This is a genomic window from Paenibacillus sp. 2TAB23, from assembly GCF_052115165.1.
Taxonomy (GTDB): domain Bacteria; phylum Bacillota; class Bacilli; order Paenibacillales; family Paenibacillaceae; genus Pristimantibacillus.
This window is the reverse complement of sequence record NZ_JBFRGD010000004.1, coordinates 403,551-461,221: the sequence shown is the minus strand read 5'-3', so window position 1 is coordinate 461,221 and position 57,671 is coordinate 403,551. Positions and strand designations below refer to the sequence as shown.

Below are 57,671 nucleotides of genomic sequence, written 5' to 3'. Positions count from 1 at the left end.
CATTATTTGCAAAGCAAGGCGTCAAGAGCGTCCTGGATGAAAAAAGAGGTTTGGATCACGGCGCTTGGGCCGTACTTAAGCTGCTTTATCCGGATGCAGATATTCCGGTCATTGCACTATCAGTAAATCGTAATCTGCCTAATGAGGAGCAGTACCGGATCGGAAAAGCATTGGCTGAACTCCGCGAGCAGGATATACTTATCATTGGAAGCGGAGGTACCGTCCATAATTTAAGGAAATTGAACTGGCAATCTGAAGCTAATGAGGATTGGGCAGAGCAGTTCGACAAGTGGCTGCAAAGCAAGCTTGAATCATGGGATACACAAGCATTATTCCAATATCGTGAACGTGCACCATTTGCCCAAGAGGCCGTACCAACGAATGAACATTTTATTCCACTGCTGCTTGCTATGGGGACGGGGGATACCAATCGTAAAGCGACGCTCCTTCACCGCAGCTATCAATACGGCAACCTGAGCTTAAGCTGCTGGCAATTTAATTAAGATGGGAAAAGAGGATGGATCAGATGGCACCCGCAGTTAAAACGGCAATGGAGAGAACGCTTATATTCTCTATTGCTGCGGTATATATTGCTCTGCAATTGACTCAATTCGAGCTGCTGATCTATCTTCTGGGAGGCTTAGTGTTTGTTGCAATCGTTTTGCTGCTGCCGAAGCTTAAGGGAATGACGTTATGGCTAACGCTTTCCTTCATGGTTACTGGAGCCGTGCTTTTATGGCTTCAGAAAGCAGATGCTAGAATATGGTTTGAATCGGCTGGAATAAACGTGACTATCGTTACATTGTTCCTTTTCGCGCCATTATTCGGGATTCCGGTCCGCCTTCCAGCATACGTTGAAGCCTTGAAGAAGTTTTATGAAGTTAACCTGCGAAGCAAGTCCGCTTTATTTCTAGGAACACAGGTTCTTACCCAACTCATGGGTGTGTTTATCAACGTCGGATCGATTCCAGTTGTTTATCAAATGGTCTATGTAAAGCCACAGCCGGGCATGAATCTGCTGCTTGCAAATGCGCTAAACCGCGGTTTTGCTGGAGCGATACTATGGTCCCCGTATTTTGCTGCGATGACTCTTGTGACCTCAGCGCTAGGACTTCCATGGTCATCCGTACTGCCTTATATGCTTGGGTTGGCGATCCTAAGCCTTGTTGTAAGCTGGTTGGTTGATTATCGGGAATTGCTTCATGGTGATCTAGAGGAATCTAGTCAGGATGTGGGAAACAAGGAGAGAGCGGTTTTTCCGTTCGGACTCGGCATTTATTTGATAGCGGCTATTATTGTCATCTTAGCTATGGAGCGTATGATTGATCTGCCAATGGTCTTATTAATCTGTTTGGCCGCACTATCTTATCCGCTGTTGTGGTGCTTTGTTCAGGGTGAAATGACCGTATACAAAGAAGGATTTAAAAATCATGTGACGGTCACTTTACCTGCTTTGCGGAAAGAAATCACGCTGTTTCTAGCCGCTGGCTTCTTCAGCGGGTCAATCGGCGTAACGAGGTTTGGAGAGGTTATTCCGAGCTTGCTGGAGCACATTCCGCTGCTAGTATCGTTCACATTCTCGATTTTTACAGTGGCATTAATTGCGGGTACCTCTTTCATAGGCCTTCATCCAATCGTGCCTGTGACCATACTTGCCGGAAGCATTGATCCTTTGGATGTTCAGATTAGCCCCATCTATTTCGCGGTGCTGCTGCTTGGAAGCTGGGCATTGTCTAATCCTGTATCGCCGGCATCAGCCGTAAACAATTTGCTGGCTGGATTGCTCAAGAAGTCGGTATTCGAGGTGGCAAAGCCGAATTATAAATTTGCGGCCTGTATGGCATTGGGATTATTAGTTTATTTACTGGTTTTGGTGAGGTTTTAGATGGTTATCCTATTTGGACTGCTTGATCAATGAACATGATTGACCGTAACCCAATCGTACTCGACATAAGTTTAGACCACCTTTATAGGTGGTTTTTTTGTATTCGATCCTATTTTAATTTCGGGATGCGCGAACAATAGCTATGACGTATTCCGCAAGCTATCCGGTCACTTGGAAAGCAGTCTATAACACAGGTTAATTCATGCAACAATGTCTCTGTCTTCGTCGTCTAAGTAGAAAACGTTGCTGCGAGGGGAACTTTATAATGAATGCAAAGCATATGATTTTTATTAAATGTTTGTTTGTTATGCTCATGTGTTTGTCCGGATGCGGTTCGAATCCAAAATCAGCTCCTGTCGATTCTGAATCGAGCGTTAGTCCGAAGCCGACACTTGATGCTGTGTCAATGCCTTCTGGCATTGACGAATCGAAGCTGTCAAACGAGGATGCAATTGAAGGATATATCGTAAAAAAAGAGAACAGTAGGATTCTCGTCGTCGGGCGTCACAGCACAGATGATAGTGTAAATGGCGGAATGAATGACTCCTATTCAGCGATATGGTTTTCTGATGTGACTGCTAATGTGGAGATCGGTCAGCAAGTGAAAATATGGATCAAGTATGGCGAATTAATGGATTCTTATCCTCAACAGGGAGAAGCAGAGCACCTAGTCGTCAAGTCTGGTCTGAAGCCTGAAGGAGCAAGGATGAGCGAAGCAGAGGCTATCCTCCAAGCGCTAACTTCTCTAACCGATGGGAGCTGGGAAATCCCGATTATTAAGGACGTCCATTATGATGCTGCTGATTCCATATGGAAAATTTTTATCGGCCAGAACGGCGATAATAGAGGTAGCGAAATTCAGGTGAGCGATGAGAAGGACAGCAAGGAGATTCCTGCGATTAGAAATTGCCCGGACGCCATTATTGATTGGGCAGATGTATTGCAATGGGGTGGCGTCCAATATTCCCGGAATGATGACGCGGATCTTTCAAAGCTTAAGCATGGAAACAAATTAGGCAGCACTGTATATATGATGTCTGACCACGCTTGCTCTGATTATAAGACAAAAGATGGGGATGCGACTTTATTGCCAACAGGTACGGAATTATATGAGGTCGAAGGCTATGATCCCACCTATCGCCTTATTGCTGCAGGTAAGCTTTACGAAGTAAGTGAAAACCCGAAAGCAAAGTTTATTTCCGATTTATATGATATAGAAGGCAGACTGGAAAAAGTGAGCTTTGAAAGCACACAAGATGGATCCTTGTTACATGACTTTTCAGATGTGGCAGCGCAGAGCTTTATCAAGCAATTTCTCGCTTTAGAATATGTTGGTTTCGAAAAAGTGTACAGCAGTGGGGACCAGCTATCGGACAAAAATAAAGTATTCATAAGAATAACACTTAAGGACGGCACACATTTTCGTATCAGCTATTGGCTCGATCAGAATGCTCTCACCCCAGGAGCATTCGGCACGAAGGAATTGCACTCCATTGTCACAGGCCAATTATAAAGCACGCGCCAAAGACGCAGAAGCCATTATTACTGCCAGCGCACTAGTATTAGATTACTAGTAATACCGTTGCGTAAAGTTAATTTAATTCTAGTCCAATTCACGTGAGTACAATAAAGATGCCCGCTGACCGGATGGTTAGCGGGCACTTTAAGTTGTTTATTGGTAACTCTCAGCAGTACGAATCATGTATCCACGTTCTTTTATTTTTGTATAGCAGTAACTTCCATAGAGGTGTTAACATCAAATAGACCTAATTGTTGTTGAATTGGATATGGCTGCGGAATGGGATTGCAGTTAGAGCAAGTAATTTTCCAAAGGACGGTGTTTTTATGGTGACTCATATTCAGCATTCCATACAGAACTATTTGGATCGCATCGGTTTTAAAGGAGCGCTGGATGGCAGCGCAAAGACGCTGGCAGACTTGCAAGAACGACATTTGTACACGGTTCCCTATGAGAATTTGGATATTCTGGCACGCAAGCCTTTATCACTTGATCCACAGGATCTGTACCAGAAAATTGTAGTGAGTCGGCGCGGGGGATACTGTTTCGAGTTAAATGCATTATTCGGATGGCTGCTGCGTGAGCTAGGTTATAAAGTAACGGATTTAGTTTCTAGGTTCTGGCGAGACGAGCAGCAGCTCCCGCCTAAAAGGCGACATCATGTCCTCATCGTAGAAGCTGAAGGCAACGACTACCTGTGCGATGTTGGTGTAGGTGGGATCGTACCGTGCAGACCTCTATCATTAAATGAAGGGGTAGTACAGCAGCAAGGCAAAGACTACTTCCGGCTCGAAAAGGATGACCATTTTGGCTGGGTGCTTTGTGAGCAGAAAAAAAATGGATGGAATCGCATTTACTCCTTCACAGAGGAGCCGCAGCTGCCGAAAGACTATTTATTTGCGAGTTTTTGGTGTGAAAATGCCGCTGATTCTATTTTTAACAAATACCCGATCGTTGCAATGCGTACGCCTGATGGACGACGTACGGTTTCCGACCGTGAGTTCCGCATGTTTACCTCTGCCGGTGTAAGTACTTTCACGCCGAAGACAGACGATGAATTTAAATCAGCTTTGTCCACATATTTTGGAATTGAGCATTGAATGCTTGTTGAATTGAAAATTCCGCTACAACGGTTGGATGTAGAATGGGATAGGAGTGCTAGTCCAAAATCTATAGTTTTTCTGTGTTTAACTATGGAATGATGGGTTGTCTTCGGCTTTGACAAGCACTACACTTTATTTATTCGTTAACTTCTATCGAAAAAGGAGATTTCAAATGAATAATAAACCATCACCTAACAAGTCGCTTGTCACTAATATTTATACGGCGGATCCCTCCGCGCATGTATTCGAGGGTAAAATTTATATTTACCCATCACATGATCTCGACCACGATGGTCCTAACAATGACAATGGTGATCAATATGCGATGGAGGACTATCATGTATTATCCATCGATAATTTCGATTCTCCGGTCGTTGATCATGGTGTAGTCATGCATTTGAAGGATATTCCTTGGGCTTCCAAGCAGCTATGGGCACCAGATGCTGCCTATAAAAACGAAACATACTTCTTATATTACCCTGCCCGCGATCATGACGGTATATTCAGAATTGGCGTAGCGACAAGCGCTTCTCCAGCTGGACCGTTTACTCCGGAGCCTACTTACATGGAGGGCAGCTTCAGCATCGATCCTGCTGTGTTCATGGATGATGACAATCAGGCATTCATATATTTCGGAGGCCTATGGGGAGGTCAGTTGGAAAAGTGGCAGACAGGCATCTTCAAACCAGATGAAACAGGACCAGAGTCGGAAACGCCAGCGCTTGGACCTCGGGTTGCGTTGCTGAGTGACGATATGCTGTCCATCGAGGGCGCTCCTCAGGAAATTTCGATTATCGATGAGAACGGCCATCCGATTACAGCTGGCGACGAGGATCGCCGATACTTTGAAGGACCATGGGTACACAAGCATAACGGCTGGTATTATTTGTCTTATTCAACGGGCACGACGCATAAGCTAGTTTATGCAGTCAGCCAGAATCCACTTGGCCCTTTTACATTTAAAGGAACGATTCTAACTCCGGTTATCGGGTGGACAACCCATCATTCGATTTTGGAATTCGAAGATAAATGGTATCTGTTCTACCACGACAGCTCATTGTCCGAAGGCGTGAATCATAAACGATGTGTGAAATATACGGAGCTGCATTATAACGAGGATGGAACGATAAAGACCATTGACTATAACGACCTATAATTAAACAGGTGGAATGCCAATGTTTCCAATTTCCAATCTGAATTTTAAACGGTTCCTCTGAGCCAAGACCACCCGAATGGGTGGTTTTTTAGTTTCTGATAAAAGAACGGAATGGAGAAGATAACAGGAAACGAATAGTATCATAATATGAAAGCGCAGAATGTGGAGTTAATGATTCTGGTTGCTGTTTGCGAAGAATTCACGGGTTTCTTTGCGTGATTGCGGAGTTAATACGCGATCAAGCTCTTCATTTAACCAAGTAAGTGTTTTGTTACGCAGAAGATTGCGCATGCTAGCCTCTGCATCCAGCATAACTATGTTAATCACACAGGAAGAAGCCTGCGTGCAAGCTGCATATTCTTCATCGCGACAAAGGTAGCTGTTATTTTTAATATTTTTGCATTGAAAAATGGGGGAAGCACCTTCAACAGCTTCAACTACATCCCAAAACGTAATGTCCTCAGGAGGCTTTGCTAATTTATATCCGCCTTTTACACCAGGAATGGAGCTTACGATACCGGCTTTAGATAATTTCCCGAAAATTTTCGAAAGATAGGTTTCCGAAACACCTTGAAAAGCGGAGAGCTCTTTAATCCCAATTGTCGAATCTTTCGGAATATCAATTAAATATACTAAGCAATGCAGGCCATATTCAACGCCAATACTATACTGCATGCACACACCTGCTTTCCGGATAAAAAGATTGCTATTAATCATCTTAGGTGGATTTAAAACCCTTGTCAAATGTGGGTGTTGAGGTATTCAAGCCGAAATGATCCATAATCGGAGTTGACAGACCTACCTTTAAGGTCTATATTGGGGATAACATTAATCGGCGATAAATATTGTCGACGATTATGGTAAAAGTAAAAATAAAGCGATAATGGAGGAAATTACGATGAAATTTCGATTAAACCATACAAGTGCTAACCCAGGTGCTTTGCAAGTGATGATGAAGCTGGAAGGGTTTATTAAGACAAGCGGATTGAATGCAAATCTATATGAACTCATCAAGATTAGAGCTTCCCAAATAAACGGCTGTGCTTACTGTATGGATATGCATACACGGGATTCGCGGAATATGGGCGAGACGGAGCAGCGGATTTATTTGCTTAGCGCATGGCGCGAAGCCCCTATTTACACCGACAAAGAAAGAGCAGTGCTTGAGCTTACGGAAGCTGTAACCCGTATTTCAGAGCAAGGCGTGCCGCAGGAATTGTATGAAAGAGTTCGGGCACATGTAGATGAGGAAGAATTTGTGACAATCATAATGGCAATCAATACCATCAATGCATGGAATCGAATTGCGATCTCGACAGGTATGTTCCCAGAAAAGGAATAAAGCTGCTTTTTTCAATGTCATATGACGTAAATAATCCCCGTGCATCCACGATGCTCGGGGATTGACGTAGTTTATAGCGTTATATTAACGTTAGTATGATGATACGGATGAAAGACGATGAAAACGTTAGGAGAGTTAAGATGAGCTATAACATACTGCTATTCGATTTAGATGATACGTTGTTGGATTTTGGCGCAAATGAAACGGATTCGTTAAACAAACTGTTTCAGCAACAAGGCTATCTGTTATCAGATGAAATATTTCAAGTATATCGTTCCGTCAACAAACAATTATGGGCTGAATATGAAAATGGAAATATCATTTTGAGTGATGTGCTAAACAAAAGATTTTCTGAAACGATGCAAAAGCTTGGAAAAGTCGTAGACGGCATGGAATGGGAAAATGTGTACAGGGAGCTATTGGGCAGTGGAAGCCAGCTTATGATTGAAGGAGCTTTGGAAGTTTGTCAAAGGTTATCGGCATCACACAGGTTATTTGTTGTCACCAATGGCATCACTCGAACGCAGATCAGTCGATTGAAGTCATCAGGCTTGTATAATTTTTTTGAGCAAATTTTCGATTCGCAAAGCATCGGATTCCAAAAGCCATCTCCAAAGTTTTTCGAATATGTTATGAATCATATTAAAGATTTTAACAAACAGGAAGCACTCATTATAGGAGATTCTTTAAATACGGATATCAAAGGCGGCATTCTATCAGGGATTGATACATGTTGGATTAACAGGCATGCACAAGAAAACGCTTCTGAAATTCAAAGTACTTATACGATCACTAACTTGATGGAAATAATGGACATTTGTGTCCCAGGCAATAAAAGGAAATGTGATCCGCTTTCTTGACGTAACGACATTTGATTTTCTCACCCTCCATGCATGTATGAACAATAGCTAGTATGTATGAATGGAATTGAATTGTACTCATGCCCTGCACCTCTGGAAATGTATAGATTTGGGGATCACCGAACATAATGGTGTTAACTCATACTACAGGTGCAGGCAAGGAGTAGACGATGCAGCGGAAAAATGAACCTGCGAAGTATTCAACTAATCAAATGAAAGATGCTCGTAAAACAATAGCCGAGGTTTTTCAATTGGCAAGCAAGTCTAGTGATTTTCATCAATTTTCCCCGGTTGAAGGCGACTTTCCTGTTCGAATTCAAATCAGTTATTTTCAAACGCTAGTGGACAATTTGAAAATAAACCGTTACCTCGTTTTGGAAATCCAAAAAAATATCGAACAAATAATTGGCATTGAGGATATTAAAAATATAATCCCCTTTGAAGAAATAAAAGTGACCCATGATGCAGCAGAAGTGGAGAAAAAACTAATAAAAGGTTATGTGCTCATTCAGCTAAACGAAACGGATGATGCATTCATTCTAGTAAACGTAAATATATCGGAACGTGGCCATCGCCTGAGCAATGATACCGAAAATGAATTTAGCGTCGTCGGACCAAAAGTCGGCTTTGTGGAAAATATTGACCTCAACATTCACCTTCTTAGACAGCAGATGGCGGTGCCTGAGTTAGTATTTGAGGAAGTAACAGTCGGGTCTATGTCCAACACTAAGGTGATGATCGTATATTTGGATGGCATCACGAACGATCAGCATGTACAGACTGCACGGCAGCGACTTCAGGCGATTGACATTGATATTATATATGACAGTTCGTTTCTTGATCAAATCATTTCAGACAACACCAATACGCCATTTCCGTTGTTTCTATCCACTGAGAGAGTGGATCGCGTAATTTATGCAATCTCGTCCGGCCAAGTCGCCGTTTTCTCGGACGGCTCTCCTTATGTCATTACCGGACCGTCCACTTTTTTGGACTTTTTTATATCACCCGAGGATTATTATGTTCCTTGGATCATAGGTTCCTTCTTTCGTATCATTCGGATAATGAGTGTTTTTTTCTCAGTATTCGCTACTCCTCTATATGTTGCCATTTTAACCTATCATTTCGCAGTATTGCCTGAAGCCTTACTTGAACCGTTGATCATGTCTAGGAGCCATGTACCATTCCCTCCAGTAATAGAAGCCATCTTTCTGGAAATCACAATTGAGCTGCTGCGGGAGGCCGGTGCGAGGCTTCCTACGAAAATCGGACAAACTTTGGGCATCGTAGGTGGTATCGTAATCGGACAGGCAACGGTTCACGCAGCGCTGACCAGCAATATTTTGTTAATTATTGTTGCATTAACGGCGTTAGCCTCATTTACAACACCTATCTTCAAAATGGCGAATACGATCAGGCTTTTACGGTTTCCTTTTATCTTGCTGGCTGCTTTGTGGGGAGGACTCGGCATTACCGCTGGGTTTCTTTTGTTAACTGGACATTTATTGCGGCTGAAATCATTAGGGACGCCTTATTTGGTGCCGATATTCCCGTTCCGAGCGGGTAACTTCTCAGACAGTATCATACGCGCATCGTATGCCTATATGACAAGCAGAAGCAAATATTTAAAGCCTAAAGTGCTTACAAGGTATCATACAAAGGAAGACAAGGAGGATATTAACGATGAGTAGCGTTAAGAATCTGATGATTCCTTTTATTGGACTGTGTTTTCTTACGGGATGCGGCAGTGATGGCGTTGTCGACCATATACGCAGCGTAACCGTGCTTGGGATCGACAAGAATGATTCCGGATTTACAGGATCGGCTCTATATTCAGATTATGAGGATAAAGGGAAAATAAAGGTGCTCAACGGTAAAGGGAAGCAAGCAAGGGAAATCTTCAACGAGATGGCCTTCGAATCCGCACAGCCGGTCCGGATGGAGAAGCTGAAAATGCTAGCTTTCAGCAGGGAGGTTGCCGAAGGAGGAATTACTAATTTCCTTAAAACGATCTGTCGGGACCCTGTCATCAGCAACTATGTGATCCTGGCTGTTTTTGACAAACCATTTGCCACTGTATCGGAAAGCCTAGCGGGGAAAGGGAGTCAAAATTATCCTTATCAGTTAATCGAACAAAATATGAAGGAAAAAATGATTCCATATTCAAATCTGTCAACTGTACTGTTTGATTTTTATGGAACGGGACGAGATTTTTCCGTACCCTATCTCAAACTAAACCCCAAAAAGCAGATTGAAATTTCCGGTTACGGGATTTTCAAGGGTGATCGATTAAAGCTTGTCTTGAATCCGAAAGAAATGGTTTATTATAAAATCCTCCAAGGCAAAGCTTTGCGCGGGGATATTCCGTTTGTCATCAAAAAGGGCTCAAACCAGTCACCAGCTATATTCACAATCAATTCCGGCAAGCTGAATAGGAAGGTCATCCAAAATCAAGAAGGAACAACATTGACTTATTCGTTTGTATTGAGCGGAATGGTAAATGAATATCCTGATTGGTTTTCATTAGATGTAGAGGAAAACACGCATTCATTAGTGCAGCAGCTGGAGGCGCAGCTTCAAAGCCATCTCCTTGCCTTGCTGCACAAATTCGTGAAAGAGGAAGTTGATCCGCTCGGAATCGGCGATTTGATGAGGACTCGCCATCGTAGCTGGTCGGAGGACAAGTTCTATGCAAATGAATACAAAAATATCAAATTCGATGTTCATTTCCGTACGAGCCTAAGCAAATCCGGAATCGGGGAGTAATTTCGTCAGGGGGATATCCGGTGGGAAAACAAGTGAAGGAAAGCTTAACTGTATCGCCATATCTGCTATGGACCCTCATACACGGCACACAAATGGGAAGCACCTTGTTGATTTTCCAAAGCCGTATTATAGATGGAGCCGAGATGGACTCCTTATTTTCTTTTGCGGCAGTGGGAATAAGCTTGCATTTGATTATTGCGATGATGTTTTATTTGCTATCCCATTCAACGGAAGGCGATATCATCTCTATACATAACCAGTTATTCGGCAAATGGATGGGTATCCCTATGACATTTGTGTTCTATGGGTATATCCTTTTATTTATCGTAAATGAATTAAGGCCATACATAGAAGTCATACATGTATGGGTGTTTCCATATACTCCGCTGTGGAGCTTATCTGTCATGTTTCTGCTGGTTGCCGCTTACATCGTTTCCGGAGGCTTGAGAGTCATTACGGGTATTTGTTTCATCTGTGTCATCATTCCTAGCCTGTTGATCCCATCGCTGTATTTCCCCCTAAAGCAAGCGCATTGGACGAACTTTCTCCCTCTGTTTAATCACAATGCCTATCAGTTCGCAGAGTCTGCCTATCATTCTTTATCCACGATGTTAGGTGTTGAGTTTTTGCTTTTGTTGTATCCTTTTATTAAAAACCAGGAAAAGTCCAAGAAATGGGCTCATATAGCGCTTGCCCATTCCACTCTTATTCCATTGATTATTGCGTTTGTTAGCTTTGCCTATTTTAATATTCAAGAACTGCAGCATACGATTTGGCCAACGCTTATCCTGTCCAAAATTATTCGTTTCCCTTTCATTGAACGATTTGATTATATTTATATTTTTATTTGGTTTTTTGTAATGATTTCCGCATGCTGTGTCGCCTTATGGGGTGCAATCCGAATTCTAAAAAAAACGATCGGTATAAAATCGAGGTCATCATTATGGATAACCGGGGGTCTTGTATTTATCATAATGCTTCCCATGAAAAATCCGATGATGATAGAAAAGTTGGATTCCGCATTGACCTTGTCCGGTTGGATCCTATTGTATGGATATATTCCGCTGCTATGTGCATGGATGAGCCTAAGGAGATGGTTTGCAAATAAAAAGAGCATGCACAATGAGAATGAAGAGCCCGAGACTTGAATAGCTATCCCAGACTGCTAAACTTAAAACATAGCCTTGAATATATGAAGATGCAAGTATCCAGATCAACAGGAGGTTCTAAGAAGATGGAAACCGAATTAACACGGTTACTAAACATTAAATACCCGATATTCCAAGCTCCCATGGCAGGTGGGTCGACAACGCCGGACCTAGTTGCTTCCGTTTCGAATGCCGGGGGACTCGGGAACCTAGGCGCCGGTTATTTAACGGCTGAACAAATCCGACTTGCGATCAAGGAAATAAAACTGAGAACAGATCGACCCTTCGGCATTAATTTGTTCGTACCCGAGCAATCGAATTCATCGGAAGAATCGATCGCCAGAATGAACGATTATCTTAATAAGTTTCGTGCTGAGATTGGCATCGCTCCGAACCCTATCATCCCGAAGTTTGCAGAGTCTTTCGACGAGCAGGTACAAGCTATTTTGGAAGAAAACGTCAAGCTATTTAGTTTTACTTTTGGCATACCTTCACTAGACGTGATTGAAGCGATGAAACAGAGCGGGACTATCGTCGTCGGTACGGCAACGACGGTTGAGGAAGGAAAGCTTTTGCAAGCTGCGGGGGTAGACGCAATCGTGGCTCAGGGAAGCGAAGCAGGAGGACATCGCGGGAATTTCTTGAAGAGCACCGACGAATCCATGATCGGTACGATGGCGCTCGTTCCTCAAATGCTGGATCATGTTTCGATTCCAGTTATCGCTTCAGGCGGCATTATGGACGGACGCGGGTTAGTTGCTAGCCTTGCATTGGGGGCTTCTGCCGTGCAAATGGGCACCGCTTTTTTGGCGAGTTTTGAGAGCGGTGCGCATGCCGAGTATAAACGGAAGGTTAGGTTGTCAAACGAAGACTCCACTGAAATCACGAATATATATTCAGGTAAAGCCGCAAGGGGCATTCTCACAAATCTTATGAATGACTTTCGTGAATACTCAGGCCAAATTCCTGCCTATCCGATTCAGAACGCATTGACTAGGGATATACGACAGGCTGCGGCTCAAATGAATAATCCGGAATATATGTCACTATGGGCAGGACAAGGTCTTCGGCTAGCTAAAGAGCGATCTGCTGCTGCAATCATAAAGGAGACGATAGATCAGGCATCGGAAATAATCCGAAGCTTTAATCGATTTGGATAAATAAACCTTTTCAAGACAGGACATCGACCAACAAAAATCAAAAGAGCAGTGTACTTGAACGATAACCATCATAAAGGACATGGATTCAAAGATGTCTTTCAATGGGGTTACTGTTCAGGGCATTGTTCTTTTTTGTTACAAGAAGCCATATTTCTAGATTGAAAATAAGAAACAAAAGCAATAAAAAATTCTATTTTTAATATTCAATTGAACCGATATGATTGTTTTGAAGTTAGGATACAAGGGGGAGCAGAAGCGTATGTTGTTAGAATAGCTTATACAATCGACTTAGAAGGTTGAGAAGTCTAAAGCTGCACAGCGAGGAGATAACAGCAATGAAACCAATCATACAACTGCTTCATTTTGGCTATCATCAAGCGATGAGCTGCATATTTCCAGTTGCGATATTTGGAACATTAGCTCTTTCAAGCGCAATAGAGATTCCATTCGTTTACCGTTATGACGCCATACTTTTAATACTGCTTGCCGTGCAGTATCTCATGTACAGAAGCGGATTAGAAACACGAGATGAAATTAAAGTAATCTGTGTTTTTCATCTTATAGGATTGTTGCTGGAAATATATAAGGTGAAAATGGGATCTTGGTCGTATCCCGAGCCCGGCTTCACGAAATTGTTTGGCGTACCGCTGTACAGCGGATTCATGTATGCAAGTGTTGCAAGCTTCATGTGCCAGATATGGCGAAGACTGAAGATGGACATAACAGGCTGGCCGGGGCTTTTTTCAGCGGGGGTGCTGGGCGGAGCCATTTATCTGAACTTTTTCACTCACCATTTCATTCCTGATTTTCGTTGGTGGCTGACAGTTCTGGTGCTCATTGTTTTTTGGAAAACCTGGATCATCTATCGGGTCAGGACCATTACTTATCGTATGCCTTTGACGCTTGCTTTTGTAATAGTAGGTTTTTTCATCTGGTTAGCCGAAAATATTGCTACATTCTTTAATGCGTGGAAATATCCTGATCAGTACCATTCCTGGCAGCTGGTAAGTTTCAGCAAGATAAGCTCATGGTTCCTTCTGGTTATTATTAGCGTCATCATTGTTGCCCAGCTTAAGCATGTCAAAGCAAGCCGGAAAACGAATGTTTCATAACCTTATATCCGATCCCATATCAAACACAAGCTCAACATTTGATTGTCTGACTGCCTGAAGAAGGCAGTCTTTTTAATGAGCTGCGTCAATTAAAGTCAAAAAGATAATCGAGGTATTACTTGATTCATCTCAAGGAGCACCCATAAATGTATAAAGTGGGTAGATGGATTCATTAGCGAAATAGCTGCCTGCCACCCCCTGAAATCGACATTATTCGACGAAACTTTATAAGAACAATACATAAGGAGTGAATCCCGAAGGTGAATAATTATAAACGCTTCATTCAGAATCAATTTGAAAAAGCGAAATCTACCGCGACAGAATTCATCTCTTCAAGAAGTGAAGAACAAGAAAAAAACATGATAGAACTCCAATCGCAACATTATGCTGAGCTGAAATCACTCGCTGATATGCAGCAAACGACAGTGCAAGCGATCGTTAACGGAATTGTTATTCAATATTTGGCAAGCACCCCTAGCGAGTCAGCGCMTATTTCAGTGGATCAAAAAGAAGATAACCCGCTTCTTTATTTGGATGCCATTTGCAAACTAGTGGATTAAGGAGCGTAAACACATGGATAACAATCTGAACATACAGGATACCATTTTTCTGGATAGTACAGCTTTAGCTGCTTTAATGAACCCTGAAGACCCACGCTATGTGAAAGCCCGTTCGCTATTTCTGGATTTGCACGATCTGGAACGGAATTACATAACAACTAACTCCATTATATTTGAGCTTCACGAGTGGCTTCGCAATGACTACAGCTATCAGCAGGCGGAATACTTTCTGAAAGCAATTGATAAAGCGGTGAGTAAAGGCAAGCTGGCGGTCATCTCCAGCAGCCACGAATTTGATGGGGAATCACGCAGATTGCTAATAGACAGGCCAGAGCTCCATTTCTCGCTCAGTGAAGCATTCACTGCTGTGACCATGTCTTATTTCCAGATAAAACGCATCTTTACCTTCAATCGCAATTACATGATGTTAGCCAATTTGGATAAGGATATTCGTATTATCCCCACGAATTGAAAACCTTTAAACAAAAAATGCCAACCCATTAGCGAAGTGCAGCCTGTAATGTAGGAGTGGCATAAGTAAAAACGCCAGTTATTTGGGTCAACCATTCATTTCGTATACATTGAAACATGCCAATTGCCATAAGCTGACGCCGATATGATATCGGCGTCAGCTTATTTTTGATGCGTTTTTCATTATAGAAAAATCAGATGAGTATCATACTATGATCTTTATGATGGATGGATATATATCTATTAATAGCCGTAATGAGCAGAGAAAATGGAAGTATGGTTTTGCAGGAATAAATGAAAAAAATGTCGAACTACTTTTTAGGCTGACGCTTGTTTCCGCTCAGGACGGCTATGGGGAATCATATTCATCAATATATTGCAAGCCGAGCCGAAATCTCGATTCCGACTGCAAGGCTAAACAAGTACAGATCCTGTCGTGATGAGAAACGTTTGCAGAATGGGGTGAAATCAGCATGAAGATCATTGTCATAGGAGCGGGAATTGCAGGAGCGTCAACTGCATACCAATTGGCTAAGCAGGGAGCAGAGGTCCTCATTATTGATCGGAAAGATGAAGGACAGGCAACGGACGCAGCTGCTGGAATTATTTGTCCATGGCTGTCGCAGCGTCGCAATAAGGCTTGGTATCGGCTTGCGAAAGCTGGAGCGCGCCACTACCCAGTACTCATTAAAGAGCTTGAAAACGAAGGGGAAACGGATACCGGTTATGCAAAGGTTGGGGCACTCAGCATACATACGGATTCGGATAAGCTGGACAAAATGGAAGAGCGGGCTAACGGGCGAATAGAAGACGCGCCAGAAATCGGTAAGATAACTCGGCTTGATGAACATAGTACCCATGAGCGCTTCCCGTTACTCGCAGAGGGTTATTCCTCCATATATATTAGCGGGGCTGCCCGCGTTGATGGCCGGGCACTGCGTGATGCATTGCTCCGATCTGCACAAAGGAACGGAGCTAAGCTTCTACATGGAGACGCTAAGCTTGAGTATCAGTCCAATCGTATAACTGGCGTTACGGTAGGTGGAGAGAGCTACGAGGCTGGTATCGTAATCGTTTGTGCAGGAGCTTGGGCAAGAACGTTGCTGCAGCCTTTGGGCATTGAGTTCAATGTAAGCTATCAAAAAGCACAAATTATGCACGTGCAAATGACAGATGCTAATCAAACGACAGGTAATTGGCCAGTAATAATGCCTCCATCCGATCAGTATTTGCTCGCCTTTGAGCAGCGGAAAATGGTACTTGGGGCGACTCATGAAAATAATATTGAAGGCTATGATACGAGAGTTACACCAGGAGGCATGCACGAAATTTTGAGCAAAAGCCTTGCATGTGCACCCGGTCTGGCGGATAGTACTTTCCAGGAAGTTAGGGTAGGCTTTCGTCCTTTCACAGCGGATTTCCTTCCAGTCATAGGCGCCATTCCCGATTGGGAAGGGTTGCTGGCTGTAAACGGTCTTGGTGCCTCTGGTTTAACGATGGGCCCGTATATCGGTGTCCAGCTGGCCAAATTAGCGATGGGCATGGCGTTAGATATTGATTTAACTGATTATGACATAAGTAAAGCCATCAGCTAATCGGTTTGTTTCATAGCAACTAATCTGCTTGAAAACGAAACATACTTCATAAAGAAATCCGCTTAAGAAAGCGGATTTCTTTATGAAAATATGTAGGAAGTGACTTGTTGAATTACTTGTTGAATTACTTGTTGGATTACTTATTAAATTGCTTACCAAATGGATCAATCAAGGCAACAGGTACTTGAAAAGCTTCCTCAAAGACAGCTGCAGGAACGAGGAGATTGCCATGATCTCCGAGGAATGAGGGTAAAGAATTGGTCTGTGCCTTTCCGTTAATTAATACTTCTTCTCCCCATTGATTGATTTGCAGCACGTTAACTCCCTTGGTAATCGTTACACTTGAGGTAGATTCATCCCATGAAACGTCAGCGTCAATCATTTCAGCAAGTGCCCTTGCAGGAAAACGGCTTTCGTTATAAGAATGAAGGGAAGCTGCCGTTTTAATGCTTTTTAAATTCGCACCAGGTATTCGAAATTCAATACGATAAGATTCATTTTCGGGCTGCAAGAGGAATAATACCGTTCCAAATTGTGGCTGCTGCATTTGGTTCAATGCCTTGATAATCTGATACATTTGCTCAAGATCATGGGGCTCCATACCTCTCTGATGCTGAAAGGTAACATCGAAGGTTAAGGCTTCCAACTTGTAATATGGGACTGAACCGCCGTTTTTTCTGGCATCGTAGCTGGCTGTATTGCAACATGTGAAGTCCATATATAGCGGGCTCTTAAACTCCTGTTTAATATGTACTAAATGCTGGAGCATATCTTCTTTTGCCTGATGCAGCCATAATGTGTGTACGTAGTCGTCCCTAAAGCCGCTGGAGCTTTCGTTGCTCGGATAAACGCTAAATTCAAGGTTTTTTTCGTTTTTTGGGTGAACACGTGCTTGGATGGGTTCGATATTGTCCCACAAATAGGTAACGCCTTTAATCGACATAGGTTCGTTATAGGTTTGCTTTAAATAGTTTTTCACGTTATAGGCATAAACGTTTTTTTTAATCATTCCATAACGCAACTCCAATACGCATGTAGCAAGCAGCAGCAGAAACATTACGATCGATACGACTACTATTTTTCCTTTACCATTTTTCATGCTCGACTAGCAGCCCCCTTCTTTTCATTAGACGAGGTGTACATCAGATTTGTTTCCAATTACAGGATTCTCACTTGTGAAACCTATTAAGTAGTCCGCATATAATGAAGGCAGCTGGTTAAAAGTCTATTAGCATTTGAAGATGCTGCTCCTCGAATCCTGTATCCTCCTCAAAAACGACACCCTGCACCGATAGCCGGTACAGGGTGTCGTATTTTTCATTCTCACTTTGCCTAGTTTCAAGAAAACATGTGTTTTTCAATCGTCATCATATATTTCGTGGAGCCTTATCGTAGCAGCTTCCTTTATTTATTGCCCTTTTCCAAGTCTTGCGATAATGCAGTAATTTCCTCCTTGTACAGCTCAAGCTGCTTCGCAAGTGCCCCTCTAATGGAGTTTTCATCTTTGGATTCCACGGCCTTCCCCAGCGCCATCATGCCTTCAAAAAATGGTGAGACTTTGATCGCTATTGCTGAATCAGTCGATGTAATCCCGGCAACGGAAACCGTACTGCCTGCTTGCAGAGGAATGCTTGTTAATGGAGCAGGGATAGCCTCTACGGAATTAGCCTTTACAGATGCAAGATCTTTTGTACTTACCGTTATCGATTGAAGCATCGGCTGCGCCACAGCAGTTAAACTCATTTTCTCCGAAGACAAGCTAGGTAATGCCACCCCCGCTTCAGTAAATTCCCCTATGCTGATCGTTTCGAAGCGCTTGGAAATAAGGCTATCGTATTGAGCGATAACAGCCTGCCATTCTTTCACCGTATCTTTCGCATAGGCTTCTGCCAACTTAATTGGATCCAGGATTTGAAACGCGGCAGTTGCGTTGATCGTCTCAAGCTTGACTGGTTCGATCAAGTTAGCGGAGGAGAGGGGAGCGGCATGTTCAAGCTTTGTACTCGGATGGGACGAGTCTGCAAAAACAGTAGGGCCAGCTACAGCTGACAGCAGCAAAGTGGATAGAGCAACATTTTTGAAAATCATTTTGTAGTTCATGGTTAACACTCCTTCAAGGTTTGGGTTTGTCTTACAGAACCTAGTGTACCGTTCAAATATGGCAGCCCATATGAATAAATGTGGAAAAACAATGGCACAGCCCCTATCGGTTCCATAGCTTGCTATAATAATAGAGATTCAAAATAGGAGGTTGTTCCATGAACCATTATTTAATCGCGATCATCGATGATGATCAACATATACGTGAGCTAATTGAGGCTTATTTAAAGAAAGAGCAATTCCGTACGGTAGCACTAGCAAGTGCAGAGGAAGGACTTGTGCAGCTGGGCACAGAACCGCCTGACATGTGGATTCTGGATATTATGCTTCCCGGCATGGACGGCTATGAATTTTGCAGACGCATCCGCCTTGACGCGGAGGTTCCCATTATGATGATCTCCGCCCGTGATAACGAGGTAGACAAAATATTAGGGCTGGAGCTTGGCGGCGATGATTATATGGTTAAGCCGTTCAGTCCAAGAGAAATGGTGGCTCGGGTCAAAAGGCAGCTTCAGCGGTGGTATAAGCTAAAGACAAAGAAGGACGAGAAACAGTCTTCCTCCGTACTCCAGCTTGGAGCCGGTCAGCTGCAGCTTGCCGTGGACGAAAGACGTGTATTCTGGTGCGGGGAAGAAGTGGATGTGACATCGAAGGAGTTCGCGCTGCTGCTGACACTTGCCGAGCGACCTAACCGAGCCTTTGCCAGAGATGAGCTGCTGACCAGCATTTGGGGAGATGATTATTTTGGAAGCGATCGGGCAGTTGATCATTTGGTGAAGCGGCTTCGCAAGAAAATCGAGGAGCTTCCTGTGGAAGCGGTATGGGGACATGGATATAGGCTGCGGATGAATGGAGGGGAGTTGAGTCATGAAGCTTCTTTATCAAATTAATTTGGCATTTGCATTTCTTCTCGTTCTGGTATTGTCGATAACAACCGTTGTTTTTCATTATGTGCTGCTTGATCACTTTATTGAGGCTCAGAAAAAAGACATGATTCAAATGAGTAATTCCATCTCATTAAATCTGAAGGAGGTGGGTGAAATAAAAGCAATGCCTTCCAGCAGCTTGGTGGGGGTTGCCATGGCATCGGTTACGAAGCAATCGCTCATCCATGTCGATGCGATACTAACCGATGCCAGCCAGAACATATTATATAGCACGCTTGAGCCTGTCCAGGTGGAGATGCAAGCCATACCTACTCTGCAGCCCGGCCTTCAGGCTACTTCCATCAGTTCGACGGGAACGCAGTTTATTACGGCAGCAAGCACGATCCCGCAAGGAGGTACCTTGACCCTGTTGACACCCATTAGCAAAATAAAGCTCATCGAGCAATCGTTGCTCGGAAGGCTGCTTGTTGTGCTTTGCGGCGGCGGTATACTCGCTTTTCTGCTAAGTCTAATGATAACCAGAAAACTAATCAAACCTCTGATGAAGCTTCAAATTGAGCTGAAAAAGGTCAAAGGACGCCGTTTCTCGGAAGTTAAGCTCATTAAGGCCGATGGGGAAATCGGTGATGTAGCAAAGTCAGTGTATGAGCTTGCTGGCGAGTTGAACAAATATAATGTAATACAACGGCAGTTTATCCAAAATGCTTCGCATGAATTGAAAACGCCTTTGATGTCGATATCTGGCTATGCAGAAGGAATACGTGACGGTATTTTTGAAGGGGAACAAGTTAGCAAAGGACTGGACATCATTATGAGCGAGAGCAGCCGGTTGAAAAATATCGTTACGGAGATGACCCTTCTCGCTAAGCTGGATGGAGAGGAAGAGCATTTCACGCCAGCTTATGTCACCTTGTCTGATTGGATAGAAGAGACGATAGAGCGCATCAATCCCGTTCTGGTGAAAAATGCTGTGACGATTGCGACCTCCTTAATTCCCGAGGAACGAGGAAAGCTGGCGATCTATGGCGATCCGGACAAGCTGCTGCAGGCACTGCTGAATGTAGTGTCCAATGCAGCTAGGCATGCCCGCAGCACCATTCACATTCAAGCTGGAATGGGTATCCATGGCATTGAACTATCCATCAAAGATGACGGTGCGGGTATACCGGAAGAGTTGCTGCCACATCTGTTTCATCGGTTTGTGAAGGGCAAGGATGGAGAAACGGGGCTTGGTCTTGCCATATCGCGTGCGATTGTAGAGCGATGCGGAGGTATGATTTCAGCTCAAAACCATCCCGATGGCGGTGCTCAAATTCGGCTGCTATTTCCGGTAAACATACAGGCAGCAGCTTAGATGTCATGAGCAGTATGCAGTATATAGTTTATAGTATTATAATTATGGGGAACGGGAGCCGTTATTAACGATAATCTTAGGTATACCGTTTATTAATAGAAAAGATTCAAAAAAAGCTGCCGATCCTAGATCGGCAGCTTTTCTCTATATCATCCAATAACAGATTGCAATTATTTGTGTGTTAAATTGATGTGGTCCAGTTCTGTGGTGCTGTTAAAGATAAAGGAAAGCTGGTAGTCGCCGCGATTATATACGATCTTCTTCTGCGTCAGCTTACCGTTGTGGATCGTTTTTGCCGAATTTGGCATTCCCCATGCTTTGTAAAGCATGTTTTGCGTAATACCGCCAATATTGTTTTGTCGCTCGATATTGGTGCCGAAGTAGCGCATCTCGCGAATTTTGTTCAATTTATAGGATATGGCATAACCAGGATGACCCATTTCAGCATGATACACGTCAAATGCATCAGCATCCTTGCCAGGTGCTTCCGCTTTTCCGATTTGGTCCTGTACGTCTTGGCGTGTGCTTGTACCGAGTGTCAATCCTTTCATACCACCGGGGAACTGTCCTTTTAGTGCCAACTTGTAAAAGCTGTTTAAAGTAGTAAGCGCTTGATTGTCCTTATCTTTGGTTACGGCAGCAGCGGCTGCCTTGTCCGTAATTAGAACACCTGTAAAGCTTGCGACGGAAAGAGCGGAAACGCCTGCGATCATAGCGGCAATGGTTATTTTTTTGATGCGTTGTGTTGTAATCATGATGAATTTCGAGTCTCCTTTATGAGCAGAATATGAATAAGTTGCTTATTCAAACATACAAACGCATGCACGATTGAATATGTTGCAGCCTTTTTTTTACTGCTGAAATGAGCAGCTGAATACAAAAGAACCTTCAATACCACTTTAAAGTGGTGCTGAAGGTTCTAATTGTATGTGTATATTTCTATTTCTCATATGGCCAAAACTAAAAACTACACATTTATATTTGTGAAAGGCCCTATTATTTTAGAGGCTTTCAAGTATAGGTGAAATGAAATCAGCGAGCTTTACGCAAATGAGTCTTGGCGTTACCTGCACGTTCTTGTTCCTTCAGCTGCGCAAGCAGCTTATCTCCTTCGACGTCTAGGTTCGGCAGAAGGCGGTCTAACCATTTCGGCAGCCACCATGCTTTATCTCCGAATACGGCCATGACTGCCGGCACTAGCGCCATACGGACGAAGAAGGCGTCAATTAAGATGCCGATCGCAAGTGCGAAGCCAATCTGCTTGATCATAATATCATGGGCAAAGATAAATCCGGCGAACACGGAAACCATGATGATCGCAGCCGCTACGACAACTCGGCTTGCTTGATCGTAGCCGTGAATGACGCTCTCTTTGCCATGATGTCCATGAACGTAAGACTCTCGCATGGAGCTGACAAGAAACACCTGATAATCCATCGCTAACCCGTATAGAATACCCGTAACCATAATCGGCATGAAGCTGAGCAGCGGGCCGCCCGTGTCGAAGCCGAATAGGTCATGTACCCAGCCCCATTGGAACACGGCTGTCGTCATCCCGAAGGTAGCGAGTATGCTGAGCAGGAAACCAACAGTGGCTTTAATGGGTACAATGATTGAACGGAATACAAGCAGCAATATAATGATCGAAAGAATGACGATAATAATGACATAGATCGGGAACACCTCAGCCAGCTTCGACGACATATCGATGTTGATGGCTGTAAATCCAGTAACGCCAATCTTAACGCCATGAGACGTCGACATGCTGGAGTCATTGGAACGAAGCTCCTGTACCAAATCCTTCGTCTCTTTGTCTGTTGGTCCTGTTTTCGGAATAAGGCTAATAATGGCCATATCACCGGTTTCGTTAACGCCCATTGGCGTAACGACAGAAACGTTGTCATGCTGCTGCAGCTCTTGAACCAGAGCGCCCAGCGTTTCCATCGTAATAGCTTCCGAAGAACCTTGCGGCTCGGCAACCAGGAGCAGCGGGCCGTTGAAGCCCTCGCCGAAACCATCTGAAATCGCATCGTAGCTCTGTCTTGCTGTTGTATCAAAGTTAGCAGTCGCACCTGATGGGATGCCCATTTCCATTTTCGCAGCAGGGATCGCGGCCGCACCTAGGATAACGATGACGGCAACGATAATAGCCCAGCGGCCTTTTACGACTCCAGATACCCAGCGGTGCGCGAACCCATTCGGATTTTTGCCGCTTGGGGTGCTGTTCTTCGTGCGAGCCTTGGCCGAGCAGATGCGTTCACCAACGAGACCGAGTAAAGCCGGCAGCAAGGTCAATGCGACCAGAACATTGGCAAGAACGGCTACAGCCGCAACTAGAGCCATTGCAGACAAGAAGCCAATCCCGATAACAACCATTCCGCACAATGCAATAATAACGGTTAAGCCTGCAAAGAATACTGCACTGCCTGCGGTGCCGACTGCTCTGCTCGCCGCTTCCTGTGCGCTTATTCCCTGCTCTAGAATCATACGGCGCTGACGGTTGACGATAAACAGCGAATAGTCAATACCGACAGCAAGCCCGACCATAAGTGCCAGCACAGGCGTGAGATCGGTCATATGGAATATATTCGAGAAAGCAAAAGCGCCTCCTACACTTATTCCAACTCCAATGAGAGCAGTCAGAAGAGGCAAGCCCGCAGCAACTACTGAACCGAGAGTCATGAACAGTACAACGGCAGCGACGGCGATGCCGATGGCTTCCGTCGAGCCGATTGCAGGCTTAGTGGATAGCGAGTCACTCGGTAATGCAGTAATTCCAGTCTTCTCGACCGTCATGACTGCATCAATTACCGAATCAGGGACCCATTCCGGCAGCGACATTTGCTGAACCGTGAATTGGAATTGGAACAGGGCAACGCTGCTGTCCGAGGCGATCATGACGCCCGGTACCGGTACGCCATCTATCATCAGCGGGCCATAAGGCGGCAATTCGCCTGCAGCTCCTTGCGTTGACCCGGCAGCTGCTTCGCCTTGCGCTGTTTGGCTTCCTTGCGCAGCTGCGTCAGTCATTGATGCGCCAGCTTGTGCAGCCAATTCGATCGGGTTAATCACATACTCCAGCTTGTATACCTCATTAACAGCTTCGTTAATAGCGTTCAAACGTTCCGGCGTATTCAGACTCTCGCCCTCTAGTGCCGTAAATACAATGCTTGCCTGTCCGCCTGATGCTTCCGGCAGCTCCGCTGTTAACTGGTCCAGCACTTTCTGTGATTCCGTGCCCTCGATTTTCATGTCTGAAGTAACATGTATGCCATTGATCCCTAGTATCGCGAGAACAATGCCGAGGAGCGCGATCCAACTGACAATGAAATACCATGGCTTGCTATAAGCTGATTTGCCTAATTTGTACAGAAAAGTTGACATGCGTTAATGATTCTCCTTTGCATATAGAAATAACGTGTAATCTTGAACTAGAAACCGTTGCGCAAGTAACCGAACATATCATCCAAATAATGATCGAGTGTAACAACTTCATGCATTTCAAGGATTGTCTGTCCAGGAAGCAGTACGTTGAGGCTGCCATCCAGCAAGGGCAAGACAGCTCCGTAAACAGCGCCGACGAGTAAATGGGTGTAGCCTTCGGGATAACGTCCGCGGGATAAGTTGCTTATTGTCTCCTGGGCTGTTATTTGCAAACGGTGCAGCCCGCTGAGGATGTACGGCTCAAGCGATGGGTACTGCTTCGAGAGCGAAACAAGCTGCTGCAATTTCACGAAATGCTCTGCTGTAAGCTGCATTTTCATCAAATGATACAGAACCTCAAGCGGTGAGATATTTTCGCTTAAGCCTGCTATCCATTCTTCGATTTCATCAGCACCTTTGAAGATGAGAGCCGCCGATGCGATCGCTTCCTCCTTGCACGAATAGTGATTCGCGAATGTTCTTCTAGAGTAGCCGGCACGCTGCACGACGTCCTCGACGACGAAACCGTCTACCCCTTTCTCCAGTGCAAGAGCAAATGCCGCATCGGCAAGCGCATTCCCGGTTGCTTCCCTTTTCATATCGCGTAAACTTTGTTTGTTCATCATGTAACGCTTAAGCGTTCACCTCTTTTCAGATTGACTAGCAGTTTCTTTTTACTCGGAATCCATAATTATATTATTGCCCAATGGGCAACGATGCACAATGAGCAGGATGAGCAAGTTGTTACGATTTTGTGGCGCCTCAGCCAAAGTTGTAATTTGTCAATTAAAAAGTCGGGAAAGTGCTAAACAAGGAGTCGTAAATATGTTAGCCGACTAACAAGTTGTATGCTAAAATGATAAATGTGTTGAATTTGAATAGATTCAAAGGAGGTCGAAATGAAGGCAGACCGATCAATTGCGCTGGAACTTCGAACGCTAAGAAATATGCTGCAGAGACAGGTTGACGGGTTTATGACTCAAAAATACGGCGATCAATTAACCGGCATGCACGGTTGGGTGCTGAAGTACTTCGTCGATAACCAGGACAAAGAAATATTTCAACGCGATTTCGAGAACAAGTTTACGATCCGTCGTTCAACGGCGAGCAAGATTTTGCAATTGATGGAGAAGAAGAACCTCATCATAAGGCAGCCTGTTCCCTACGATGCACGATTGAAGCAGATCATCCTTACACCGGCTGCCCACGAGTATTACGAAGCTATCATTGGTAAATATGCTGAAATTGAGCGTGAGCTGAAGAATGGGCTATCACGAGAGGAGCTGGATACATTTTTTTCTGTGCTGGATAAAATTAAAAGCAATCTGGAGTAGCAGTCGTCAATGTTGTTAGGGCGGCTTTAATTATTGTAATATAGTTAGTAGGCTTACAGTTCTATAGCTAACAACAGGGTGAAGGAGCGTTTGATAAATGCTTAAGATTTTGAAGTATTTCAATCCTAAAAATGTTTGGTTTATCGTCATCAGTACCGCATTTATCGTGTTCCAGGTATGGCTCGACCTCAAGCTACCCGATTATTTGGCAGAAATCACAAAACTAGTACAGACGGAAGGAAGCTCTTTAAGCGAGGTCTGGAAACCAGGCGCCTACATGATGATATGTGCGATTGGAAGTTTAATTGCGTCTTTCATCGTCGTCTATTTGGTCGCTCAGAGCGCCGCTTCACTCGCGAAGAGGCTCAGAAGCATGCTCTTCGACAAGGTTGAGTCGTTCTCGATGGCGGAAATGAATCAATTCTCGACAGCGAGCCTTATTACCCGTTCCACGAACGACATTACGCAAGTACAAACGATTGTGGCTATGGGTCTTCAAGTTATGATTAAAGCACCGATTCTAGCAGTCTGGGCGATAGTGAAAATCTCCAGCAAGAACTGGCAATGGACGCTTTCATCCGGCGTTTCGGTCGCTCTTCTGCTCCTCATGATAGGGATCGTTATTTTATTCGCCATGCCGAAGTTCAGATTGATTCAAGGGCTAACGGATCAATTGAACCGGGTAACGAGGGAAGGCTTGAATGGACTGCGTGTCATTCGTGCCTATAATGCGGGACCAAGCCAGGAAGTGAAGTTCGATCATGCGAATCAGGAATTAACCGATGCGAATCTGTTCACTAGCCGATTAATGGCTTTAATGATGCCGGTCATGAGTCTTATTATGAGCGGATTAAGCTTAGCGATTTATTGGATCGGCGCCTATTTGATCAACGGCGCAGATACAGCGGCAAGGCTCGGCTTGTTTAGCGATATGGTCATCTTCTCTTCCTACGCCATGCAGATTGTCATGGCCTTTATGATGTTATCGATGGTTTTCTTCATGCTGCCGCGGGCATCGGTTTCTGCCAAGCGTGTAATGGAAGTATTAAATACGGAACCAAGCATCAAGGATGGCGGATCAAGCTCGACTAATGCCGCCAAAGCAGGAGAGATTGAATTCCGAAATGTTGGCTTCAAATACGCAGATTCGGATGAATATGTACTTAAGGACATTAGCTTCGTTGCGCGCAGGGGCGAGACGGTTGCATTTATCGGCTCGACGGGCAGCGGAAAGAGTACACTGCTGAACTTAATTCCGAGATTCTATGACGTGTCAGAGGGAGAGGTACTTGTCCAGGGTTTGAATGTGAAGGAGTACACGCTTCGGGATCTGCATAATAAGCTCGGATATGTTCCTCAGAAAACCGTTTTGTTTAGCGGAACCGTCACGTCCAACGTCGCCTACGGGGATAACGGTCGTGTGGAAGGCTCGGCTGACGATGTGAAGAAAGCGGTAGCGATTGCCAAAGGCCAAGAGTTCGTTGAAAAGCTGGAAGGCGGGTACGAAGGCAGTATTTCGCAAGGCGGCTCGAACTTGTCCGGCRGGCAGAAGCAGCGGTTATCTATCGCTCGAGCTGTATTCCGGAAGCCTGACATTTACATTTTCGACGATTCCTTCTCAGCACTTGACTATAAAACAGATCGTCAGCTGCGCTCCATGCTGAATCAAGAAACAACCGGCGCCACGAATCTGATCGTGGGGCAGCGAATCGGAACGATTAAGGAAGCCGATCTCATACTCGTTCTCGACGAAGGCAAGATCGTAGGAAGAGGCACGCATCAAGAGCTGCTTCAGACCTGCGAGGTATATCGTCAGATCGCGAACTCACAGTTATCGAAGGAGGAGCTTGAAATTGGCTAAACAACAGGTTGCAACCAAGCAAAGCATCGATTTCAAAGGCACAATGGGCAAGCTCGTTGCTTACTGCCGTCCTTATGTTCCTCTTATTATTGTAGCCTTGCTGCTGTCCGTCGTCGGTACGATATTTACGATTGTCGGGCCAAGCAAGCTGCAAGAAATGACAGATCACATTACCGTAGGGCTAATGGGCGAAATCGACATGGATGCGGTGCTCGGCATCGGCATACTGCTTTCCGTCCTATATGGATTAAGCGTCATCTTCTCGTTCTTCCAAGGCTATATTATGGCTACGGTAACGCAGAAGGTTACAAAAAGCTTGCGTACGCGAATTTCTAAGAAGATCAACAAGCTTCCGCTAAAGTATTTCGATTCCAACAGCAACGGGGACGTGTTGAGCCGCGTCACGAATGACATCGACACGATCGGACAAACCATGAATCAGAGTGTCGGCATGCTTGTCACTTCCGTCACAATGCTAGTTGGCTCATTGGTCATGATGTTCTATACCAATGTGTGGATGTCGGTGACTGCGATTGTTTCGACGTTTCTAGGATTTGCATTTATGACTGTGATGATCAAAAAATCGCAAACACATTTCGTGCATCAGCAGGCGAATCTGGGTGCAATGAATGGCCATGTCGAAGAAATCTTCTCAGGCTACGATGTCGTTAAGGTTTACAATGGAGAACAGAAGGCGAAGGAAACCTTTAACGAAATCAATGAAAAACTGTATGAAAGCTCATGGAAGTCGCAATTTTTATCCGGCTTGACGATGCCGCTTATGATGTTTGTCGGTAACTTCGGCTATGTGGCGGTATGTATTGTCGGAGGAGCATTAGCGATGGATGGCCAAATTTCATTTGGTGTTATCGTTGCTTTCATGCTGTATGTCCGGCTGTTCACGCAGCCTCTAGGACAAATCGCACAGGCCGCGACAAGTCTGCAATCGACCGCAGCCGCAGCCGCACGCGTTTTTGAATTTCTGGAGGAGAAGGAGCTCGAGGACGAAAAGCATAAATCGAAGGTGCTAAAGAATGTAAAGGGGCAGGTAGAGTTCCGGAACGTTACCTTCGGATATGATCCGAATAAGCTTATCATTAACGATTTCTCAGCTCGCGCTTTGCCTGGCCAGAAGATCGCCATTGTTGGGCCGACGGGTGCGGGGAAGACAACCATCGTTAATTTGCTGATGCGGTTCTATGAGCTGAACGGCGGGGAAATTACTATCGACGGCGTACCGATCCATGAGCTTCCTCGGGAAAATGTTCATGAGCAGTTTTGTATGGTGCTTCAGGACACATGGCTATTCGAGGGGACGATCAAAGAAAATATCGTCTTTAATAAGCAAGGTGTTACGGATGCCGACGTGAAGGACGTCTGCAAGGCGGTCGGTATTGATCATTTTATCCGAACCTTGACGCATGGCTATGATACGGTCTTGAACGAGCAAGTGAATCTTTCCGCAGGGCAGAAGCAGCTTATTACGATTGCAAGAGCGCTCATCGCGAACGCCCCGCTGCTCATCCTCGACGAGGCGACAAGCTCTGTCGATACGAGAACGGAGCTTCTCATTCAAGAAGCGATGGACCGGCTGATGGCGGGAAGAACTTCATTCGTCATTGCGCATAGGCTGTCTACGATTAAGAATGCCGATATTATCCTCGTCATGAAGGACGGCGATATTATAGAGAGCGGCAATCACCATGAGCTGCTGGCGGCGAATGGCTTCTATGCTGATTTGTACAACAGCCAATTCGAGACGGCGGAAGCAGTTGTGTAGCTGTTCATATAACTCGGAGAAAAGAGTAAGAAGCTGGATCGATTCATAATCGGTCCAGCTTCTTTTTTTTCGTCATTGACGGCAAATAGTCATAGTATCGTCAGTTAAATACTTTTAAACATCGCTAATTGCTATAAAATGTTTGTTTTTCACATCACATGTTTTGATACAGCTTACGGTACGAGGTAGCGGACATGCCCAGCCGTGCTTGAAATACGCGGCAGAAGGTAGAATAGGAAGAAAATCCAACTTCATAGCAAATCACGGTTACTGATTCTATGCTTGAGACCAGTAAACTGCAAGCATGTGATATTCTAATCTTTTCCAAAAAACTGTGGAAATTGTCTCCGCTGAAAAGTCGGAAGGATGCGCTAATATGTGGGACACTGAGATGAAAGCGCTCAGCTAGCATTACGAGACTTATATCCTCGCGATAGTTTTGATAAACGTAGAGAATAACCTCTCGTATTTTTCCTTTTTTGTTGACGTGCCTAATCACTGTTCCAACGTCATTTATACGAAAGACGTAGCGATTCAGGATGATCAATACTTCCATTAATTTCGTTTTGAACATCAATTGGCTCCAGGCTTGCGAGCTTTGTACTTCGGCATGCATGTTGGCAAAGAGAGGGAGCAAATCGGCAATGAGCATGTCACTTAGCGCATAGGAGGGATCTCCCTCCATGCCGGAGCGAAGAAGAAGCTCATGAAGAGCGGCAGCTGATTCATCGGAGCCAAACAAAGCTTGCAATCCGATAGCGCCGATATATAGATGAAGCTCTTCGCCAGGATGAATCTTAAGCTGATGCACTTGATGCGGTAACAATAGCGTAAAGGTACCTGCTTGTATATTTCGCTCGACGCCATTGATAATCTCGATGCCTCTGCCAAAGATGACAAAAGTATATTCAATGAAATTGTGAGTATGAGGAGGAATATCAGTCGTCAGTTTGTGAATTTTGAAGGTAAAGGGGAAGCTTCCATGAAGCTCTAAATCACCCGGCAGGTTGAAGGGGACCATTGTATCACTCACTTTAATGGGATTTATATCGTTATCATAACTTAAAATCTTAAATTATGAGAGAAAGAGCATAATTTTGATAAGATACACATCCGTTTTTTGATTACAATGTGGATCAAACCATTGTAACAGAAAGGATGTTTTCATGATGGAACGTTTATTACAGTATGTTAACCCGCTTCAAGGAACAGCATCAACCTTTAATTTCTCCAATGGGAATACGCTACCTTTAGTAGCACGTCCTTTTGGAATGGCCGCGTGGAGCGCACAAACAAATGAAGCGGGAGGCGGATGGTTTTTTCACCCCTCGCACCGACACTTTGAAGGTCTGCGGCTGACTCACCAGCCTAGTCCATGGATTGGTGATTATGGTCATTTGACCATCATGCCGCAATCAGGACCGCTTGTATTAGCTGCTTCCAAGCGCTCCTCCTCTTTTCGGAGAGATGAGCTTGTAATCAAGCCAGATTATTTCAGGATACGCATGGAGCGATACCGCGCGAATCTTGAGCTTAGCCCAACGGAAAGATGTGCGATAATACGCTTGGCATTCGATGAGCGAATAGGGGCAAGACTCGTGGTAGCACCGTTTGCAGGTGCATCATCCATGAAGATTGACTGTGATGGAAGAAGGCTGTCAGGATATACAAGAGCGAATTCAGGCGGGGTACCGGACAATTTCGCGATGTACTTTGTTATGGAATTTGATTGCGAGTTGGATGTGCAAGCCAGCGGTGTGTTTGATAAAGAAGGAGCTGCATCATATCGATTGTTTGAGGAAGGAGAGAGCATAGGTGCATTCATTGGATTACAGCTGCCAGAATCGGGTCAGTCGATACTGAAAATAGGCACCTCCTTTGTTAGCTTGGAGCAAGCTCAGGCGAATCTTAACGTGGAGGTTGGTTCGAGAAGCTTCGAGGAAGTCAGGTCGGACGCGAATAAAAGCTGGGAAGACACGCTGGGCCGCATTCGAATCGAGGACCGTGACGAGGACAAAAAAAGGACCTTTTATACCTGCTTGTACCGCGTATGCTTGTTTCCTAGAATATGGCATGAATATACAGAGGATGAAAGAAAAATTCATTATAGCCCTTACAATGGAAAGATTATGGAAGGGCCAATGTATTGTGATAATGGCTTCTGGGATACCTATCGTACCTCTTACCCGTTGTTCAGTTTGCTATTCCCTACTCGCTTAGGTGAGATGCTGGAAGGTTATGTGAATGCATATAAGGAAGGCGGCTGGATGCCCAAGTGGTCTTCGCCCGGAGAACGCAGCGCCATGCCGGGCACGTTAATCGATGCCGTTATCGCAGACGCTTATGCCAAAGGCATTGAGGGCTTTGATAAACACGCTGCATACGAAGGCTTGCTCAAGCATGCTCTTCACGCCGCTGAGGATTCTCGTTTTGGCAGGAAGGGCTCTGATGCCTATAACCGATATGGCTATTTGCCGGCAGACCACTTTCATGAGAGTGTAAGCAATACGTTAGATTATGCGTATGGTGATTTTTGCGTTGCTCAATTAGCAAAAGAGATTGGCAAGCCAGAGGAGTATGACTTATTGATACAGAGATCGAGAAATTATAAACATTTGCTAGATCCCTCAGTTGGGTTTATGAGAGGGAAAAAGGCTGACGGATGCTGGCTTGAATCATTCGATCCGTTAGAGTGGGGAGGTTCCTATTGCGAAGGAGGGGCTTGGCAGTGCAGTTGGTCTGTGCAGCATGACATTATGGGGCTGGCCAATCTTATGGGAGGCAGGGAGGTTCTTTTGGAAAGGCTGACTGCGCTTATGAACGCTGCACCTGCATTTAAAACGGGCAGCTATGGATTTGAAATTCATGAGATGTCGGAGATGGCTTCCATCGACTTCGGGCAATTTGCGATCAGCAATCAGCCAAGCTTTCATATTCCATATCTGTTTGCGGCAATTGGAGCCCCTGCAAAGACGCAATATTGGGTTAGAAAAACGGCTGAGGAGCTGTTCGATGCAACGTCTGAAGGCCTTCCCGGCGATGAGGACAATGGCAGCTTGTGTGCATGGTATATTTTCGCAAGCATGGGGATGTATCCTTTATGCCCAGGCGTTCCGGAATATGTTATAGGTAGTCCATTATTCGAGCGAATGATTATACAATTAGAGAACGGTAAGCAAGTAATCATTGAAACAAACGGGGCTACCGAAGGCAAACCATACGTCAAGAATATCCGTCTGAACAATGAACCGCATTCTCAGCTTTATTTGTCTCACGATAAACTTAGGAATGGGGCTCACATCCGTTTTGAGCTAATGGACGTTCCCGTAGATTGGAATAATGACAGAAAGGATGAAGATTTGCCATTCTCCATGTCCATCAAGCGCTAAATCGGCAGATTTGTACACTTGTGCTCCCTTAGGGGGGCATTTCTTATTTAGAGAAGTTCATGATCTTGAAATCGGATCATTTCATTCAAGCAGTGCGGATGGAATAATAGAAAGGGTAAGGAACATAAATGAGGGGGAGTACGATGAAAGGGCAGCGAAAGTTATTAGCAGTAATCATAAGCATTATTTTAAGCATGGGCATGGTAGTCGCGTGTTCGAATGGTACGAATAATGGAGAGCCAGCTGAAGTTCAACCATCGGCAAGTGCTAGTCCAACAAGCTCGAATCAGGAAGAACCGACGGTCGCTCCGCAGCCAAATGACCGGACGAAATTTGATCCGCCGGTAACGATAACGGCAGCGCTTCAATTGAAGCCCTCGGATAAGCTGCGGAATGGAGATACACCGGAAGATAACCCAATCTCCCGCTGGTTTAGTGATAATCTTGGAATCGTCACGAAGTATAAATGGGTCGTTACCGATTCCTTGGAGACGAAGGTGCGCCTAGCGATGACTAGCGGAGAAGAGCTGCCGGATGTCCTTTCTGTATCAGGAACTTTATTCGAGGATCTAGTTGCCTCAGGCAAAATTCAGTCGATCGACGAGGCTTTCGAAAAATATGCAACGGAGAGAGTCAAAGACTCCTATATCAAAAACCCGGAAATTTGGAATTCGGTTAAACGAAACGGCAAAGTATATGGATTGCCGACAATATCCAATGGCATCGTAGGAGCTACAGTGATGTGGGTCCGGCAGGATTGGCTGGATAAGCTAGGTTTGAAGGTTCCTACCAACATTGCGGAATTTGATGCGGTTATGGAAGCGTTCACTAATCAGGATCCAGATGGAAATAACAAAAACGATACGTACGGATTGGCATTGGGTGGGAATACGGGCTATTATCACCCTACAAGCAACTACATGGCTGATACTTCATTTATATTCGGCCAGGATCAGCCCTATTTATGGATCAAGGACGCAAGCGGCAGCTTGCAATACGGATCAACCCTTGCAGGCGTCAAAGATGGCCTTGGGAAGCTCAAGGATTGGTTCGCTAAAGGATATTTAAGCCCTGATTTTGGAACGCAGGATGCTGCTAAAGCGATGGCAGATTTCACGTCGGGCAAAGCCGGCATCGCATTTGCACCCGGATGGTCCGGAGGCTGGCCGATTGGCACCGCGGTTGCGGAAGCAGAGAAGACGAATCAGGCGCTTGTCATTAAGCCTTATCCACTTCCGGCAGGCGTGAATGGCGAGGTGGGGCGGCAAGCATCCTTGCCATCCTATGGCACCTATGTATTTAGCAAAGACTTTACCCAAATGGAAGCAATCTTCAAATATTGGGATACGTTGTATGGCTGCGCGATCGAGGACCCGAAATGTCCGTTCGATAAAGGTTACGGCGAAGGGTATGACTATGTGATGAAAGACGGCAAGCCCGAATGGAAAGACATTCCGGATGGCACCGTGAGTCTAAATGCATATTTAATGCTTTCTCCTGCATCGGGAACATCCCCTACCAACGTCATGGAAGGCCCGAATATTTATCAGCGCGTGGCATCAGGACAATTAGATAATGTTTTTGAGCAGAAGCTAGCAGCAAGCAATGGTAAATTGACAATTGACGGCTTCGCCGTAGCGTATGAGCAGCTTGCCCAAGACGTGCCGAGCGGGTTTTACGGTGCGAATACCGCAACCATGAAAGAGAAGTGGGATCAGCTCTCTACATTAGAAGAGCAAACGTTCCTGCAAATCATTTACGGCAAACAACCATTGGATTATTTCGATACCTTCGTTAAGCAATGGAATGATCAAGGCGGTATGCAAATTACCAAAGAAGTGAATGAAGCCGTTACGAGTATGAAGTGACAAAACGTACATGATTAAGGAGTAAATGCGGAGTGCAAGGCTAACGATTTCACTCCGCATTTGCTTATTCATAATCAAGCATCGATGGGAGAATTACGGGATGAAAATGTATTTTCGAAAAACATGGCCGCTCCATATCTTTCTGCTGCCTTCAGTCTTATTATTAATCGTCTTCAATTACATTCCGATGGCTGGGTTCCTGATCGGTTTCGAGGATTTTAAGCCCTGGCTTGGCATCTTGAAGTCACCCTTCGTTGGCCTGAAGCACTTTAAATTTATGTTTAATGACCCAACGGCTTTACAGGTGATCTGGAATACCTTCATCATTGCCGTGTTTAAGATCATCGTTGGTGCGATCGTTCCCTTTGCATTCTCTTTGTTCCTTAACGAAGTGCGGGTCATGCTGTTCAAAAGAACGATTCAATCGCTTATTTATTTGCCGCATTTTTTGAATTGGGTTATACTCGGAGGCATTTTAACAGATTTGCTCGCTACTAACGGTTTGATCAATCAATTGCTCGAAGGGCTTGGCCTTAATCGCATCTTTTTTCTGGGCAGCGGGGAGTGGTTTCGGTTCACCCTAGTTACGAGTGATGTATGGAAGGAATTCGGCTTCGGTACGATCATTTATTTGGCTGCCATGACAGGAATTAACCAGAGTCTTTATGAAGCTGCCGATATCGACGGCGCCAACAATTTCAAGAAGGCGATTCACATTACGATCCCGGCTGTCATCCCCATTGCAATCGTAATTGCTACTTTATCCTTAGGCAATATCCTGAATGCAGGCTTTGATCAAGTCTACAATATGTACAATCCGCTCGTTTACCAAAAAGGCGATATTATCGACACTTACGTGTACCGCGTAGGTCTATTGCAAGGCTCATTCAGCTTGGCTACGGCGGTTGGCTTTTTCAAATCGGTCATTGGATTCATATTGATTGCTACAACCTATAAATTAGCCTCTAAATATGCCAATTACAGGATTTTCTGAGAGGATATAAAACGATGCTCAAACCTAAAATTTCTAATCGATTGTTTCAGTATTCGAACAATGTGTTTTTATCGATTGTTGCCTTGCTCTGCATACTTCCGATGATTCACGTTCTGGCTGTATCGTTAAGCTCGAATTATGCGACGACTTCTTTTTTGGTCAAGCTATGGCCAATTGGATTCACCCTGGACGCCTATGAGAAAGCGCTGAACAGCAATAATTTTCTAATTGCGTTCAGAGTTAGTTTTCTAAGAACGGTATTAGGAACGCTTCTCTCCATGACACTTACGATGTTGGCTGCCTATTCGATGTCCAAAGATAATCTGTATTTCCGTGGCAGAACCGTATACGCTTGGTTTTTTGTATTCACGATGCTCTTTCACGGCGGACTGATTCCGACTTATCTTGTCGTGCAAAAGGCAGGCTTAATGAATACGTTATGGGCGTTAATCCTGCCTGTTGCGGTCAATGTATTCAACGTGGTACTCATGATGAATTTTTTCCGGGGCATCCCCAAAGAGCTGGAGGAGGCTGCGGCGATTGATGGAGCGGGACATTTCCGCGTGTTATTCACTATTTTCTTCCCGATCTCCTTGCCTTCGATTGCCACACTCTCTCTATTCACGATGGTCTTTCATTGGAATTCTTGGTTTGATGGCATGATTTATATGAATCAGGCAGATAAAATTCCGTTGGCTACCTTTCTGCAGGCTTTGATTGCAGGCTTCGATTATACGCAGATAGGACTCAACCCATCCGATCTCGAGAATCTATCGGAACGCTCGTTAAAGTCTGCACTCATCTTTATCGGAACGCTTCCGATCTTGCTCGTCTATCCATTTCTGCAAAAATATTTTGTGAAGGGAATGACGTTAGGTTCGGTGAAAGAATAGCCTGCTCTCATGCTACAATAGTAGGAAATGGAGTGAGGAGGCGCGATCCTTGAATGTCATCACCAAGGTCATTCTACTTATCGTATTAATCTTGACACCGATTATCGGGTTGTTTACGTATACGAATCAACAGAGCGTAAGCGTGATTGAAGAGCAGATTAATACTAGAAATGAAGAGAAATTATCCTACTTTCTGAATGATATAGAACGACTGCTGGATCAAAATATGATGTATGCGACATTGGCTGCGAAGGATCCCGAAATACGCAACGTGTCCTTTGGAAATTTGCCGCAAACTGGATACGATCGGCAAAACATCATTCAATCGATTCAGAGCAAGCTCAGATTGTTCAGCATTACGAATCAAGTTATGAATATCATTTCTATTTATTTTCCCAAGAGCGATCTATCGTTATCTACGATGTCCTCCGCAACTTTTGGTGAAAGGGAAGTAGAGTGGCAATACACACCGAATTGGAAGCTGAACAAGGTGGATGTCAACGGCGTACACATGGATGCGTTCTCCAGATATTTTGTTTCACCTTATCAAGTTAATCCTGACAATCTCATGAATGCCGATCTTGTTGTCCGCGTTGATTTCTTTACGCAAAATATTACCAATTTGCTGGATGGATTCACATTGGCTGGTCATAGCGATGCCTTTTTCTACCATAGCCCAAGCGAGGCGGTATACAGCAGCAAAGCGAACACTAAGCTGATTCAACAAGTAATGGAGACATATCCGGTTGATCAATATACGAGCACAGACAAATCTCGCAACATTGTAAAAATTGACGGGAAAAAATATCTGCTTTATACATTGAGATCCACCAAGATGGAATGGAGCCTTGTGGACATCGAACCATTGGACCAAATCTTGCAGCCGGTTGTGCTCAGTAGAAATCTATTTTATGTCATCCTATTACTCTTATTCCTATTCGGAATCGTGTCAGCATTGTTACTGTACTCTCATATCCAAGTACCTATCCGTATGTTAATTCGCGGCGTCGAGCATATCAAAAATAAAAATTTCGCCTATCAAATTAAAAACCGTCGAAAAAACGAGTTCCAGCAGCTCTTCGATTCGTTTAACGGAATGTCGATAGAAATCGATCAACTGCTTAAACGTGTTTATACGGAGGAGGTTCGTTCCAGAGAGGCTGTCATGAAGCAGCTGCAATCGCAGATTAATCCGCATTTTCTGTATAACTGTTTGGCTTACATCGTGAATATGGCGAAAATGAACAAAAACCAATCGGTCATTGCGATGGCGCACAATTTGGGTGACTATTACAAATATACGACACGAAATGAATCACTTGTGGCTACTCTGCGGCAGGAAATCGAACTCGCTATAAGCTATTTAGACATCATGAATTCTCAGCTTGATAAGCTGGAATACACGATCACGATTCCGGATAACATGCTGGACATGCAAATTCCGAGACTTCTCGTCCAACCCATCATAGAAAATGCAATCGTCCATGGCTTGGAAGAACGGCTGGAAGAAGGACTGATTACAATCTTAGGACGGGAAGGTCCGATTTCGAGGTTGATTATCGAAGATAATGGAACAGGACTGACTTCTGATGCGCTGCAAAGGCTTCGCCAAACCATTGGGCAAGAGGTTAATATTACGAAGAGGACAGGGCTTTGGAATGTAAATCATCGCTTAAAGTATTATTTTGGGGAGCATTCCGGCATTCATATCGATCACTCTGCTCTGGGCGGTTTACGAATTGAGCTTTATTGGGAAATAGTCGAGAAGGAGTGAAACGTATGATTTCATTATTAATCGTGGATGATCAGAAGCACCAAGTGGATTCTTTGGCTACAACGATGCCATGGGAGCAATATGGAATCTCACAGATCCATACGGCTTATAGTGGCCATGTCGCGTTAGAAATCATTCAAACTCACGCGATTGATATCTTGATAACGGATATCCGTATGCCAGGCATATCTGGGCTGGAGCTCATTCAATTCGTCAATGAACAGAAGAAGAAAATCGATTGCATCCTGCTCACCGGATATGCAGAATTCGAATATGCCAAACAAGCGATCGAACTTCATGCCATCTATTACTTCATCAAACCGGTCCGTGATGAAGTTTTATTAGATGCAATTAGTAAGATCGTGGATAAACGCCGCAACGAGCGTCAGCAGCATCAAATTTTTGAATATGCAACCTCCATTGTTCACCAGAACCTTCCTTTATTGAGAGAGAATCTACTTCTTGACCTGCTGCATCATGCGGATATATCGATTAATCAACTAACAGATAAGCTTGAAATGTATCGGATTCCCTTCCCATACGGTCAACAGGTGAAGATGGTAGCCATCAAACTAGATCCTTATTTCTACGAATCTTATGGCGCGGCTGATATGAAGCTGTTTCAGTTTGCCGTTCTGAATATGGCGGAGGAGCTATTTTCTGTTTCCTTTCATATTTGGGGATGCAAAACGCCGCAGGGACATTTGATCATACTGCTGCTTCCAAAGACAAAAGAAGAGAAACCGATCGCACAGTGGGATTCAGAACAGGAGCATATATGGCTCTCTTTAGCCAATAAGCTTACAGAAAATGTGGATGATTATTTAAAAGGACAAATAACGACCTATATTTCCAATCCGGCGCAATTTCCCGAGGAGATTCATGCTGCCTATTCTTCCCTCATGTCCATGCTAATGAGGTCCAATCAGCAGCGGGGAATGATCATTTCAGCACCACAGCTAGGCACCGATCGGGCCATGAAGCCTTTACGCTCGCTATACGAGCAACCATTGCTCATTCGGCTAATGGATACCCGGGATCGGGATAAGCTGAATCATAAACTATCGGACATATTTTGTGAGCTAGAGCATTCACAATCCGATTCACAAGCGCATCTGCGTGAAGCATACTTGCATTTGTTAAGCAGTTTTACATACCTCGCACACAAGAATGGAAAAGTGCTGGAGGATATCGTCGGAACGGCTTCCAGTCGTGCCGAACACAATGTGATTCATTCAGCAAAGCTTTTGAAAACTTGGAGTCTCGTCATTCTAGATGCATTATTCGATGAGGGGTCTCTGCTAATCGATGATAATCACCGCCAGTTGGTGAACAAAGTTCACTCGTATATTGAGCAGAATCTAGGGACAGATGTGACGCTCCAATCAATCGGAGATTCCGTTTACTTGAATGCGATCTACTTATCTCAAATCTATAAGGAAATTACAGGAGAGAATTTAAGCGAATACATCCTGCGTGCCCGTATGGAGAAAGCAAAGATTTTATTAGAGCAATCGTCCTTTAGAATCTATGAGATCACGGAACGGGTAGGGTATCAAAGCTCTCAGCATTTCATTAGAACGTTTAAGAAATATTATGGTGTGACGCCTGAAATCTATCGAAAAAGATAGTGTTCTATGTAACACAACCATAGGGGGAGGATTTAGTTGAGCACAAAGTTGGATTGGGTTGAACAAGCTTGGCAGAAAATCATTCTTAAAATGGATCGAACGAGCGATTCCTTAGGGGCGTCGTTTCCGAATGGCTCGGCAGATGGTCGTTACGAGCGAAGTCTACCGCATGATTGGATAGCAGGCTTTTGGCCTGGGCTGCTTTGGCTCATTTATCGGGAAACGAAAAATGATCAATTCAAGCAAATTGCCGTGGAATGCGAACGGCAAATCAGTCAGACGCTCTGGGAATTTGATCACTTGCATCATGATGTAGGTTTCATGTTCGGCTTAAGCAGTATGAATCAATATCTTATTTTGCAAGACGAGGAGGCGAAGCGGCATGCGTTAATGGCTGCAAGCTTGCTCGCAGGAAGGTTTAATCCAGCAGGCGGGTTTATCCGCGCATGGCCGAACTGGGGAGGAGAGGATCACAGCGGTTGGGCGATTATTGATTGCCTGATGAATCTGCCGCTTCTCTACTGGGCATCCCAGGAGATCGAGGATCCTCGCTATCGGCACATTGCAATCCTTCATGCAGATACGGTGCTTCGAGAATTTGTCCTTGCCGACGGTTCCGTTCACCATATCGTTAGTTTCGATCCGGGGACAGGCGAGCGAATTGGGGCACTAGCAGGACAAGGATATGCCAAGGATTCGGCATGGTCAAGAGGTGCGGCGTGGGCATTGTATGGATTTGCGCAGTGCTATTCCTATACAGGGAAACAGGATTATGTGGAAGCTGCCAAGCGGATCGCGAGATTTTTTATCGATCATCTGCCAGCGGATAAAGTGCCTTATTGGGATTTTCGGTTGCCGGAGGTCAGCAACACGGTCCCTAGAGATTCCTCCGCAGCTGCAATTGCTGCTTCAGGTTTATTGGAACTGGCTCATTTGCTTCCGGTCGAGGACGGGAATGAGTATAAGCTGGCGGCAGAAGAGATCCTTCGTTCTTTGTATGAGAATTATGGCGCTTGGGATTCAGATGAGGAGGGGCTGCTGCTCCATGCAACGGGATATTTTGAAAAAGACATCTATGTGGACGCACCGCTCATTTATGGGGATTATTATTTTGTGGAAGCATTGCTAAAGCTTAAAAATTCGGAAGATTCAAACATGAAATGAAACGGAGAGGATTTTTGAAATGACTACAAATCGGATAGAAATCGTAAAACCTGGCTTTTTCGCGACAGCAGCTGCAGCCGATAGCAGAAGAGGAGAATTTGATATTGGCAACGAAATATTGATTGCTCATAAGGTACCCGTGGATTTTGTGTTTATCGGGGATTCGATCACGCATATGTGGGAACTTCATACTTATTTTGGCCGAAGCGGGCTATTTATTGTGAATAGGGGTATAGGCGGTGACATCAGCAGCCATTTATTAAGAAGGTTCGAAGCCGATGTTATTCAGCTGAAACCTAAACATGTTGTTATTAAAATCGGCGTAAATAATTTTTGGGCATTGGATGGTTGGACAGCGCAGGATCGGAAACCAGCGGACCAAATTATTTCGGGGCTTGTCAGTGATATCCGGGAAATGGTGAAAAGCGCAATGGCAAATGGGATTACTCCCATTATTTGCTCCATCCTTCCAACCAACATGCCGCAATCTGGTAACAATGATATACGCAACGCTAGCATCGTCACTGTGAATCAGCAACTGCAAGAGGTGGCGGATATGGAAAAGGCTGTTTATGTCGATTACCATTCTCTTATGACAACGGAAGATGGTTTGCGGCTGCGCAGTGAGCTTGCCGACGATGGACTTCACCCTCATTTGCTGGGTTACGACATTATGGCACAGGCCTTGATTCAAACACTTGAAAAGAATGGTATTCGTATGATGGTCTAGCGTGTGCTAGGTCTGATCTTTCCCAGGGTAAGTCGATGGTTCCTCTTGAGGGCGGATCGAATAATCATTCTATTATCTGCTTATTTGAAAATAGTAATATAAATGAAATAATCAGCTGGAATTCCGGCTGGTTTTTTTATTATGTTCGACCAAAAACGCTACCCAGACTCAATTTCAGTTTTTAAAAATAAATAAAGTTGAAATGACTGACCGTTTTTGTCAGGGATTGAGGCGTATACTCAAGATGCGGATGAAAAGAACTGGGAGGAATGGATATGGATATGACATTAGAATCGATTGTGAGAGAATGGGTAAGGGAAGCGGATTTAACGAGTCGGGTGTTACTTGTATTGACAGACGAAGCGTTGCGTCAGCGAATTGTCGATGATCGCCGTACGCTGGGAGAGCTGGCGTGGCATCTCGTAACCTCAGTTGATTATATGCGGGCGCTGGGCCTTGATTTCAATGGTGTGAACGAAGAAGACGCAGCATCGTATTCGGCAGCGGGAATCGCAGGGGAATACCAACGTATTAGTGCTGCTATGGTAGAAGCTATACAGATGCAATGGACGGACAGAAATCTATATGAGAAACAAGTGATTGCAGGTGAGGAATGGCGGAATGGCGAATCCATAAGGTACTCCATTCTGCATCAGGCTCATCATCGAGGCCAAATGACGGTACTGATGAGGCAAGCGGGATTGGTTCCGCCTGGGCTGTACGGCCCGACTTATGAGACTTGGACGGATAAAGGGATGAAGCCATTGAAATAAATCACTCACTATGAGTCTGGTTTCGGGTGACAACGAGAAAGAAGGTAAGGATCATGACGAAAGCGGACAATATGTTATCGATCCTGTGGCTGCTTCGGTCTGGCAAACGTGTAACTGCCAAGCAATTGGCAGAGGAGTTGGAAATACATGTAAGAACGGTTTATCGTTGCATCGATTCGTTATGCGCGAGCGGAGTGCCGATTGTAGCGGATTCGGGTCCAAATGGCGGCTATAGCATCTTAAGCCATTTCGCCGATTCTCCGCTCGTCTTTGATGCTGAAGAACAGAAAGGATTGATTCATGCATCGATATTCGCTAAGGAAGCGGGTTATCCCTATACGGATGCTTTGGCAAGAGCGATGGATAAGCTGAAGCATTATGCGAATGAGAAGCAGCTGGACCATCTCGAGCGCCATAGCAGCGGCGTATCGGTCATATATCCTCCGATAGACGGTGCGTACCAAGCCTATTTACGAATGCTTGAGGAAGCGGCAGGAAAAGGCCGAACACTCGAAATGCTATACGAACGAGGCAAAGGGGAGAAGTCGCCTCCGAGGCTTTTTGATCCTTACGGAATCGTCTATTGGAAAGGAAGCTGGTATACGGTTGGATATTGCGGATACCGCCAAGAGACGAGAAGCTTTCGGGTGGATCGTATTCGAGACCTCATGGAGACGGACGGGAGCTTTGAGCGACCGTCTGCGTTCTCGGCAAAAGACCACTTGCTCGGAAGCCTTCTTCATGATCCCGCCGGATCGGCGGAGTTCGAGAATGTAACGATTAAAGCGAAGGAGCAGGTGCTCGACGAGCTCTGCCGGCATTGGCTATTTGGACATGCGCTTGTGGAGCGCAAGCAGGGGGAAGCCATCTTTCGTTTGGAGCGCTCTACGCTGCACACGTATGTACCCTATTTTCTGATGCCATACAGTACAGGGTTGCAGATTGATTCGGAGCTGCTTATTCAGCGGATGAAGGATGCCAGCGCTCGCATGCTTACACATTACGAAGCTATGTATATGGATTTGAAAAGTAGAAAGGGAGAAAATGATGAGTAAATATGCGATGTTCGGAAAACTGACCGCTCACCCAGGCAAACGGGAAGAGCTTGCCAATAGGATGCTGAGTTCTAGCGAGACCTTGAATGATATGGAAGGCTGCATTTATTATATTCTGCACGCCGCTGAAGAGAATCCAGATGATTTGTGGGTGACTGAGCTGTGGGAGACCGAAGAGGCGCATGCCGCATCATTGAAAAACGAGAAAGTGCGTGAGCTTATTGGGAGTTGTCGGCATTTGATCGTTGGCGCCAGCGCAATAAAAGTTCGTCCGCTTGGCGGGAAAGGCTTTTAACGGAATGCTGCGCTTGTTAATCGCTGATGATCTATGCAATAAACCATTTCATGGCTTGAATAGGGGCAGACCCAAAGGATAAGACAGAACCGGCTTATCCCCTTTCATGCGTAAAAAGAGCCTCGTCCCCACTATAAATGAACTGTGACCCTCAGAGGGTCACAGTTCATAAAGTGGAGCAGAAGGCTCTTTTTACTCTCATTTACATAAAAAGCAGGGACTCGAATTTCAAGAAATTACTTTTGAAGCAGCTTTTTTATAACGACGCGTTTAAATGTTAAAGCGAACAACTTATGCCTTGTGGCTTCTAAGCCAATCCTCAAAATGCGTTGATGTGATATGCGGGTTATCGCCTGGGACGAGTGATTGATCATTTAAATCTGCGCCAAAGTAGCGGGCGCTCTCGTCTGTAATGACCTCGCGATTATCATTCTGTACCTGCAAGAATCGGCGAACAAGCTCGTCAAGACCGAGCCGATCGGGGCCGGCTACCTCGACAGTGCCATTCTTAGGTTCAGCAAGCGTGAACTCGACTAGCGCTTCGGCAACGTCACCTGAAACAATGGGTTGTACAGAAGCAGAAGGCAATCGAACGGTTTGCCCCTCGGTAGACACATAAGCAATGCTATTGATAAACTCGAAAAACTGAGTTGCGCGAACGATGGTATAAGGCACCGAGGCGTTTTTGATCAGCTCTTCTTGTGCCATTTTTGCGCGGAAATAACCGCTTTGGAGCAGGCGTTCCGTGCCCACGACCGATAGCGCAACGTGATGCTTCACTCCCGCCTCAAGCTCAGCCGCAAGAAGGTTTTGAGTCGATTTTCCGAAAAATTCTAGAACGGCGTTGTCTTCAAACGAAGGTGAGTTAGCTACATCTACGACTACTTGAGCGCCAACAAGCGCAGCAGCCAGTCCTTCTCCCGTAACGGCGTTGACACCAGCGGACGGTGAAGCAGCAACTGCCTCATGGCCAAGCTGACGAAGGTTTCTCACAAGTTTTGATCCAATAAGGCCTGTACCGCCAATAACGACTATTTTCATGTTAATCCTCCTAGTATGATGGAGCCATATAGATATGGCTCCCATTTGTGTTGTTTGGTCAATCGAACATAAAACGACGTTGTCCTATTTTTTGTGACAGCTTCGAATAGGATGATCGCGGTTACGATATCCGGTCGTTGATAGTTTGAATTTGCGAAAAAATGGAAAAGGAGTGTTTTCAATCCATTTTCCTATATAAGCTGAATCGATTACTCTGTCTACTTCGATACGATGGCATTCATGGATGCCCGCGTGGATAATTATTCCGAAAAAATTATTATGAGCGAGGAGCGCTGCACCTATGCATGAATGAAGGATAGTTTGCAATCGGGATGAGGAGATGCTTATGCTGAGTGAAAGCTAATATTATGTCTTTTCAATGACTTGACTTAGAGCACGCTCCAACCTTTATAGTTGTATCCGTGCTAGAACAAGCTAAGTGGGGAGGAGGAATCCATGAGCAAAGATAGGGATAATCAAAGCTATACCATTTCGGAGGTGTCGGAGATGACCGGACTATCTTCAGATACTCTGCGCTATTACGAGAAAATCGGGCTCGTTACCTCCCCGGAGAGAGGGGCTGGGAAGAAGCGACTATACACAAACGCGGATATCGGTCGTATTCGATTTCTTACGTACCTGAAACGGACGAATATGCCGCTCAAAAAAATACAGCAATATGTCGAAAGTTATGACCATCATGATGAAGCGCATTGTTACGAGCTGCTGGATGAACACCGACAAGAGATTGAACGCCAAATGAGGGAATTAGAGGCTACGAAGCAGATCATCCAGTTCAAGCTTGCGCACTTTCAGGAAATCAAGGATGGTAAATTAAAGGAGGGCTATGAATGAATATATATGCCGATAAGGGACGTACACTACAAATACCGCTTCACACGGGATATGGACCGCGGACTACAGCTGAAGATATCGTGAAGGAAATGGATTTGAACGGGAAAATCGCAATCGTCACGGGAGGCTATTCGGGCATTGGTCTAGAGGTTTCGCGCGTGCTTGCAGCAGCGGGCGCACACGTGATTGTACCTGCCCGGACACCGGGAAAAGCAAGAAACGCTTTAGCGAGCATTCCTGGAGTGGAGCTGGAAGCGCTCGATCTTTCTAATCCAGATTCGATTGATCAATTCGCTCATCGTTTCGTAGAAACAGGACGTCCACTCCATATACTGGTGAATGGTGCAGGTATTATGGCAATACCCGAGCAGCGCGATAGCAGAGGGAATGAGCTGCAGCTTGCTACTAATCATTTGGGACATTTTCAGCTTACTGCGCGCTTATGGCCAGCTTTGAAGCGCGCAAACGGCGCACGGGTAATTTCTGTTTCGTCAGGCGGTCACCGTTTGAGCGACTTTCATTTCGAAGATCCGAACTATCTGCATCGTCCATATAGCAAATGGGAGGCTTACGGCCAATCCAAAACCGCAAATGCTCTGTTTGCGCTAGAGCTGGACAGTATTGGGAGATCACTTGGAGTACGTGCTTTCTCTGTTCATCCCGGTACGATTGTTACTGATCTCTCTAGGCATTTGTCCAATGACGAAATGAAAAGCATGGGCGCATTAGATGAACAAGGGCAGCGCGCCTTCTCAGAATTGACGGAAGAACGTAAAACGATTCCGGAGGGAGCAGCTACAATTATTTGGAGCGCAGTCAGTAAGCAGCTTGCTGGGATGGGAGGCGTATATTGTCAGAATATTGATATTGCCCCATCCGTATCCAAGGACCAAATCAATGAGTATAGCATAGCTGGCGTCTCGCCATGGGCTGTCGATGAACAGTCTGCCAAACGACTTTGGGTATTGACCGAGAAGCTTACGGGGATAAGTTTTGCACGATAATCATTACAGAGAGCTCTTTTTTATCGAGTAACTGTAGACTGTTCTACTAAGCAAGCCCTGCCTATCGAATAGATACAGGCTTGCTTATGGACAGCTAACGCTTGACAATCGAAACGGCTATGATTATAGTTAATTGGCAAACAGTTAATTGATTAACTAATGGATGAAAGGAGGTCATGTTGTATCGAGAAATGGAGCCCTTTCGAACAGCCGATATTGCCGGTCAACGTTTTTCTGACCTTGTATAAAACCAATCATCACTTAGTCCAGCAATTGGAGGAACAGCTAGGAAAATTCGATTTGACGCTAGGTCGCTGGTGTTTGCTTGTTGCTCTTAAGTCTAGCGGAAAGGCGATGGTGCCGTCCGAGCTTAGTGACGACCTTGCGGTTACGAGGGCGAATATAAGCAATTTATTGAATGCACTGGAGCAAACAGGACGAATTCGAAGAAACTTCGATCCTGCGAATAGGAGAAGGATTCTAGTCCGTTTAACACCCGAAGGCGATGAGCTCATATCCAAAGTATGGCCCGTATATGAGCAAACGATTGTTCAACATGTAGGTAATAAACTGTCACGGGAAGAACAGGATCAGCTTAAGGTTTTGTTGAACAAGTTGTATTAAGAGCAGTTTGTCTGTCCTTTGCGAAGGACAGATTCGTATAATGATTAACTGATTAATTATTTAATATTTAACTATATACGAATACTGATTATCCCGCTGATATTTCAAAACCATACTATGAATTATAAAGGAGACAAGGACATGAATAAAAATAAAGTAGCGATTATAACAGGCGGCGGTGCTGGAATCGGATTGGCAGCAGCAAGGTTGTTGGCTGCAAAGGGGATAAAGGTGCTTATAACAGGACGTCAAAAAGGGCCACTGGAGGAAATAGCGGCTAGCGATGCAAATATTAAGGCTTTAGTAGCAGATGCTAGTGATCCGGAGTCTGCAGCGAGAACGGTTGATGCCGCGATTACGTATTGGGGACGCATTGATATAATTGTTAACAATGCTGGAGGTGGCGCCATCCAGCCTCTAACAGAAGTAAATACAAAATCGATCAATGATATTTTTGCTGTGAATGTCGCGGCACCAACCTTGCTCGCCTCTGCAGCTATTCCTTATCTTGAAAAAACGAAAGGGACAATCATTAACATTTCGAGCACATTTGGCAGCAAAGCAGCAGCAGGAATCTCACTTTATGCTGCGAGCAAGGCTGCGGTAGAACATTTGACGCGCTGCTGGGCGCTTGAGCTCGCACCGAAGGGCATTCGTGTCAATGCAATCGCAAGCGGCCCAGTAGAAACGGCATTTCTTCGAGATCGGATGGGACTTTCTGACGATCAGATTCATGCCGTTAAGGAGCAGGAGCGTCAAGCAATCCCGCTTGGCAGAAGAGGCGTGCCGGATGATGTGGCAAAGTGGATCATACATTTGGCGGATTCGGAATCAGATTGGATTACGGGTCAAATTATAGGGGTTGACGGTGGTTTAGTCATATCTTAATTCATGAAAGAAAATAGGAATACAAGAAAAGTAGCCAGATGGCCAGGTATGGATGCTTGTCAATAATCTAAACGAGAAGGAGGTATCTTAGAAGCTTAAAGCGCTTATAAGATACCTCTCTTTAGGTCAACAGCTTGAACGGGAGATTCACGTATGCAGTTCATCGACATATTCCAAGTTATCCTATAAAATGATATCGATACTCGGCTTGTTCCGGTTAAACAACGAATAGCGACAAATTTTCATATAATCGCAATAGCTTTGATTTAACAAATGCATTGAACAGGAGACATTAGATGAATAAAACCGAAAGACTGCTTGCGATTGTATTGGAGCTTCAGAGAAGCAAGGTACAGCGTGCGGAGGATTTGGCTGAGCAATTCGAAACCAGTGTCCGTACGATCTATCGGGATATGCAAGCGTTATGTGAAGCTGGAATACCGATTATAGGCGAAACCGGCATTGGATATTCCTTGATGGATGGATATTTTCTTCCTCCTGTCAGCTTTACTGCAGAAGAAGCTGTTGCTCTTTTGATTGGAACAGAGTTTATTGAGCAGCGTTTCGATCCAGGCTATGGAGCAACAGCTCTATCTGTACGAAGGAAAATAGAAGCCATCCTGCCGCTTCAGGTGCAGGCTCACTCAGCAAAACTTCGCAGCAATATTCGATTGCTGAATAGGTCCAAGTCTGAAATGCTGGAGAAAGAAAAAGCTGCGCTCAAAATTATACGCATGGCGATGGTCGAAGGACGGAAAGTGTGCTTCTCATACCGTGCCAATCAAGCCGCTTGGGATGGCGAAAGTATGACTGATCGTACAGCCTCGCCATATGGACTCGTAATGGTTCAAGGAAACTGGATGATGATCGGAAGCTGTGATTGGAGAAAGGACATTCGTCATTTCCGGGTTTCTCGTATGGATGGCCTTGTGATGAGCGATGAGTCCTTCCAGCTACCTGAGCATTTTGATCTGAATAGCTATTCGCCCAAGGATGATCGGCACATCCTCATTCGCGTTCTGTTTCAAGCTAGTCTGGCTGAACGGGTGAAGGAAGCTGACAGCTATTATATGGAGGATGCCAAATGGCTCTCCGAGGGCTATGAGGTTCTTTTTCGTGTCCGCAGACAAGAAGAGCTGCTTCACTGGATACTTGGCTTTGGTTCAGGCGCAGAAGTGCTGGAACCTGATGAATTCCGAAGAAGTATGCGAAAGGAACTGGATAAAATGATCAAACGCTACTGACATTATGTTGTCAGTAGCGTTTTTGTATAGTTGAACGAGTATAGGAATAAGGGAGGCATGACCAGTATGAATACGAGTACCGAGCGGCAGGAGCAGCTCTCGTTGTCGATGGAACAAAACCACCTAACGTTGGTAYCAGGGGATACGCTTCAGCAAAGCCGTTTTTGGATTGGTGTTGTATCACAATCTCATGTACGGATCGGCGTTGAAGAAGGCGTTGCCCAGCTATGTCACGGAAAGGAAGCAGCCTTGAAGCGTATGCGAGCAGGAGATTGGCTGATTTATTATTCGCCGCGCACAGAGAGGAATGGAGGAGAACCGCTGCAGGCATTTACTGCCATTGGTCAGGTGAGTGATGACCTGATCTATCCGTTCCATATGTCAGATACCTTTGTCCCATTTCGTCGTGCCGTTCGTTTCCTGCCATGCGAAACCGTTAAGATTGCCGGGCTGCTGGACGAGTTGTCGTTTACGAGCGGGAAACGCAGCTGGGGATATAGCTTCCGCTTTGGGCAGATCAAGATCAGCCGCGAAGATTTTTTGATTATTGCAGCAAAAATGTTAGGGGAAACGTGGAGTCAGAGCTTAAGGCTTGAACATTGTCCCGCAAAAGACGCATAAATCAGAGACGAGGATTCAGGTTGCAGTGCGTAGAAAAAAACGAAGCGGCTCAGAAGTCCGCTTCGTTCTTTATGGCTGAATATAGTCCGCTGGCTGCTCATCTGAACGAATTGCGATTACAGTGCAATGACTTTTGTAGCGATATTATCACAGAATTCTTTGTCATGCTCAACAAATAGGATGGTCGGCATGTATTCCAGCAGCAGTTCTTCGATTTGCATCCGAGATATGACATCAATGAAGTTTAGCGGCTCATCCCAAACATGAAGATGAACGTTTTCGCTTAAGCTTTTTGCAAGGAGCACCTTCTTCTTTTGTCCTCCGCTATAGGTTGAAATCTCTTTTTCCAATTGCAATCTAGAGAAATCCAGTTTTCTTAAAATCGATTTGAAGAGACTTTCATCAATGTCGTGATCTCTTGCAAAATCAGTCAAATACCCTTGTAGATGAGATGTATCTTGCGAGACATAGGAAATTTTAAGCTGGCTATCTTTGTTGAAGTTTCCGGTATAGCGAATTTCCTCGCCGCAAATTAATTTGATAATGCTTGATTTTCCAGAGCCGTTTTTTCCTGAAAGCGCGATGCGCTCACCTTGTTCAATCGTAAAACTTACCTCGGAACAAACCTTTTTCTCATCGTAATAAATCGAAACATGATCAAACTCGGCAAGCTGGTTTTTATGAAAAGCAAGCTGTGATATTCTCAGGCTGTCTGCATGCTCAATATTTTTGAGAAGCTTGGACTTTTCATCAATAGCGGATTGTTGCCTTTGCTCAATGGACTTAGAGCGTTTCATCATTTTGGCTGCTTTATGTCCGATATATCCTTTGTCTACTTTTGAACCAGAATTTCTGGTACCGTTTTTTGTTTTTTCCACTTCATGTGACCAGTTTCCCGTCCGTTTGGCAGAGTCGGATAAACGTTTAATGTCTTTTTTCAGTTTTTCGTTTTCGGCAAGCTCAAAGTGATCTTGTCTCCTTTTATTTTCCCACCAAGCTGAAAAATTTCCTTTCTGAATTTCAATGTTGGTTTTATTGATGGATAGGATGTGATCGACGCAGTTATCCAAAAAGGATCGGTCATGCGACACGAGAATAAAACCGCTCTTGTTATTCAAGTATTGGCTAACCAGCTTTCTTCCAGCCATATCGAGATGATTGGTGGGCTCGTCGATTAACAAGAAACGATTCTCCTTCAGAAATAATGCTGCCAGCAGCACTTTGGTTTGCTCACCGTTGGACAACGATTCAAAAGGCCGATCCAAAACGTCCTCCGTCACTTTTAGCAAGGAAAGCTCGCGCATCAATTCCCAATGAATATAATCCGGATATATGTCGTGTATGACATCAAGCGTGTTTTTTTGTTTATTTTCTACATGAAAAGGAAAATATTCAAAATGAACAGTAGCAGATATATGTCCGCTGTATTCATATTTACCGAGCAGCAACGCCAGAAACGTTGTTTTTCCTCTGCCGTTTCTCCCCGTAAAGCCTAATTTCCAATCGGTATCGATTTGGAAATTTACGTTTTCGAATATATTATCGTAGCTGCCGTCATAAGCAAACGTTAAATTTGTAACTTGTATTAATGACATCTATTTGTCCTCCATAATGTTAAATATTTAGTTATTTTCATTATTTTAACCGGAAGAAAAGAAAAAAACGCAAAAAACACCAGGCAACCGGTGTTTTTGCGTTAAACCTTATCCAACGATATGACAAAAAGACTAAGCGTGTTATAAAATGATCGCCAAGTTTATCTATTCATAGAAGGATAAAGCTCCGGTAGCTGCCTTGTTGTTTGGTGAACCATGTCAACGAGCATATGAACTGACAGGTTCACTTGAACATCTACAACATCTAACTCAATCATCGCTTTATCCCTCCCTACATTAGTATCCTTTCATTAAAAAATAACATGGACGCATGTCTCAGTCAAGACGAAAGGGGATATTTGGGCAATAGCCTCGTGCCTTCACGGTTCCAAATGCTTATGAAAGCATGAACCACTTTGGGATCAAATTGTGTCCCAGCATTTTTCTGGATTTCTTTTATGGCAAATGCAATATCCAATTCGCCCCGATATACTCTTTTTGACGTCATCGCATCGAAGGTGTCAGCCACGGACATAATTCTGGCTGCTAGCGGAATTCGATTCTCCGCAATGCCGCTTGGATATCCGAGTCCGTCAAATCTTTCATGATGATGCAATACCATATCGAGAATGCCTGAACGCTTTAAATGTGAGATATGGCTCAGCATATCATAACCGGTCAAGGGGTGGGCCTTAATTATCGCAAACTCCTCGTCCGTCAATCGGGATGGCTTCCCTAGAATATGCTCAGGTACTCCGATTTTTCCGATATCGTGTAGGATTCCTCCAATATATATGCGTTCACAGGCCACTTTGGACAGGTTCATTTCCTCAGCGATCCGCTTGGAGTAATAGGCCACGTTGTCGGAGTGATCCGCTGTATAGTGATCTCTTGAATCCAGAGCTTTCGCCAAGGTAAAGGTCAGCTGCAGCGTATTCTGTTTCTGCTTCATATAAAACAGAATCATGAATGAAATGGATGACGAGGTAAGGAAATAAGTGATGCCTAATGTGAGAATACGCAAGAAGGCGTTATCATGTACTTTGAAAACTTCTGTTTGCTCCAAAAAAACCTTAGCTACTACAATTAAGCCAACGAAAACGATTCGTACCCACGACTCTCTCCAAAAAGCAAGACCAATGAGCAGGCAAAGCAGCAAATAACCGAATTGAAATAGCGCAAAATGATCAAAAAATATATCCGTGACGATTATTGCAAGAAAAAAGAATAAAAATAAGCTTTTGCTTAAGTATCTGTTATTAATGATGCTTTCGGCGTGATTAACGATATAGTTTTTCATAAGTTTCCCTACTCCTGCGATGAAAATAATGTGTTTTTCTAAATTATGTATCTATTTTTCATATTATAATTCAAACCAACAATTTTAGAAAGAATTAAAATAACATAGATCGGTTCGCCTCTTGACTTAAGAGCCGGATTGTCATAAGATGATGTCAGTGATTACTGACATTTATTTTGGAGGCTGGAACCTCATGATGGAATCTGACAAAGCGAGCAGCAGCAGTGATAAATTGTTATTAGCTGCGATTAACCTAATCTCCGAGAGAGGATATAATGGCGTAACAACGCAAGAAATTGCGACTGCCGCCGGTTTAAGCGAGAAAACGCTGTTCCGTCATTTTGGAAGCAAGCAGAAGCTCCTCGAAGCCGCATTTGACCGTTTTCATTATGCGGAGGAGATGCGTAAGGTTTTCCAGGAAAAGCTGGTTTGGGAGCTGGAGGTTGACTTGTTAACCGTTTGCCGAACTTACCATGAGATCATGAACCGCAACCGGAAGATGATTCAAATCAGCATGAAGGATGAGGTTCAATTACCTGGCTTTCGAGAGCGTACACATCAGCATCCGCTGCAGCTATTAGACATATTAACGAATTATTTCAAGGAGATGAGCGAGCAGGGTAAAATGATTCGTACGAATCATAAGCTGCAGGCATTTACCTTTATGATGGCGCATTTTGGGGCGTTTATTAATGATTTGGATACGGGTAAATTCTATCCCGACATCTCGCTGGAACCGTTTATGCAAGAGAGTGTAAAGCTGTTTGCTAGGGCATTGACTCCCTAGTTTTTTTATTAGCAAATTGACAGTAAGTGCTGACAGTCAATTATAAGTTAGCAATACGTGAAACCAATGATATTGGAGGATGATTATCATGGAAATGGAAATGGAAATGAAAAAGAAAAAGAAAAACAGCATGGTTAAGGATGGGAAAATCAAATTAAATGGTGTACGGCTGGCTTATTTGCTCGCGATAATCAATGCCGTAGTCATTGGGATGTCGTTTCTTCTAGTCAAGAAGTCTCTGGATTATACCAGTCCATTCGACACCTTGACGTACCGTTTCGCGGAAGCATTTCTGATTCTATTAATCCCGGTTGCGTTTGGCATAGTCAAGCTGAATTATCGAGGCAAGCCACTATATCAATTGCTGCTGCTTGCGACCATGTACCCCATCGGATTTTTTACATTCCAAACATTCGGGCTGCAGCATGCTACTTCGGCCGAAGGAGGGATTATCAATGCAGCTACTCCTGTTATTACGATGCTGCTTGCATCCGTTTTTTTGAAAGAAGCGACGACGCTTTCTCAGAAATGGTTTACGCTTGTTTCGTTATCCGGCGTCGTTTTTATATTCATGATGAAAGGAAGCAGCATCGATTTATCTAAAATGTCGGGCATTCTGCTGCTGCTCATGGCCAGTATCGTGTTTGCCGGATACAGTGTATTGGCAAGGTCGATCTCCCAGCATTATAGTATGACGGAAATTAGCTTTTTTATGGTCGGCATTGGATTTATGTCCACATCGCTAATAACATTCGCTGCGCATTCCGTAGATGATTCACTTGGTAGCTTGCTCGCACCTTTATCTAACGGTGTTTTTGTCCTTTTAATTTTATGTCTGGGTGCGGTACAGCTGTCTACGGCACTTATGGGTAATTTCATTTTCTCTAAGCTTCAGGCTTCAAAGGCAGGCGTGTTTATTAATCTCTCTACCGTCGTTTCGATAGCTGGCAGCACTTTTGTTCTGGGTGAGGAATTGGCTTGGTACCATATTTGCGGATCATTCCTTATTATAATCGGGGTCATTGGTGCGAATTTGCTCGGCAGAAAACGATTTACGCAAAAAACGAAAACTGTGAATCATGCAAATGCAGTTTAACAAAGGGATAGCATTCATTAAACAAGCTAATCCTGAGTGGAAAGGGTATAATAAACGTCAGTGATATTCAATCTTTTCATGAGAGATAGGAGATAACATGACAAACCATCAAACAAACATAGATGCAGGATGGAACTTTGACAACAGCTATGCCACTCTTCCAGAAACTTTGTTTACCCGCATGACCCCTCCGCCGGTAAGCTCACCTGCTATTATGATTCTTAATGAGCGGCTGGCTGCTGACCTGGGACTGAATGCTGAAGCGCTGAGAAGAGGGGAGGGCACGGCGGTGCTTGCCGGGAACCAAATCCCGGAAGGCGCTGCTCCGCTTGCTCAAGCGTATGCGGGGCATCAATTCGGTCATTTCAACAGATTGGGAGATGGTCGCGCATTATTGCTGGGCGAGCAGATAACGCCGAAAGGCGAGCGCGTTGATATCCAGCTCAAGGGATCGGGAAGGACGCCATATTCCAGGGGCGGCGACGGCAGGGCTGCTCTTGGCCCTATGCTTCGCGAGTATATCATGAGCGAGGCAATGGAGGCGCTAGGCATTCCCACAACGCGAAGTTTGGCAGTCGTTGCGACAGGGGAGCTCATTTTCCGTGAAACGCAGCAGACCGGTGCAATCCTAACGCGCGTAGCAGCCAGCCATATCCGTGTCGGCACCTTTCAATATATTGCGAATTGGGGGACTAGGGAGGAGCTGCAGCAGCTTGCCGATTACACCTTGCTTAGGCATTACCCGCAGGCTGCAGAACATGAGAATCGTTATCTTGCTTTGCTGCAGGAAGTTGTGAATGGGCAAGCCGCGCTCATTGCCAAATGGCAGCTAGTTGGTTTTATTCATGGCGTCATGAATACGGATAACATGGCATTAAGCGGCGAAACGATTGATTACGGACCATGTGCCTTTATGGACATGTATGATCCTTCTACCGTTTTCAGCTCCATTGATGCGAATGGACGTTATGCGTATGGCAATCAACCGCATATTGCGGCTTGGAATCTCGCCAGATTCGCGGAAACGCTATTGCCGCTGCTGCATGAGGACGAGGAAGAAGCCGTGCTACTCGCAGAGGATGCTATATCGGATTTCATTGCATTGTTTAAGCGGAATTGGCTGGCGGGAATGAGAGCAAAGCTTGGCCTATTTAATGAGGAATCAGAGGATGAAAACCTTATAAATTCACTTCTTCACTTGATGAAGGAGCAAGATGCGGATTACACCAATACCTTTCGTTCATTAACATTGGGTAAAAAAGAGGTAACGGGATTGTTAGGCACTGCCGAATTTGCCGAGTGGCAAGTCGAGTGGCATGCAAGGCTGAGCAGGCAGCAGGAGACTAAGGAAGAAGCTCAGCAGTTGATGCGCAGCAGCAATCCTGCACTCATACCCCGCAACCACCGCGTCGAAGAAGCGCTGCAAGCCGCGGTTAATGAGAACGACCTTACCGTCATGCTGAGATTTTTAGAAGCATTATCGAACCCATATGCTTATTCCGCTGACCAGGAGCCATTCGCGGATCTGCCTGCTCAATCATCCTATCCATACCAAACGTATTGCGGAACGTAATGTATATGAGAAGGGGCCTATAGGATAGGTTTCTTCTATTTACCGGCATCTGAACTCGACGCAGCAGACAGAACAAAAGAAACCACCCTTAGCAAACCTGACCCTCCATTGTTAGTTGTGTTTAACAATGGAGGTATTGTTAGCAGAAGGGTGGTTTTTGTGTGATGTAGATCACGCACGCGTCTATTCAATTACTTCGCAAAATGATAAAACTAGCCGAAGACAAATTTTTGTGTTTCTGCTCCACGAACCGATCGATCCGATAGGCCGTATAAGTTTCCAGTTGCTTTAGAATATCGTGGTCGCGAATCGTTGGTACGATTTGAGGCTCATCAGCGCCTGTAATCCGCGTATACAAAATGACATGGCTAGCATTGCAGGAAAATATGTCATCCAACGTTTTGCGGAAGTCATCGGGGTCCGTAATATGATACAGGACGTCCAGACACACCACAAGATCGCAGCTTAGAAAAGCATGATTGATGAAATGCTTCGGGTTGTAGGTCAGAAAGCTTTTGCTAGAATCGCCTTCAAATCGCTGCGCACACCGTTGAATGGAAGAACTGGCGACATCCAGCCCCAAATAGTGCTTATAATGCATAAGCGATAGCTGATTCCCGTCGCCGCAGCCGAATTCAATGACACTTTGAATCGCATGCTCCTGAATATAGGCATTGATGATCTCCGCTTTAAAGTCCGCTAACACTCCGTATGAGCCACTGCCAGAAGTCCCGCCTACGGCATAGTTATTTTCCCAATATGACTTGTAGTCGAACGGCGTCTTTTGATTTTCGGTCATGTTGATCGCCTGCCTCCACCTCTTATTTCTTACCTCGCTAACCACCATTATATGAAAACAGGCCGCAACGAGAACCAGAAAAGACGAGGAGGCTTCCGTTTATTTTAAAATATCGGAATGTATAACTTTAGGCTATACATTCTCCATATTTCTCGGATTGAAACGCGCCGCGCCGCGAAGGGACGGCGAAGCCGTATCACTTTGTAAGCTCAACAAACTTTTTTGCTGCACTGGAGAGGGGCATATTCCGCATAATCATTAG

At 44.7% G+C, this 57,671-nt stretch carries 52 protein-coding genes (2 of these 52 cut by a window edge); 40 read left to right on the top strand and 12 right to left on the bottom strand.

Features of this window, described 5'->3' with window-relative positions; translation table 11 throughout:
• From AB4Z29_RS09490 to AB4Z29_RS09470, 5 genes are all read left to right on the top strand, one after another.
• Positions 1–503 carry the 3' portion of a dioxygenase family protein gene (locus tag AB4Z29_RS09490; protein ID WP_441942805.1) on the top strand. 268 nt of this gene lie to the left of the window's left edge, so the window shows 503 of its 771 coding nt (coding positions 269–771); its start codon lies beyond the left edge, outside the window; the stop codon is at positions 501–503.
• 23 nt (positions 504–526) lie between these two features.
• Positions 527–1,885: a hypothetical protein gene (locus AB4Z29_RS09485; protein WP_441942804.1), complete on the top strand. Its 1,359-nt coding sequence runs from the start codon at positions 527–529 to the stop codon at positions 1,883–1,885.
• 265 nt (positions 1,886–2,150) lie between these two features.
• Positions 2,151–3,398 carry a YobA family protein gene (locus AB4Z29_RS09480; protein WP_441942803.1) on the top strand — a complete coding sequence of 416 codons (1,248 nt, stop codon included), beginning with the start codon at positions 2,151–2,153 and terminating at the stop codon, positions 3,396–3,398.
• A 332-nt stretch (positions 3,399–3,730) separates the two neighbouring features.
• Positions 3,731–4,504 carry an arylamine N-acetyltransferase family protein gene (locus AB4Z29_RS09475; RefSeq protein WP_441942802.1) on the top strand — a complete coding sequence of 258 codons (774 nt, stop codon included), beginning with the start codon at positions 3,731–3,733 and terminating at the stop codon, positions 4,502–4,504.
• A gap of 175 nt (positions 4,505–4,679) precedes the next feature.
• Positions 4,680–5,663, top strand: a complete 984-nt coding sequence (locus tag AB4Z29_RS09470; protein WP_441942801.1) for a glycoside hydrolase family 43 protein — start codon at positions 4,680–4,682, stop codon at positions 5,661–5,663.
• Positions 5,664–5,831: 168 nt separating this feature from the next.
• Here AB4Z29_RS09470 and AB4Z29_RS09465 read toward each other — a convergent pair whose 3' ends face one another.
• The gene (locus AB4Z29_RS09465; protein ID WP_441942800.1) at positions 5,832–6,338 is read right to left on the bottom strand and encodes an Rrf2 family transcriptional regulator; all 507 of its coding nucleotides are present in this window, start codon (positions 6,336–6,338) and stop codon (positions 5,832–5,834) included.
• A 223-nt stretch (positions 6,339–6,561) separates the two neighbouring features.
• On the opposite strand from AB4Z29_RS09465, the gene AB4Z29_RS09460 reads away from it, so the two are divergent.
• From AB4Z29_RS09460 to AB4Z29_RS09415, 10 genes are all read left to right on the top strand, one after another.
• Complete coding sequence (locus AB4Z29_RS09460; RefSeq protein ID WP_441942799.1) at positions 6,562–7,005, top strand: carboxymuconolactone decarboxylase family protein; 444 nt, start codon at positions 6,562–6,564, stop codon at positions 7,003–7,005.
• A gap of 140 nt (positions 7,006–7,145) precedes the next feature.
• Positions 7,146–7,865, top strand: a complete 720-nt coding sequence (locus AB4Z29_RS09455) for a YjjG family noncanonical pyrimidine nucleotidase (protein WP_441942798.1) — start codon at positions 7,146–7,148, stop codon at positions 7,863–7,865.
• Between the two features lie 170 nt (positions 7,866–8,035).
• Entirely contained in the window at positions 8,036–9,556 is a 1,521-nt protein-coding gene (locus AB4Z29_RS09450) for a spore germination protein (protein ID WP_441942797.1), read from the top strand.
• Positions 9,549–10,631: a Ger(x)C family spore germination protein gene (locus AB4Z29_RS09445; RefSeq protein ID WP_441942796.1), complete on the top strand. Its 1,083-nt coding sequence runs from the start codon at positions 9,549–9,551 to the stop codon at positions 10,629–10,631. Before AB4Z29_RS09450 ends, AB4Z29_RS09445 begins: the two co-directional genes overlap by 8 nt.
• A gap of 20 nt (positions 10,632–10,651) precedes the next feature.
• The gene (locus AB4Z29_RS09440; RefSeq protein ID WP_441942795.1) at positions 10,652–11,779 is read left to right on the top strand and encodes a GerAB/ArcD/ProY family transporter; all 1,128 of its coding nucleotides are present in this window, start codon (positions 10,652–10,654) and stop codon (positions 11,777–11,779) included.
• Between the two features lie 86 nt (positions 11,780–11,865).
• Positions 11,866–12,939, top strand: a complete 1,074-nt coding sequence (locus AB4Z29_RS09435; protein WP_441942794.1) for an NAD(P)H-dependent flavin oxidoreductase — start codon at positions 11,866–11,868, stop codon at positions 12,937–12,939.
• 335 nt (positions 12,940–13,274) lie between these two features.
• Complete coding sequence (locus AB4Z29_RS09430; protein WP_441942793.1) at positions 13,275–14,051, top strand: DUF817 domain-containing protein; 777 nt, start codon at positions 13,275–13,277, stop codon at positions 14,049–14,051.
• A 260-nt stretch (positions 14,052–14,311) separates the two neighbouring features.
• Positions 14,312–14,611, top strand: coding sequence for a hypothetical protein (locus AB4Z29_RS09425; protein ID WP_441942792.1), 300 nt, complete (start codon positions 14,312–14,314; stop codon positions 14,609–14,611).
• Positions 14,612–14,624: 13 nt separating this feature from the next.
• Positions 14,625–15,083 carry a type II toxin-antitoxin system VapC family toxin gene (locus AB4Z29_RS09420; protein ID WP_441942791.1) on the top strand — a complete coding sequence of 153 codons (459 nt, stop codon included), beginning with the start codon at positions 14,625–14,627 and terminating at the stop codon, positions 15,081–15,083.
• A 472-nt stretch (positions 15,084–15,555) separates the two neighbouring features.
• Complete coding sequence (locus AB4Z29_RS09415) at positions 15,556–16,677, top strand: NAD(P)/FAD-dependent oxidoreductase (RefSeq protein ID WP_441942790.1); 1,122 nt, start codon at positions 15,556–15,558, stop codon at positions 16,675–16,677.
• Positions 16,678–16,813: 136 nt separating this feature from the next.
• Here the strand turns inward: AB4Z29_RS09415 and AB4Z29_RS09410 are convergent, their stop codons facing one another.
• Complete coding sequence (locus AB4Z29_RS09410; protein WP_441942789.1) at positions 16,814–17,776, bottom strand: stalk domain-containing protein; 963 nt, start codon at positions 17,774–17,776, stop codon at positions 16,814–16,816.
• Positions 17,777–18,081: 305 nt separating this feature from the next.
• Complete coding sequence (locus AB4Z29_RS09405; RefSeq protein WP_441942788.1) at positions 18,082–18,777, bottom strand: hypothetical protein; 696 nt, start codon at positions 18,775–18,777, stop codon at positions 18,082–18,084.
• A gap of 158 nt (positions 18,778–18,935) precedes the next feature.
• Between AB4Z29_RS09405 and AB4Z29_RS09400 the strand changes: the two genes are divergently transcribed.
• Together AB4Z29_RS09400 and AB4Z29_RS09395 are read left to right on the top strand one after the other, a co-directional pair.
• Positions 18,936–19,667 (top strand): response regulator transcription factor, encoded by a 732-nt coding sequence (locus AB4Z29_RS09400; RefSeq protein WP_441942787.1) that lies wholly within the window; start codon positions 18,936–18,938, stop codon positions 19,665–19,667.
• Complete coding sequence (locus AB4Z29_RS09395; RefSeq protein WP_441942786.1) at positions 19,645–21,018, top strand: sensor histidine kinase; 1,374 nt, start codon at positions 19,645–19,647, stop codon at positions 21,016–21,018. The genes AB4Z29_RS09400 and AB4Z29_RS09395 overlap by 23 nt, the downstream gene beginning before the upstream one ends.
• 170 nt (positions 21,019–21,188) lie before the next feature.
• On the opposite strand, the gene AB4Z29_RS09390 is transcribed toward AB4Z29_RS09395, so the two are convergent.
• The 3 genes from AB4Z29_RS09390 to AB4Z29_RS09380 form a co-directional block, all read right to left on the bottom strand.
• Complete coding sequence (locus AB4Z29_RS09390; RefSeq protein ID WP_441942785.1) at positions 21,189–21,773, bottom strand: YjgB family protein; 585 nt, start codon at positions 21,771–21,773, stop codon at positions 21,189–21,191.
• A gap of 277 nt (positions 21,774–22,050) precedes the next feature.
• Complete coding sequence (locus tag AB4Z29_RS09385; RefSeq protein ID WP_441942784.1) at positions 22,051–24,402, bottom strand: MMPL family transporter; 2,352 nt, start codon at positions 24,400–24,402, stop codon at positions 22,051–22,053.
• Positions 24,403–24,449: 47 nt separating this feature from the next.
• Positions 24,450–25,067, bottom strand: a complete 618-nt coding sequence (locus AB4Z29_RS09380; protein ID WP_441942783.1) for a TetR/AcrR family transcriptional regulator — start codon at positions 25,065–25,067, stop codon at positions 24,450–24,452.
• A 273-nt stretch (positions 25,068–25,340) separates the two neighbouring features.
• Here AB4Z29_RS09380 and AB4Z29_RS09375 point away from each other — a divergent pair, with 273 nt between their 5' ends.
• The 3 genes from AB4Z29_RS09375 (at position 25,341) to AB4Z29_RS09365 (ending at position 29,416) form a co-directional block, all read left to right on the top strand.
• Positions 25,341–25,775 (top strand): MarR family winged helix-turn-helix transcriptional regulator, encoded by a 435-nt coding sequence (locus AB4Z29_RS09375; protein ID WP_441942782.1) that lies wholly within the window; start codon positions 25,341–25,343, stop codon positions 25,773–25,775.
• Positions 25,776–25,872: 97 nt separating this feature from the next.
• Positions 25,873–27,636, top strand: a complete 1,764-nt coding sequence (locus AB4Z29_RS09370) for an ABC transporter ATP-binding protein (protein WP_441942781.1) — start codon at positions 25,873–25,875, stop codon at positions 27,634–27,636.
• Positions 27,637–27,679: 43 nt separating this feature from the next.
• Positions 27,680–29,416, top strand: coding sequence for an ABC transporter ATP-binding protein (locus tag AB4Z29_RS09365; RefSeq protein ID WP_441942826.1), 1,737 nt, complete (start codon positions 27,680–27,682; stop codon positions 29,414–29,416).
• A gap of 154 nt (positions 29,417–29,570) precedes the next feature.
• On the opposite strand, the gene AB4Z29_RS09360 is transcribed toward AB4Z29_RS09365, so the two are convergent.
• Positions 29,571–30,437 (bottom strand): AraC family transcriptional regulator, encoded by an 867-nt coding sequence (locus AB4Z29_RS09360; RefSeq protein ID WP_441942780.1) that lies wholly within the window; start codon positions 30,435–30,437, stop codon positions 29,571–29,573.
• Positions 30,438–30,582: 145 nt separating this feature from the next.
• Between AB4Z29_RS09360 and AB4Z29_RS09355 the strand changes: the two genes are divergently transcribed.
• The 11 genes from AB4Z29_RS09355 (at position 30,583) to AB4Z29_RS09305 (ending at position 43,982) form a co-directional block, all read left to right on the top strand.
• Positions 30,583–32,805, top strand: coding sequence for a GH92 family glycosyl hydrolase (locus AB4Z29_RS09355; RefSeq protein WP_441942779.1), 2,223 nt, complete (start codon positions 30,583–30,585; stop codon positions 32,803–32,805).
• 143 nt (positions 32,806–32,948) lie between these two features.
• Positions 32,949–34,673 (top strand): extracellular solute-binding protein, encoded by a 1,725-nt coding sequence (locus tag AB4Z29_RS09350; RefSeq protein ID WP_441942778.1) that lies wholly within the window; start codon positions 32,949–32,951, stop codon positions 34,671–34,673.
• A 100-nt stretch (positions 34,674–34,773) separates the two neighbouring features.
• Positions 34,774–35,667 (top strand): ABC transporter permease, encoded by an 894-nt coding sequence (locus AB4Z29_RS09345; protein WP_441942777.1) that lies wholly within the window; start codon positions 34,774–34,776, stop codon positions 35,665–35,667.
• 14 nt (positions 35,668–35,681) lie between these two features.
• Entirely contained in the window at positions 35,682–36,560 is an 879-nt protein-coding gene (locus AB4Z29_RS09340; protein ID WP_441942776.1) for a carbohydrate ABC transporter permease, read from the top strand.
• 49 nt (positions 36,561–36,609) lie between these two features.
• The gene (locus tag AB4Z29_RS09335) at positions 36,610–38,334 is read left to right on the top strand and encodes a sensor histidine kinase (protein ID WP_441942775.1); all 1,725 of its coding nucleotides are present in this window, start codon (positions 36,610–36,612) and stop codon (positions 38,332–38,334) included.
• Positions 38,335–38,339: 5 nt separating this feature from the next.
• Entirely contained in the window at positions 38,340–39,965 is a 1,626-nt protein-coding gene (locus AB4Z29_RS09330; RefSeq protein WP_441942774.1) for a response regulator transcription factor, read from the top strand.
• Between the two features lie 36 nt (positions 39,966–40,001).
• Complete coding sequence (locus AB4Z29_RS09325; RefSeq protein ID WP_441942773.1) at positions 40,002–41,129, top strand: glycoside hydrolase family 88 protein; 1,128 nt, start codon at positions 40,002–40,004, stop codon at positions 41,127–41,129.
• A 19-nt stretch (positions 41,130–41,148) separates the two neighbouring features.
• A complete protein-coding gene (locus tag AB4Z29_RS09320) occupies positions 41,149–41,859 on the top strand; it encodes a GDSL-type esterase/lipase family protein (RefSeq protein ID WP_441942772.1) in 711 nt (236 codons plus the stop codon).
• A 275-nt stretch (positions 41,860–42,134) separates the two neighbouring features.
• Positions 42,135–42,632 (top strand): DinB family protein, encoded by a 498-nt coding sequence (locus AB4Z29_RS09315; protein WP_441942771.1) that lies wholly within the window; start codon positions 42,135–42,137, stop codon positions 42,630–42,632.
• Positions 42,633–42,685: 53 nt separating this feature from the next.
• Positions 42,686–43,687, top strand: coding sequence for a helix-turn-helix transcriptional regulator (locus AB4Z29_RS09310; protein ID WP_441942770.1), 1,002 nt, complete (start codon positions 42,686–42,688; stop codon positions 43,685–43,687).
• On the top strand, positions 43,677–43,982 hold the full coding sequence (locus tag AB4Z29_RS09305) for a putative quinol monooxygenase (protein ID WP_441942769.1): 306 nt from the start codon (positions 43,677–43,679) through the stop codon (positions 43,980–43,982). Before AB4Z29_RS09310 ends, AB4Z29_RS09305 begins: the two co-directional genes overlap by 11 nt.
• Positions 43,983–44,273: 291 nt before the next feature.
• Here the strand turns inward: AB4Z29_RS09305 and AB4Z29_RS09300 are convergent, their stop codons facing one another.
• Positions 44,274–45,023, bottom strand: coding sequence for an SDR family oxidoreductase (locus AB4Z29_RS09300; protein WP_441942768.1), 750 nt, complete (start codon positions 45,021–45,023; stop codon positions 44,274–44,276).
• Between the two features lie 456 nt (positions 45,024–45,479).
• On the opposite strand from AB4Z29_RS09300, the gene AB4Z29_RS09295 reads away from it, so the two are divergent.
• The 6 genes from AB4Z29_RS09295 to AB4Z29_RS09270 all read left to right on the top strand — a co-directional run bounded on the left by AB4Z29_RS09295 (position 45,480) and on the right by AB4Z29_RS09270 (position 50,259).
• Positions 45,480–45,878, top strand: coding sequence for a MerR family transcriptional regulator (locus AB4Z29_RS09295; RefSeq protein ID WP_441942767.1), 399 nt, complete (start codon positions 45,480–45,482; stop codon positions 45,876–45,878).
• A complete protein-coding gene (locus tag AB4Z29_RS09290) occupies positions 45,875–46,882 on the top strand; it encodes an oxidoreductase (protein ID WP_441942766.1) in 1,008 nt (335 codons plus the stop codon). Before AB4Z29_RS09295 ends, AB4Z29_RS09290 begins: the two co-directional genes overlap by 4 nt.
• 300 nt (positions 46,883–47,182) lie before the next feature.
• Positions 47,183–47,506 carry a MarR family winged helix-turn-helix transcriptional regulator gene (locus AB4Z29_RS09285; protein ID WP_441942765.1) on the top strand — a complete coding sequence of 108 codons (324 nt, stop codon included), beginning with the start codon at positions 47,183–47,185 and terminating at the stop codon, positions 47,504–47,506.
• A gap of 141 nt (positions 47,507–47,647) precedes the next feature.
• Positions 47,648–48,394, top strand: coding sequence for an SDR family NAD(P)-dependent oxidoreductase (locus tag AB4Z29_RS09280; protein WP_441942764.1), 747 nt, complete (start codon positions 47,648–47,650; stop codon positions 48,392–48,394).
• A 296-nt stretch (positions 48,395–48,690) separates the two neighbouring features.
• Entirely contained in the window at positions 48,691–49,638 is a 948-nt protein-coding gene (locus tag AB4Z29_RS09275; RefSeq protein ID WP_441942763.1) for a helix-turn-helix transcriptional regulator, read from the top strand.
• Positions 49,639–49,746: 108 nt separating this feature from the next.
• Complete coding sequence (locus AB4Z29_RS09270) at positions 49,747–50,259, top strand: EVE domain-containing protein (RefSeq protein WP_441942825.1); 513 nt, start codon at positions 49,747–49,749, stop codon at positions 50,257–50,259.
• 116 nt (positions 50,260–50,375) lie between these two features.
• On the opposite strand, the gene AB4Z29_RS09265 is transcribed toward AB4Z29_RS09270, so the two are convergent.
• The gene (locus AB4Z29_RS09265; RefSeq protein WP_441942762.1) at positions 50,376–51,854 is read right to left on the bottom strand and encodes an Lsa family ABC-F type ribosomal protection protein; all 1,479 of its coding nucleotides are present in this window, start codon (positions 51,852–51,854) and stop codon (positions 50,376–50,378) included.
• Between the two features lie 340 nt (positions 51,855–52,194).
• Positions 52,195–53,154 carry an HD-GYP domain-containing protein gene (locus tag AB4Z29_RS09260; protein ID WP_441942761.1) on the bottom strand — a complete coding sequence of 320 codons (960 nt, stop codon included), beginning with the start codon at positions 53,152–53,154 and terminating at the stop codon, positions 52,195–52,197.
• 196 nt (positions 53,155–53,350) lie between these two features.
• Between AB4Z29_RS09260 and AB4Z29_RS09255 the strand changes: the two genes are divergently transcribed.
• The 3 genes from AB4Z29_RS09255 to AB4Z29_RS09245 all read left to right on the top strand — a co-directional run bounded on the left by AB4Z29_RS09255 (position 53,351) and on the right by AB4Z29_RS09245 (position 56,610).
• Complete coding sequence (locus AB4Z29_RS09255; RefSeq protein WP_441942824.1) at positions 53,351–53,941, top strand: TetR/AcrR family transcriptional regulator; 591 nt, start codon at positions 53,351–53,353, stop codon at positions 53,939–53,941.
• An 88-nt stretch (positions 53,942–54,029) separates the two neighbouring features.
• Positions 54,030–55,037, top strand: a complete 1,008-nt coding sequence (locus tag AB4Z29_RS09250) for a DMT family transporter (protein WP_441942760.1) — start codon at positions 54,030–54,032, stop codon at positions 55,035–55,037.
• A 97-nt stretch (positions 55,038–55,134) separates the two neighbouring features.
• Complete coding sequence (locus AB4Z29_RS09245) at positions 55,135–56,610, top strand: protein adenylyltransferase SelO (protein ID WP_441942759.1); 1,476 nt, start codon at positions 55,135–55,137, stop codon at positions 56,608–56,610.
• 187 nt (positions 56,611–56,797) lie between these two features.
• On the opposite strand, the gene AB4Z29_RS09240 is transcribed toward AB4Z29_RS09245, so the two are convergent.
• Both AB4Z29_RS09240 and AB4Z29_RS09235 read right to left on the bottom strand, forming a co-directional pair.
• Complete coding sequence (locus AB4Z29_RS09240) at positions 56,798–57,409, bottom strand: class I SAM-dependent methyltransferase (RefSeq protein ID WP_441942758.1); 612 nt, start codon at positions 57,407–57,409, stop codon at positions 56,798–56,800.
• A 196-nt stretch (positions 57,410–57,605) separates the two neighbouring features.
• Positions 57,606–57,671: the final stretch of a LysR family transcriptional regulator gene (locus tag AB4Z29_RS09235; RefSeq protein ID WP_441942757.1), read on the bottom strand. 816 nt of this gene lie beyond the right edge of the window; 66 of the gene's 882 nt are visible here — the last part of the coding sequence; the start codon falls outside the window, past its right edge — the gene reads right to left on this strand; the stop codon is at positions 57,606–57,608.

Bases quoted from the DNA above. Each gene is read 5' to 3' on its own strand.
- AB4Z29_RS09255 (WP_441942824.1), top strand. From the start codon at position 53,351: ATGGAATCTGACAAAGCGAGCAGCAGCAGTGATAAATTGTTATTAGCT.
- AB4Z29_RS09390 (WP_441942785.1), bottom strand. From the start codon at position 21,773: ATGATTACAACACAACGCATCAAAAAAATAACCATTGCCGCTATGATC.
- AB4Z29_RS09315 (WP_441942771.1), top strand. From the start codon at position 42,135: ATGGATATGACATTAGAATCGATTGTGAGAGAATGGGTAAGGGAAGCG.
- AB4Z29_RS09245 (WP_441942759.1), top strand. From the start codon at position 55,135: ATGACAAACCATCAAACAAACATAGATGCAGGATGGAACTTTGACAAC.
- AB4Z29_RS09300 (WP_441942768.1), bottom strand. From the start codon at position 45,023: ATGAAAATAGTCGTTATTGGCGGTACAGGCCTTATTGGATCAAAACTT.
- AB4Z29_RS09310 (WP_441942770.1), top strand. From the start codon at position 42,686: ATGACGAAAGCGGACAATATGTTATCGATCCTGTGGCTGCTTCGGTCT.
- AB4Z29_RS09395 (WP_441942786.1), top strand. From the start codon at position 19,645: ATGAAGCTTCTTTATCAAATTAATTTGGCATTTGCATTTCTTCTCGTT.
- AB4Z29_RS09345 (WP_441942777.1), top strand. From the start codon at position 34,774: ATGAAAATGTATTTTCGAAAAACATGGCCGCTCCATATCTTTCTGCTG.
- AB4Z29_RS09470 (WP_441942801.1), top strand. From the start codon at position 4,680: ATGAATAATAAACCATCACCTAACAAGTCGCTTGTCACTAATATTTAT.
- AB4Z29_RS09295 (WP_441942767.1), top strand. From the start codon at position 45,480: ATGAGCAAAGATAGGGATAATCAAAGCTATACCATTTCGGAGGTGTCG.
- AB4Z29_RS09380 (WP_441942783.1), bottom strand. From the start codon at position 25,067: ATGATGAACAAACAAAGTTTACGCGATATGAAAAGGGAAGCAACCGGG.
- AB4Z29_RS09375 (WP_441942782.1), top strand. From the start codon at position 25,341: ATGAAGGCAGACCGATCAATTGCGCTGGAACTTCGAACGCTAAGAAAT.
- AB4Z29_RS09385 (WP_441942784.1), bottom strand. From the start codon at position 24,402: ATGTCAACTTTTCTGTACAAATTAGGCAAATCAGCTTATAGCAAGCCA.
- AB4Z29_RS09450 (WP_441942797.1), top strand. From the start codon at position 8,036: ATGCAGCGGAAAAATGAACCTGCGAAGTATTCAACTAATCAAATGAAA.
- AB4Z29_RS09465 (WP_441942800.1), bottom strand. From the start codon at position 6,338: ATGCAGTATAGTATTGGCGTTGAATATGGCCTGCATTGCTTAGTATAT.
- AB4Z29_RS09400 (WP_441942787.1), top strand. From the start codon at position 18,936: ATGAACCATTATTTAATCGCGATCATCGATGATGATCAACATATACGT.
- AB4Z29_RS09250 (WP_441942760.1), top strand. From the start codon at position 54,030: ATGGAAATGGAAATGGAAATGAAAAAGAAAAAGAAAAACAGCATGGTT.
- AB4Z29_RS09340 (WP_441942776.1), top strand. From the start codon at position 35,682: ATGCTCAAACCTAAAATTTCTAATCGATTGTTTCAGTATTCGAACAAT.
- AB4Z29_RS09320 (WP_441942772.1), top strand. From the start codon at position 41,149: ATGACTACAAATCGGATAGAAATCGTAAAACCTGGCTTTTTCGCGACA.
- AB4Z29_RS09405 (WP_441942788.1), bottom strand. From the start codon at position 18,777: ATGAACTACAAAATGATTTTCAAAAATGTTGCTCTATCCACTTTGCTG.
- AB4Z29_RS09410 (WP_441942789.1), bottom strand. From the start codon at position 17,776: ATGAAAAATGGTAAAGGAAAAATAGTAGTCGTATCGATCGTAATGTTT.
- AB4Z29_RS09480 (WP_441942803.1), top strand. From the start codon at position 2,151: ATGAATGCAAAGCATATGATTTTTATTAAATGTTTGTTTGTTATGCTC.
- AB4Z29_RS09265 (WP_441942762.1), bottom strand. From the start codon at position 51,854: ATGTCATTAATACAAGTTACAAATTTAACGTTTGCTTATGACGGCAGC.
- AB4Z29_RS09420 (WP_441942791.1), top strand. From the start codon at position 14,625: ATGGATAACAATCTGAACATACAGGATACCATTTTTCTGGATAGTACA.
- AB4Z29_RS09485 (WP_441942804.1), top strand. From the start codon at position 527: ATGGCACCCGCAGTTAAAACGGCAATGGAGAGAACGCTTATATTCTCT.
- AB4Z29_RS09240 (WP_441942758.1), bottom strand. From the start codon at position 57,409: ATGACCGAAAATCAAAAGACGCCGTTCGACTACAAGTCATATTGGGAA.
- AB4Z29_RS09445 (WP_441942796.1), top strand. From the start codon at position 9,549: ATGAGTAGCGTTAAGAATCTGATGATTCCTTTTATTGGACTGTGTTTT.
- AB4Z29_RS09460 (WP_441942799.1), top strand. From the start codon at position 6,562: ATGAAATTTCGATTAAACCATACAAGTGCTAACCCAGGTGCTTTGCAA.
- AB4Z29_RS09305 (WP_441942769.1), top strand. From the start codon at position 43,677: ATGATGAGTAAATATGCGATGTTCGGAAAACTGACCGCTCACCCAGGC.
- AB4Z29_RS09290 (WP_441942766.1), top strand. From the start codon at position 45,875: ATGAATATATATGCCGATAAGGGACGTACACTACAAATACCGCTTCAC.
- AB4Z29_RS09365 (WP_441942826.1), top strand. From the start codon at position 27,680: ATGGGCAAGCTCGTTGCTTACTGCCGTCCTTATGTTCCTCTTATTATT.
- AB4Z29_RS09430 (WP_441942793.1), top strand. From the start codon at position 13,275: ATGAAACCAATCATACAACTGCTTCATTTTGGCTATCATCAAGCGATG.
- AB4Z29_RS09435 (WP_441942794.1), top strand. From the start codon at position 11,866: ATGGAAACCGAATTAACACGGTTACTAAACATTAAATACCCGATATTC.
- AB4Z29_RS09275 (WP_441942763.1), top strand. From the start codon at position 48,691: ATGAATAAAACCGAAAGACTGCTTGCGATTGTATTGGAGCTTCAGAGA.
- AB4Z29_RS09415 (WP_441942790.1), top strand. From the start codon at position 15,556: ATGAAGATCATTGTCATAGGAGCGGGAATTGCAGGAGCGTCAACTGCA.
- AB4Z29_RS09475 (WP_441942802.1), top strand. From the start codon at position 3,731: ATGGTGACTCATATTCAGCATTCCATACAGAACTATTTGGATCGCATC.
- AB4Z29_RS09360 (WP_441942780.1), bottom strand. From the start codon at position 30,437: ATGGTCCCCTTCAACCTGCCGGGTGATTTAGAGCTTCATGGAAGCTTC.
- AB4Z29_RS09355 (WP_441942779.1), top strand. From the start codon at position 30,583: ATGATGGAACGTTTATTACAGTATGTTAACCCGCTTCAAGGAACAGCA.
- AB4Z29_RS09260 (WP_441942761.1), bottom strand. From the start codon at position 53,154: ATGAAAAACTATATCGTTAATCACGCCGAAAGCATCATTAATAACAGA.
- AB4Z29_RS09330 (WP_441942774.1), top strand. From the start codon at position 38,340: ATGATTTCATTATTAATCGTGGATGATCAGAAGCACCAAGTGGATTCT.
- AB4Z29_RS09455 (WP_441942798.1), top strand. From the start codon at position 7,146: ATGAGCTATAACATACTGCTATTCGATTTAGATGATACGTTGTTGGAT.
- AB4Z29_RS09350 (WP_441942778.1), top strand. From the start codon at position 32,949: ATGAAAGGGCAGCGAAAGTTATTAGCAGTAATCATAAGCATTATTTTA.
- AB4Z29_RS09280 (WP_441942764.1), top strand. From the start codon at position 47,648: ATGAATAAAAATAAAGTAGCGATTATAACAGGCGGCGGTGCTGGAATC.